The organism is Streptomyces sp. YGL11-2 (genome assembly GCF_050054615.1).
Classification (GTDB): domain Bacteria; phylum Actinomycetota; class Actinomycetes; order Streptomycetales; family Streptomycetaceae; genus Streptomyces.
On the sequence record NZ_JBNHIN010000039.1, the window covers coordinates 1 to 57,671 of the forward strand.

Sequence of the window (57,671 nt, forward strand, 5' to 3'; positions counted from 1 at the left end):
CGAACCCGCGGAATTCGCCCCCACCCCACACCATCAGGCGACCACAGAACGACTCAAAGGCTCACGAACCGCCCACTAAAAGACTCCGTGAGGAGCTCCTTGTGAGACCCCTTACAGGACTCCTTGAGGTACTCCTCACGGAGAGTGATATCCGGAGGAACTTCCTGGTCAGGGAGGGTTGGTAAGTGGGTGTGAGGCGCTGACAACCCTCCTTGCTCTCCTCTTCCTTGGTTTGGATTGGTGGTTGTGTGGGGTGGGGAGCCGGCTCGTGCGTCGGGTTGGAGTGGGTCGCTGGGCGCTATGCCTGAGTGTTAGCCCGCCTGGGCGCCGGCGGGCTTTGGTGGTGCGGGTCGTGTTGTGCGCGCCCGTGCGGGGCTTTGGGGAGTCTCTTTGGTTCTCTCGACCCTGCGTGCTGTTGCGGCCGTCAGGCGTCGTTTTGGGGCTCCGTGGTGGTTGCCCGGGGTTCTTGTGGGCAGGGGTTGGGCGGCGTCCCTCCCCACGGCACTTCCAGTTACCGCTGACCTGCACTTTTACGCGATCGCAGGCAGAGCCATTCTCAACGAGCGCCAACAACGGGGCCGGCGCTCACGCAGCACGCCGAGCACAGAGAGTGGCTGCAAGAGAGGGGGTACCCCTGCGCCAGGTCATCCGGATGAGGAAGCCGCGGCCTCCCCGTTCGGAGCTGCGCAGACCTGTTGCCTGATACGAGGGCTATGAAACAGCCGCCATTGCCGCGCGTGCCGCGGTGAACATCTGGCGGCCGGTTCCCTGTATGGGCCCCGCCGGACTATCTTCGGCATGAGAATGGCGGCAACTTGGGCACAGAGACTCGTCGGCAACCGGCCTGAACAGCAGCGGTTGGATGTGCTCACCCGTGCACTCCCGCATCCTGGCCAGCCGCGGCTGTGACGTCGCCTCGCGTTCCCGCTGGGCGGCTAACGACGGTGCCTCCGGCATCTTGCGCGTCAGCCTGTCCCGTACCAACGCCGCCGCGCAGTGCACGTGTTGCGGCAGCCCTACGGTCAGTGCGTCGCGTACATCCGCGACGGTCGCCCCGCGCTCGAACCATTCAGCCGCCAGCGGCGCAAGGTTCTTCACTTCTTGGCCTCCCAGTCGTAGCCGCCGTTCCTCGTGTGAAACGGAGGCTAACGCCTGCACGGCACGGTCCAGCAGCGGCTGGGGGACAGCGCGCGCCGACTGCGGTTCGGGCTCCACCCGGTGATCGTTGGAATTGGGCCGCCCACCCTCCCGTCGCTTGGAAGTCGCGTCAAGGGCAGTGTCGTGCGACGTGGCGGGGGAGGGAGGGGTGGAGGTCTTCTCTTCAGTGTTCTCATGGGAACGGCCGACGGCCCGACTCTCCGGCTCACCGACGGCCGGGATGAGGCCCGTCGGTCGGTCGTCGGGCACCGCGGAGGCTTCGGTTGCCGACAACGGCACGTTGGAGACGAGCTGCGTCGTCGACCAACGGCCGCCGGAACCTTGCCTCCGCCACTCGTGCAGGTACCCCTCATCGGACAGTTGCCGCTTCGCGCGGATGAACGGTGTCTTCTTGATCCCCGCGCGCCGGGCCGTCTGCGACAGCGGCTCATCGGCGTTGTCGGGCAACGACAGCTGCCACGTCAGAAGGCGCACAGCGTCCGACGACAGGCGCGGGTGACGGATGATCTCGTTCGGCACCTGCGAGAAGAAGCGCGCAGGCGCGATAGCATGCCTAAGCATCCCAGGGAGGTCCTGTCTCCTGGCGGGTGTAGGCCCTCGGATTGGTGCTACCAACACCGCCGGGGGCCGCTCCGTTTTCGGCACGGAGCACCCGAATTCCCGCCACCGTACCTCATGATCAACCTGTGCAGGGGGCTTTGGAAGTAGGGCGCGTAGTTGTCCCGTTCTGGCTCCTGCACCGTCGACAGAGCTTTCTCGACTGCGAAGATGGCTGACTGTGTATCACGGTTGGGTCGCTTTTGCCCAGCACGTCGGCCACTGTTCCACCCCTGTTCAGACGGGTGGAACGGCAGCCGTTTCACGTCGTTTCCTGGGGAGTTCGGGGAGCGGCTGGGGAGTGCGAGTCGCAAAGATTCCACATTCCCTGAAACGCTACGAAACGTAGTCACCACAGGTCAGGTGCCCGCCCACCGATTTTGCCCAGGCCGCTCCCGCATGGGTGAGGTTCCCGACTTGTATTGGCCGTAGCGGAGCCCGGTCGGGTTGGCCGCTCGTAGCGTTCCGTAGGACGCTGGGCTGGATGGCTCGTGAGGTTCCTGCCGCCCCTCGGGGCTGGCTCGCTCGGGGTGTGCCGCCGGCCCGGTGTCCGGCCACGGTCTGACTCAACAGAGGCGTGTCCCGGCAGCGGTGTTCCCGAAGTCGGCGTGTCGGCCGTGGGCGTCTTGTCGTCCGGCCGTGAGGAGCGAACTCCCGTACTCGGCTTTGACCCGCATGAGTCCACTCACACTGCTACCGCCGTCGGCCCTGCCTCGAATCAGCAGGGCGGTTCGCTGAGGATCGACGCAAACCTCGCGGAGTACCGGCGTCTCTTGACCTGGGGTCGCCGCTGGCCGCAGCGCAAGTGGGTGGTGGAGAATGTCAATGGGATCGGCCGACACCTGGCCTAGCGGCTCGTCGCCCGCGCCGAGACCGTCGTGGATGTACCCGCCTCGGCGACCAGCCGCGTCCGCCAACTCGCCCATGGTGGCGGCCGCAAGAACGACCGGATCGATGCTGCCGCCGTGGCCACGACCCATATCCACGGAGACGGGCGTGAGGTGAACGTGGACGATCACACCACGGCCCTGGCCCTGCTCGACGAACGATGCGTCAACCTCGCCCAGGCTCGAGTTCGCACCGTCAAACAGCTGCGCGCGGTGCTGCGCGATCTGCTGCCCGGCGGTGCCCCGCCTCAGCTGTCGGCGGACCAGGCCGCCGCGCTGTACGCGTTCGGCGGCCGGTTGGGGTGGGGTGGAGTCGCGCTGGTGTGTCCGTGGCGGCAGCGGTGGGCGGGCCGGTGGTTCGACCAGCAGGATTCCATTCGACGGTCGCACACCCCGCAGCGCAGCAGTCCCGCCAGCAGATAGGTCCGGCCCGGGGCTGTCTCCCTTGGCGCTCGGGTGTGCTGTGCGGCGACGTAGTCGGCTTCGCTGACCAGTGCCGGGTGCGCGGGCTTGGTGGAGATGACCCAGTCCTCGGGGGCGTTCCACCGCATGACGTCTCGATGCCCGAGCCCGGTGTTGTTCGGATCGAGCAACTCGTGGTCGGTGCGCTGCCGATTCCATACCTGTCGACCGGTGTAGCGCGGATTGCTCAGAATCGCGCGCACCGAAGTCAGAGCGCACTTCTCTCCGGAGAGGTGCGGGTGCGTTCGGGGTCGGCTGCGGACGGGCAGGGGATGCCCGCGTCGTTCAGGGCCCGCGTGATGCGGGCGATGCTGTGCTGGGCCAGTCGTTGAGCGAAGATCCACCTGACGATCTGGCCGCACTCCGCCAGGGCCCGCGTGATGCGGGCGATGCTGTGCTGGGCCAGTCGTTGAGCGAAGATCCACCTGACGATCTGGCCGCACTCCGGATCGATGTCCAGGCGCTGGATCCGGACCCCGCGGCGAGCGAAGGAGCGGTTGGGGTGCGGGCCGGCGTCCACCAGCCGGTATCCATACGGGGGACGTCCGCCTAGATAGCGGCCTTGGTCACGGGCTTGCACGGTCATTGCGCTGCGTACCCGGATCCGGGCGCGGGCGATCTCCCGCTTGGACAGGATCCCCAGCAGGATCATCAATTCCTCGTGGCCGACGAGGGCCGGGTCGACGGCGCCGCCCAGCTCTGGCACCCACAGCGCCACGCCGTAGTGCTCGAAGAGTGGCGCCATCGTTGCGAACTGGTTGCCGTAGAAGGCACGCTCACAGGAGCCGATGACGATCGCATCGAACTCCCGGTCGGGATCGGCCATCGCCGCGAGCAAAGCAGCCGCTTGTGAGCGGCGCGCCCACGGCAGCACCCGGCTGTGACCAATGTCAAAGAACTCCGCCACTACCCGCCCGTACCCGGACGTCGCCGACTGCGCTTGTAGCAGCTGCCAGGCTCGAGAGGTGGTGGGATCCTGGTGGTCCTCAGTGGAGACCCGGCCGTAGAACGCGAACCGCAGCCCCGCGGGCGTCTGCATCTGCGTCCCGGATCGTGACCGGCCATAATCGCGAGCCCAACCAGCCAGCGGGCTGTGGGCAACCGTTGCGCTGGGTATAGGACCGGTGGCTGAAGCCTTCAACGCCATGCGCGCCACCTTCCTGCGGGTGTGCCACTTCGCCTGCGCCTGGGCGACCATCCGTAACAGACGGCTTTCAGACGCCGGTTCCTCCTGCGACCGGTTGTCCCTTCACGATTGAGCTGAGGGGTGCCAACACCAGCTGGAGTGTCCTTTCATCTGTGGGTCGAGGTACCCAGTAAGTGAGGGAGCGTCACCAGCGCACAGGTGCACGAACGTGGTGAAAATTGGTCGTGGCGAGCGTGTGTGGCTTGCGGTCAACCCATTGGCCAGCCTGTGCCGTCGGGAACCTTGCCCTTGCGGCGGAAATGCGCGTACGTGTTCACGACGGACTGATCCTGCAAGTAGAGCGGGCGTAGTCACGGACCCAGCGGTGTGCGACCCCCTCGAGGCTCGTACTCGCGTCGTACGGAACGGCCTGGGGCGCGTTCGGGGCGCGGCCGCTGTCCGGGAACGCCGGATGTATTCGACGCCTCGCGGCAGGACGAAGAAGAGAAGCAGTCGCTGGTGCATTGAGTGCCCCCCATTCTCGGCCAGCAATGGCACCGCATATCCGTCGACGCATGTTCGCTGCCTAGCCCGTCGATGACACTATTTATAGTGTCTCATTGCCTGCCCATTACCATCTCTTGGTGTGAGTCTGCTGCCCTGTAGGTGGCACGTTCCACCAAGGGGGATGTAAGTGGCAGGGGGGATTCCGTATGGCGATTGAGCTGCCTGATGAGGTGGTGACGTTCCTTCAGTTCATCGGGGTGAACTGGCCGAACGTCAACGAGGACAAGGTCCGCGAATTCGCTTCCCATGTAAGGGATTTCGCGCAGAAGCTGGATGAGACCCACAAGGACTCGACTTCGACGGTTCACCAGTTGGCCGAGGTGTATCAGGGCGCGTCGTACGAGGCGTTGCTTGCCAAGTGGGGGCAGTTGTCCGACGGGCACATGACGGAGCTGGTCAACGCCTGCCACACGGTGGCCACCGCACTCGATGTCGCGGCGGACACGATCGTGGCGATGAAGGTGGAGGCGATCGGTGAGCTGATCGTGCTGGCCATCACGTTCGTGGCTGATCAGGCGGCCGCGGTGGCGACGCTGGGGATTGCTGAGGCGGCCGAGGCGCTGGTGATCGCGGCGGGCAAGAAGCTCGTGAACTTCCTTGAGCAGCAGTTGGAGCAGTACATCATCGGCCAGGTCATCGAGGCGGCGATCAATCCGTTGGTGGAGGTGGTCGGCAAGGCGGTGAGCGGCATGGTCTTCCAGGCCGCCGAGTCCGCACTCGGCGTCTCCGCCGGCAGCGGGGGTGGGGGTGGTGCGGGGGCGAGTTTCTCCATCCATCCGGAGGAGTTGCACAAGCGCGCCGAGGTGTTGCGTGGGCATGCGCAGACGGTGGCGTCGCATGCCGCTGAGTTCGAGTCGAAGGCTGCGGGGGTGAGCTTCGAATGAGCAACCGGATCGTCAAGGCGCTGGAGCACGGCGCGGAGAAACTGGGCAAGACCCTGGCCAAGGACGCGAGCAAGGCCGTCCAGGACCTGTACCACGATGCCGGGGGGCGACTGAAGAAGGTCGCCACCAACCACGCCGAGAACGACGCCAAACACGCCGCCGAACTCGACAAACTCCTCAAGGGCAACAAGCACGACACGCCGCACGCCCCGCACACCACGGGCAGCGGCAGGAACAGGAAGGGGGCCGGCACCGCCAAGAGTCCGGCTCGTGAGGCGACTGACGGGGATGTGCACGGCAATAGCCGGACGCAGGACAGCGTGTGTTCGAAGGGTACCGACCCCATCGACCTGGCGACGGGGAAGATGTACCTGCCGCAGACCGATGTGGACCTGCCCGGTGCGCTCCCGCTGGTCTTCCGCCGGCGCGTCGAATCCGGATACCGCGCGGGGAAATGGTTCGGCCCTTCGTGGTCGAGTACCGCTGACCAGCGGCTGGAGATTGACTCCGAAGGCCTCATCTTCGTTCACGAGGACGGTCTGCTGCTGACGTACGCTCACCCCGAGTCCGGCGCGCCGGTACTGCCGTTGGCAGGACCACGTTGGCCCCTGGCGCACGCCGGCGACGGTGGTTACACCATCACCGATCCTGCCAGCGGCATCACGTGGTACTTCAGCGTCCACAGTGACTCTGTTGCACTCTTGGACGAGATCTCCGACCGCAACGGAAACTGGATCACTTTCGAGCACGATGCTGACGGTGTCCCAACGGACATCCGGCACGGCGGCGGCTATCACCTGAAGATCGCCACCGAGGAAGACCGTATCTGCGGTCTCCACCTTGTGGGAGCCGGCCCGGAGGGCGGTGACCAGCCGCTCGTCAGTTACGGCTACACCGACGGCAATCTCACCGCCGTGACCAAATCCTCCGGCCTGCCTCTTCGCTTCAGTTATGATCAGGCCGGCAGGATTGAATCCTGGACCGACACCAACAACAGCAGCTACCACTACACCTACGACGAACAACACCGCTGCATCGCCGAGAGCGGCGAAGCCGGGCACATGAGCCTGCGCATCGACTACCGCGGATACGACGAGGCCACCGGGACGCGGGTGACCACGACCACCAGCGGATCCGGCCACATCCAACGCTTCCACATCAACCGCGTGAACCAGGTAGTCGCGGAGGTAGACGCGCTCGGCGCTGTCACCCGTACCGAACGCGACCGCTACAACCGCCTGCTGAGCACGACCGATCCTCTTGGGCGCACCACCAGCTTCACCTACGACGAGTCAGGCAACACCACGGTGGTGACGCGCCCCGACGGGCGGACCGCCACTGTTGCCTACAACGAACTCAACCTACCTGTGCAGATCGTCGGTCCCGATGGGGGTGACTGGCACTACACGTACGACGAACGCGGCAACCGCACCTCGGCGACCGATCCGAGTGGGGCTCGCACGAGTTATGTCCACGACGGCCGTGGCAACCTCGCGGCTGTCACCGATCCCCTGGGCAACACCACCCGTATCGAATGCAATCAGGCTGGCTTGCCTGTCGCCGAGGTCAACCCGCAGGGTGCAACCACTCGCTACCAGCGCGATGCCTTCGGTCGCATCACGGCAGTCACCGATCCGCTCGGAGCCACCACGCAACTGGTCTGGACGGTGGAGAGCAAGCTTGCCGCCCGCATCAAGCCTGATGGCGCCCGCGAAACATGGACGTATGACGGCGAAGGAAATTGCCTGTCCCAAACCGACGCCATCGGTGGGGTCACGCAGTACACGTACACACACTTCGACAAGCCGGCTTCAAGGACTGGTCCTGACGGAGCACGGTCCACATACTCCTACGACCCTGAACTACAGCTCGTCAAGGTCACCAATGCCCAAGGTCTGGAATGGTCCTACGCCTATGATCCGGCTGGCAGGCTGATATCGGAGACCGACTTCGATGGCAGCCCCCTTACTTATACCTATGACGCCGCGGGACAGCTGACCAGCCGTACCAACGCGCTCGGTCAGAGCATCGTCTACGAACACAACGTGCTCGGCCAGGTCACCGAGAAGGTTCTCGAAGGCTCTCGCACCACCTACTCCTATGACCCAGCCGGTCATCTCGTACATGCAGCCGGCACGGATGCGACGATGTCGTTCGAGCGCGACGCGATGGGACGCGTCCTCTCGGAGACCGTCAACGGCCGTACTCTCACTCATGCCTATGACCTCGTTGGGCGCCGTACCTATCGCCGCACCCCTATTGGGGCAGAGTCGCACTGGCGGTACGACACAGTCGGAAACCCCGCCGCGCTGACTGCCTCCGGCCACAACATCACCTTCCATCACGACGCAGCCGGCCGCGAAATCGGCCGCCAGCTCGGAGGCGATCTCGCATTTTCCTACGCCTGGGGCCCCGCCGGCCGCCTTGTGAGCCAGGTGGTGAGTGCCGGGTCCTCGACGCTGCAGAGCCGCAACTACACCTACCGGCCTGACGGTCATCTGACCAGGGTGGATGACCAGCTGGCCGGCCCACGCCGCTTCGATGTCGATACGGTGGGCCGCGTCACTGGCGTCCACGCCAACGACTGGACCGAGTCTTACGCTTACGACGAGGCAGGCAATCAAACCAACGCTGACTGGCCGGCGAAACACCCCGGCACGGAAGCACGCGGACCTCGCATTGTCACCGGTACCCGGATCGGTCAAGCGGGCAATGTCCGCTACGAGCACGATGCCCAAGGCCGCGTCACCCTCAGGCAGAAGGCGCGTCTGTCGCGCCGCCCGGACACCTGGCGCTACGAATGGGACGGTGAAGACCGCCTTGTGGCCGTCACGACACCCGACGGCACACGGTGGCGCTACCTCTATGACCCCCTCGGCAGGCGTGTCGCGAAGCAACGTCTGACCACCACCGGCGAAACCGCCGAAGAGACGCATTTCACCTGGGACGGCGCCAACCTCGCCGAACAGACCAGCACCTCGCCAGCGCATAGACATCCCGTCACCCTCACGTGGGACCACGACGGCCTGCGCCCCGTAGCGCAAACCGAGCGCATCACAGCTGCTCACGCGCCCCAGCACGAAATCGACCGGCGGTTCTTTGCGATCGTCACCGATTTGGTGGGTACACCGACCGAACTCATCGGAACTCAAGGCGAGATCGCCTGGCGCACCCGTACCACGTTGTGGGGGTCCACGACGTGGACAAGCAGCAGCACTGCTTATACGCCTCTGCGGTTCCCGGGGCAGTACTTCGACTCCGAGACAGGGCTTCACTACAACTTTCACCGCTACTACGACCCAGAGACAGCCCGCTACGCGACGTCTGACCCGCTGGGCCTCAAACCTGCGCCCAACCCGTCCGCCTATGTCAACAATCCCCATACATGGGCTGACCCGCTGGGGCTAGCGCCCGAAGAAGGGTGCCCCTCCAGGCTCAAGCATGGCGAAATGTACATCTACCGCGCCGTCCAGCCTGGAGAACTCGAAGACATCATGGGGCCCGCGAACCGCCACTACCGTAATGGGCGCGGCCAGGAGATCAAGTATTTCTCGGAAACCCCGCAAGGAGCTGCAGCTTATGCACGGGCCGCGTATCACGACTTCGGAGAGAAAGACGGATATCAGCCTTACACTCTGACTCGGGCCGTCATCCGTCGTGACGCCATCCCGCCGGAAAACTATCTTCACCACCTGGCTGACGAAGGGGTCGAGAGCCCCTTCGTCCTTGACTCCGAACAGCTCAAGCGCGTAGGGCGCGTGAGAATCATCCCATCCATGCCGCACATATGATCCGGACTAACATGAACATCATCATCACCTCGGACAACGAATCGACGCTTGCCCTGTGGCGGGCGCGACTCTCCCCGTTCCCACAGGTGCAGTTCACAAAAAAGCGGTCTGCTGATATCGAAGCCGATGCCGTGGTCATCTCCGGTATCTACGCATTCGAGCGGTACGGCGGGCGTCCCAACTCCGCGATCGCGCAAGTCATCACGAACACGACGGGGGACGGGCTGCCTGGCCTGATTATTATTCCGCCAAGCCTCCCCATGGTCCTGGATCAAGAGAAGAAGCCTGTCGTTCACCCCGACTACAAGCAGACGAGCCCTGCTTATTACGCGGTTTCGCATACGCTGCAGGCAATCGATGCCCTTAATTCACAAGGCGAGTGTACGATCACGACCGTGATTTTCCCCCTTCCGCTGCTCGGTATGAACAGTCCGTGCGATGAGTCCACACCAACTTCGGTAGGGCGGGCCATCGAAGAACACGGTCACAGTCGTTGATATCTGAGACCTTTGATTTCTGACACCTGATGCATTCCAACCGATCATGAGCGCTCACTCGTACGAGTGATGCATCGGGTGTCTGCAGAGAAGTAACTTGAGGAGAGAGGGGTTTCCTGCGTGGCAGCGCGATAGGCGCGTGACGGTGGGGCGGGGCTATGGCAGCGGCAGCTCGCCCCGCATTACCGGCGTGTGCGTATGGTTCATGTCCTCGGACACACCTATCGCACACAGTGCCTGGTTTCCAGACATGCGAGTTTGGCGCCCGTTCTCGGCTTGCGGCCGGGTGGGCGCGTTCGTCGCTTCGCGCCTCCTCACATCGTTGATCGCTGCTGGCGGCGGGTGATCAGGATCCTTTCTCGTCGCCCGGTCGGTCAGGGTGCGGGCCGTCGAGTCGTATACGATGCCTCGGCTCATCGCAGCCCGTGCCCTGCCCATACGAGGGTGATGCTCATACCGCAGTAGAAGCGGAGGGAGGGGCGGGCAATCACCCGCATGGGTGGCGCCGGCCTTGACAGTGCAGATCCTGACGCTACAGGCCTCGGTAATGAGGACGTGAGGCCCGTCAAAGCGATGTCGGTGGCAACCGGTAGCTTGCGGACCGAACGGTGACGCAGTGCCGCGTTCTTCATGGACTTGCTTGCCGCGAACGGAAATCGAGGCAACGCCGAGCGCGCCAAGTCGCGGAGCTTCGGCGCGGTGACCAGACCGGCTGATGCCATGCGCCTGTCGAAAGATGGTTTTTGTGGTCTCTGTGGCGAGGACGCAACGAGGGTGATGTCGCGTCGGGTTCACTCACCGAGCGGACACCCAGGACCTCCGATGCCGTTGGCTTGTCTACTTCTGTGGCATCAGTTTGGCTGTCTTTGCCCCTGTCAGCCCTGCCAGCCAGTCGTCGATCATGCTGGCGGTGGCGGAGGCGTGTTTGTGCAGGAGTGAGAAGTGGTCGGCGTCGACTTCCTGCACGGTCCGGGCGAACTCCCATGGGGGAAGTGGCGCCTTGGTGCTGGGGAGGGGGCGCGTTGCTCTAATCAGCAGGGTGGGGATGGACAGGGGCTGGGGTCTCCAGTCGGTGAAGAGGGCGAGGTAGGCCCCGCCGACCGTGAGCTCGTAATCGTCGAGTGTCTGGGTGTCCGGCTGGTCCAGGAGGTGTCGCAGGACTGCGGCTGCCTGGCTGGCGGCGACGTGTTGTGGGGACGGCGTGTCGAGCAGTACGAGCCCTGCGGGCGGGGCGTCTGCCGTGCACAGTGCGGTGGCGATGGCGTGTGCGGCCCAGCCGCCTGAGGAGTGGCCGAGCAGCACGGCCTGGTGGGCGTGCCTGCCCAGTACGCTCGCTTGGGCGCGGGCGAAGTTGGACACGGTCTCTGGGAGCCGTGTGCCGGATCGGTGGCCGGGGATAGGCAGCAGATGTACGTCGTGGGAGCCATGGAAGGCACTGGCGAGCCGGGCGTATTGGAAGGGGTTGGCGCCGGCGAGAAGGGAAGGCAGGCAGACGAGGGCCGGGCGGGTGGGGCCGTGTGCCAGCCGCAGCAGCGGGGCGGTGTCTTCGGGCTGCCGTGTTGTAGAGACCGCTAGCAGCCGTCCGGTGCGAGTGAGCAGGTCGACAACGGCTTCCGGCTCGGTGCGCTCCAGGGCGTTGCGGACGAGCAGGGTGAGTACACCGGTGCGCGCATCGGTAGGAGTGCCCGTGTCCTTCTCGGGCGTGGGGCTGCTTGAAGCCGTCGGCACAGCGGGCGCTGCCCGCTCGCTCCTGGGGGCCGCGTGCTCCCCTGCACTGGGTACCGCAACGCCGGTCTGCGTGCTGCCATGCCGTGAGGTGACCCGCTCGGCCAGGTATGCGGCGATCGTGTGGGCGGTGGTGTGGTCGATCAGTGTGGTGGCGGGCAGCCTGAGGCCACTGGTTTCGCTGAGCTGCTGTCGTAGTTGCGTGGCGGTCACCGAGTCGAAGCCCAGCTCGGCCAGGTGTGTGTTGGGCGGGATGTCATCTGCGCTGCTGTGCCCGAGGGCTGCGGCCATGTGGGTTCGTACTGTTTCCAGGAGCAGTGCGGGGTGTTCCTCGACGGGCAACTGAGCGAGCTGAATGGCGAGTTCAGGCCCTTCATCGGTGAGAGGCGGCGTCTCGACGCCGGACTCGGGCATTGTCCCTGTGCCGCCCCATGCGGTTGAGGTGAGCCAGAACCGCCGGTGCTGGAAGGCGTAGGTGGGGAGAGGAACCGGCGGGGTGCCGTCGCTGCCAAAAACCTGTGGCCAGTCGATGGTGTGGCCGCGCAGGTGCAACAGGGCCAGGGCAGCCGGCAGGCCCGCGCTCATGGGGCCGCGACGCAGTGTGCCGGTGATGGTGACCGCCTCGGCGCGGGCAGGGTGGCCGGACGCCCACTGCTCGACGGTGTCCTCGACTGTGGGGACAAGAGTGGGGTGCGGGGAGACTTCCAGGTAGGTGGTGTGCCCGTCGGCCAGCAGCGCTTCCACGGCGCCCCGGAATCGGACTGGGTTGCGGAGGTTGTCACCCCAGTAGCGGGCGTCCAGCGCGGAGCCCGGTAGAGGGTGGGGGAAGCCACCGGTGGACGGGCGGAACAGGACTGGTGCGGTACGGGGGCGGATGCCGGTGATGGCCTCTTCGAATTGCCGCCGTACGGATTCGATGTGCGGTGAGTGGGCAGCGTAGTCGATCGGCACCCGCCGTGCCCGGATACCTGCCTTCTTGCAGTGGCGCACCAGCTCTGTCACGGTGTTCGGCGCACCGTACACGACCGTGGAGTGTGGCCCATTGACAGCTGCTACCCCGGCATCACCGGAGTAGCGGGCGAGCAGCTCGCACGCCCGTTCCTCGGACAGTTCCAGGACGCCGAGGGCTCCGGAGCCGGCGAGCGGACGAAGCACCTGACCGCGGCGAGCCACCACCAGAGCTGCGTCTTCCAGTGTGAGCATCCCTGCGATGTGGGCGGCGGTGATCTCTCCCAGCGAGTGGCCCATCACCGCATCAGGCACGATCCCGTATGACTCCCACAGCCGCGCGAGGGCGACCATGACCGCCCACAGAGCAGGCTGCACCACGTCCACCTGGTTCAGCGGCGGCGCGCCCGGCCGCCCGTGCAGCACATCCAGCAGCGGCCAGCCTGTATACGGGGCCAATGCTTCGGCACAGGCGTCCAGATGCTGCCGGAACACCGGCTGCGCCTCATACAGTTCGCACCCCATGCCCCGCCACTGCGCGCCGTGCCCGGGGAAAAGGAACACCAGCTTGCCTGTGATGCCGCGCGGCGCGATGCCGCGGCTGATCAGCGGATGCGGGCGCCCCTGCGCCAGCGCGTCGAGTGCCGGGCGCAACTCCCCGGGCGGCCCGACGATGGCGGCACGGTGTGGGAAGTGGGTACGGGTGGTGGCCAGCGCCCGGGCTATGGCGAAGGGTTCGGTCTCGGGGTCGGTGGCCAGGTGGGCGGCGAGACGAGCAGCCTGGTCGCGGAGCGCGTCGGGGCTGGGTGCGGACAGGAGCCACAGCGGCGGGCCAGGCGGCACTGCGCGGGCAGGTTCCGGCTCCGGAGGTGCTTGTTCGAGGATGAGATGGGCGTTGGTGCCGGAGATGCCGAACGAGGAAACCGCGGCGCGCCGGAGATGGCCCGGGACGGCCGGCCAGGGGACGGGCTCGCGCAGCAGGTGGAGCACGCTGCTGTCCCAGTCGATGTACGGACTCGGCTCATCGGCGTACAGGGTCCGGGGCAACTGTTCATGGCGGAGTGCGAGCACCATCTTCAGCAACCCCGCGACTCCAGCCGCCGCGATGGTGTGGCCGAGGTTGGATTTGATGGACCCCAGATACAACGGACTTTCGCGCTGTCCACCGTAGGCGGCGATCAATGCCTGGGCCTCGATGGGATCTCCCAGCGTGGTGCCGGTGCCGTGGGCCTCTACGGCATCGATGTCGCCCGGCGCCAACCCTGCGTTGTGCAGGGCGGCGCGGATGACGCGCTGCTGGGCAAGGCCGTTGGGCGCGGTGAGGCCGTTGGAGGCGCCGTCCTGGTTGAGGGCGGTGCCTCGGATCACGGCAAGCACGGGATGTGCGGCGCGCCTGGCGTCGGCGAGCCGTTCCAGCAGTACCAGGCCGACGCCCTCGGAGAGCCCCATGCCGTCGGCGCTGTCGGCGAATGCCTTGCAGCGGCCGTCGCGGGCGAGGACACCGAGCGAGGCGAGCCCGACCAGCATCTCGGGGGTGGAGTTGACGGTGGCACCGCCGGCGAGGGCGAGATCGCAGTCGCCGGTGCGCAGGGCCTGGCAGGCGAGGTGGATGGCGGTGAGGGACGAGGAGCAGGCGGTGTCCACACTGACGGCGGGGCCTTCCAGGCCGAAGGTGTAGGCGACGCGGCCGGAGGCGATGCTGGGGGCCGTGCCGGTGTGCCGGTAAGACTCGTTGGACGGGCCGTCGCCCGACAGCCGTACCGGGCCGCCGTAGGTGGTGGCCATGACGCCGGTGAACACTCCGGTGGCGGTGGATCGCAGCCGGGTGGGGTCGATGCCGGCGCGCTCCAGCGTCTCCCAGGTCACCTCCAGCAGCAGTCGCTGCTGCGGATCCATGGCCTGCGCCTCGCGTGGGGAGAACCCAAAGAACGCGGCGTCAAAACCCGCCGCGTCCGCCAGGCCACCCCCGGCGAACACTGGCGGGGCCACAGAGTCCCGGGCCATCGGTCCGCGCCAAGCGGCGAGATCCCAGTCCCGGTCGTCGGGCAGCGGCCCGATGACGTCGCGCCCCTCGGCCAGCAGCTGCCACAGTTCCTCTGGGGTGGTGACTCCACCGGGGAAGCGACAGCCCATCGACACGATCGCCACCGGTTCGCGCCAGCCCTTGAGCAGCCGCTGATTCTCCTGCTTGAGGCGAGCGTTTTCGCGCAGCGCGGCGCGCAGCGCCCGGACCACCCGGTCATCATCCTGCAGCATCAGTCGCCTCCCGCCCGGCTGTGGGCGGTGCGGGGTCCGGAGCTACGCCGAAGCTGTTGAGGGCGGCTGCCCACATCCGGTAGTGGCCGGCAAGTATGGACACTTCGATCAACTGCTGTTCGCCGTAGTGCTGGGCGAGGCGCTGCCAGGTGGCCTCGGAGACGCAGGCATGGTGGTGGAGTTCGTCGGCGGCGGTGAGCAGGGTCGCCTCGTGCGCACTCCAGCCGTCGGCGCCCGGGCCGGCTGTGGTCCGGTCGATATCGGCGGGGGTGAGGCCGGCGAGGCGGCCGATCCGGACGTGCTGGGCATTGATGTACGCCGACCCGGCCAGGTGCGCGGTACGCAGGATCACCAGCTCCCGGTCCCGGTCCGGCAGCGTGCCCGCGTACAGCAGCATCCTGGAGAACGGGTACGAGGCGGCGAGGAGTTCAGGGTGGCGGGCGAGGGTGGTGGTGATGTTCGCGGTGCGCAGCGCTGCGTCGGGTAGCGCGGCGAGTAGGTCCCGGACCTTGGGGGCGAGGTGCTCAGGGTCAAGTGGGGGGATGCGGGGCGCGGTCATACCGCGCCCCTTTCGTAGCGCACGGGAAGTGCAGCGACGCCGCGCGCCGGCAGGATTTCGCGTAAGCCAACCCCGCGGCCGGTGCGGGGGCTGGTGGTGACCATGTGTTCTCCTCGGGGTCAGACCGGGGCATTGTGGTTACTCGTTTTCAAGCGCCAGGTCGACGAGCTCGTCGAGCCCGGCCGTGTCGAACTGATCCGGCGGCTGCCCGGTTCGGCGGGGCGGTGTGGCCGAGGGTTGTTCCACCGCGGTGAGTAGGGAGACAAGGTGCTCGCTGAGCGTGTGCGGTGTGGGGTGGTCGAAGACCAGGGTCGGAGGGAGCCGTAAGCCCGTGCTTCGGGCAAGGTAATTGCGCAGTTCGACGGCAGTCAGCGAATCGAAGCCGAGCGCCTTGAAGGTGGTGCCCGGGTCGATGTCGTGCTGGGAGCCGTGTCCCAGCACGGTGGCCACGTGGGAGCGGAGCAGATCCAGCACCTCGGCTGACCGGCGCCCCGGGGCGAGGGCGGCAAGCCGTGCTGCGATCCCGTTGCTGCCACTGCGGGCTTCTGGGAAGGACCTGGCGGTGTGTTGGGCGGGTTGGGCGAGGTGGCGCAGCATGGGCGGCACCGCCGCCGTCCGGTCGGCGTTCCGGAGCGCGGCAGCGTCGAGGCACATCGGCGCCACCACCACTTGGTCGAGGAGCAGGGCGCGGTTGACCAACGTCAGACCGCTCACGGTGGACATCGGGGCGATGCCGGCCCTTTTGATCCTGCTCATCTCGGCGTGACCGAGGTGGCTTGTCATGCCGCTCGGCGGCGCCCATAAACCGGAGGCCAGCGACAACGCGGGAAGCCCGGCCACCCGGCGCCGGTGGGCCAGCGCGTCCAGGAACGCGTTCGCCGCCGCGTAGTTGCCCTGCCCGACAGGCCCCAGAGCGCCTGCTGCGGAGGACACCAGGACGAACGCGGAGAGTTCGTGATCCCGCGTGAGCTCGTGGAGGTGGACGGCGGCATCGATCTTGGGCCGCGACACCACGTCCACGTGCTCGGGCGTCAGTGCGGCGAGCAGCCCGTCGTCGAGAACTCCTGCGGCATGGACCACCGCGGTGAGCGGATGCGCTGGTGGGATGGCGGCGAGGACGGTGGCCAGTTCCTGGCGCACGGCGGCGTCGCAGGCGGCTATGGCCACCCGTGCGCCCATCGCCTCCAGCTCGCATGCCAGTTCGGCGGCGCCGGGGGCGTCCTGGCCCCGGCGGCTGACCAGCACCAGGTGCCGTATCCCGTGGGTGGTGACGAGTTCGCGTGCGATGAGGCCGCCGACCACTCCCGTGCCGCCGGTGATGAGGACCGTGCCCTCGGGATCCCACGCGGTGGGTACGGTGAGCACGACCTTGCCGACGTGCCGGGCCTGGCTCATGTGGCGGATGGCCTCGGGAGCGTGGCGGATGTCCCACGTGCTGATCGGGAGCGGCTGGAACACGCCCCGCTCGAACAGGTCCCTGATCTCGGTGAGCATCTGTCCGATGCGCTCTTCCCCGGCATCGCTGATCAGGTCGAACGCCCGATACACGACGCCGGGATGGTCCTCGGCCACCTGCTCGGGGGTACGGACGTCGACCTTGCCCATCTCGACGAACCGGCCGCCGCGCGGCAGTAGCCTCAACGACGCGTCGACGAACTCCCGCACCAGGCAGTCCAGGACCACGTCGACTCCCCGGGCTCCGGTCGTCGCCAGGAAGTGCTGCTCGAACGCGGTGGTGCGTGAGGAGGCGATGTGATCGTCGGCCAGGCCGAGGGTGCGCAGTGTGTCCCACTTTCCTGGGTGCGCCGTGCCGAACACCTCCGCACCCAGGTGCCGGGCCACCTGGATCGCCGCCATACCGACTCCGCCCGCCGCGGCGTGCACCAGTACGGACTCACCAGGACGGAGACCGGCGAGGTCAACTAGCGCGTAGTACGCGGTCAGGAACGCCGCTGGTACCGAGGCCGCGCGCGGGAACGTCCATCCCTCGGGCATCCGCGTGAGCATCCGGTGGGAGGTCACCGCGAGTGGACCGATTCCCTCCGGTACCAGTCCCATCACCTGGTCGCCCGATGTGAGGTCGTCGACCCCGTCGCCGACCGCCACGACGATCCCGGCCGCCTCCACACCCATCGCCGCGTTGTCAGGCGCCATCCCGAGATGCGCAAGCACATCCCGGAAGTTCAGGCCGGCTGCACGGACCGCCACCCGTACCTGACCAGGCGCCAGGGGGTTGTTGACCTCGGGGCAGGTGACGAGGGCCAGCCCGCCCCGCTCGTCGCTGGCGGGGACGGCCAACCGCCATGGTGTGGTGACCGTCGTCCCTGTCGGAGGCGCGAGCGTCCCCTCCGTCGCGACCGGCAACAGGCGGGGTATAACGGTGGTGCCCGCGCGGATGGCCAGTTGTGGCTCCCCGGTGGCCACGGCATCCGGTAAGACGGCGTACGACGCGTCGGCCGCATCGACGTCCACGAGGACGAACCGGCCGGGGTGCTCCGCCTGTACCGAGCGCACCAGGCCCCATACCGCGGCGTTGGCCAGGTCACGCACGTCCTCCCCAGGCTCGACGGCCACCGCCCGGCAGGTGACGACCACCAGACGGGAGGCCACGACGCGGTCATCGGCGAGCCAGTCGCGCAGCTGGTGGACTGCGCGGTTGATCTCGGCGCGGACATGCTCGGGTGCAGTCAGGTCGGTGGTAGGCCGCAGCCAGAGCACGGTCTCCGGCGCGGGTACGTCCCGCGCCACGCCCTCGGTCAGGCTGCCCAGGTCCGGGTACCTCGGGTGTGCCTGAAGCGCCGGGGACCGGTTCGCGCCGACGATCGCCAACTGTCCGAGGGGGACGAGCGTGGGTGTGAGTGCCGGGCGCCAGGAGACATGGAGCAGCGATCCGGATCCGCCCGCGGACCGCAGCTGATCCGGTGCGACCGCCCGGAGCGCGAGCGAGTCCGCACTGAACACCGGCTGACCGGTGTCATCGGTCACGAGCACCGACACGGAGTTCGCGTCGATCGCACGGAGTCTGGCTCGCAGCGTCGAGGTGCGGGATGCCCGGGCGGTCACTCCACTCCAGGTATAGGGCAACAGAATTGACTTGTCCCCCTGGTGACGGGGCAACAGTCGACCGGCGAGCACGGCGTGCAGCAGCGCGTCGAGCGCGGCTGGCTGCACGGTGAACGACCGGGGGTCGCCGGTCGCGATCTCCGGCACGGTCGCCTCAGCGAGGACCTCCTCGTCGAGCCGCCACACCGCCTGAAGGCCGCGGAACGCGGGACCGTGGTCGAGGCCGGTTTCGCTCAGTCGCCGGTACAGGCCGTCCCAGGACACGGGTACCGCCCCGGCGGGCGGCCAGCTCTCGGCCAGTGCCGCCGGGGCATGCGCGGACTCGTCCCGGCAGAGGACTCCAGTGGCGTGCCGGGTCCAGGTCTCCTCGCCCTGATCGCCGGCGTGTCGGGAGTGAACGGTAACTGTCCGCTGTGCCGTGCCGTCAGATTCCGCGACGATCACCCGCAGTTGGACGTCCTCCTCTGCTGAGAGGGCTAGCGGGGTCTCGAACGTGAGTTCTTCCAGTCGCGCGCAACCGACATGGCTGCCCGCCCGGACAGCCAGCTCGACGAGAGCCGTGCCGGGCAGCACCGCAGTCCCCAGCACCATGTGGTCCGCCAACCACGGATGGGTGCGCAGGGACAAGCACCCCACGAACAATGTCTCGCCGGTGTCGGGACGCTCTTCAACGGCGGCGAGGAAAGGATGGTCCAGCGCGACCGGCCCCTCCGCCTTCGCCACCAGGCTGGCGGGCTCCAGCCAGTGCCGCTGATGCTGGAAGGCGTAGGTGGGCAGCTCGATCCGTTGTGCTCCCGTGCCGGCGAAGACCGCATCCCAGTCCACCGGGATGCCATGCACGTGCGCATCGGCCACGGCCGCCGGGAACCGGCCGCCCTTGTCGTGGTGGAGTGTCGCGATCACCGCTACGTCGCCCCCAGCGTCCGCCGCGGTCTGCTCGATCCCCATGACCAGCACCGGATGCGGGCTGACCTCGATGAAGTGCCGGTGTCCCCGCGCCAGCAGCGCACTGACGGCCGGGGCGAAACGGACGCGCTGCCGAAGGTTGCGGTACCAATAGCCGGCGTTCAGCCCGGCCGTGTCCAGGAGCCCTCCGGTCACTGTGGACACGAGGGGAATCTCGCTGGTGCGCGGCGCGAGGCCGGACAGCCCCGCCAGCAGCGGATCACGGATCGCCTCCACCTCTGCCGAGTGCGCTGCGTAGTCGACCGGAATCCGCCGTGCGTCCAGGTTCGCTGCGGTGCATTCGGCGACGACCTCGTCCATCACCTGCGAGTCCCCGGAGACCACCGTGATCGCGGTGCCGTTGACGGCGGCAATGCGCGCTCGCCCGTCCCACTTACGCAGTCGCGCCTTGACCTCGCCCGGCGGCGCGGAGATCGACGCCATACCGCCCCGACCGGAGCAACGCCGGAGTTCCTTGCTGCGCACCGCCACCACGCGTGCGGCATCGGCAAGGGTCAGCCCCCTGGCGACGTAGGCGGCGGCGATCTCGCCCTGGGAGTGTCCGACGACGGCAGCCGGCCGGACACCGAGCGATTGCCAGACTGCGGCCAGGGACGTCATCATCGCGAACAAGGCTGGCTGGACGACGTCCACCCGGTCCCATTCGACGTCGCCGCACGATCCGCGGACCACGTCGAGCAGTGAGCAGTCGAGCCATGGCCGGAACGCATCAGCGCAAGCTCGCATGTGGTCGGCGAACACGGGCGAGTAGGCCATCAGCTCTCGCCCCATCCCGTGCCATTGCCCACCCTGGCCCGGGAACACGAACACCACCCCTGCACCGTCCTCGCCCGCTCCCAGAGAGGGGTACGCCGTACCGTCGAGGGCGAACCGCTCCAGTTCGCGAGCGAAGCCGGCGGCATCGGCGGCGACCACGGCCGCACGATGCGCGAACGTGGTACGGCTCGTGGCCAGGGACAGCCCGACGTCGGCCACATCCACGTCCGGCCGGGCACGCAGGAATGCCTGCAACCGCTCCGCCTGGGCACGCACAGCCGAGGACGTTCTGCCCGAGAACACCCACGGCACGGGTCGGCTGGGCGAGCAGCGTGCCCGGCTCTCCGATTGCCGTGCCGCCGGAGCCTGTTCAAGGATGACGTGGGCGTTGGTGCCGCTGATGCCGAACGCGGAGACCCCGGCCCGGCGCGGTGCTCGGGTGTCAGGCCACTCGGTGGTGTCCCGCAGTAACCGGACCGAATCCGCCGACCAGTCGACCGCGGGCGACGGTTCGTCCACGTGCAGGGTCCGGGGAAGGACACCGTTCCGGATGGCCTCGACCATCTTGATGACGCCGGCCACTCCGGCGGCGGTGGCGGTATGTCCGATGTTCGACTTCAGCGAGCCCAGCCACAGTGGGCGATCGGCGCGTCGTCCCCGCCCGTACGTGGCGAGCAACGCCTCGGCTTCGACGGGATCACCGGTCCGGGTGCCGGTTCCGTGCGCCTCCACGGCGTCCACCTCGGCGGCGGAGAGTTGAGCATCGTCGAGCGCCCGCCGGATGACCTCTTGCTGCGCCTGGCCGCTGGGCGCAGTCAGGCTGCTCCGCCCGCCGTCTTGATTGACGGCCGAGCCCCGGACAACGGCCAGCACGGGGTGGCTCAGCCGGAGGGCGTCGGCGAGTCGCTCCACCAGGAGCACCCCGACGCCCTCACTCAGCCCCATGCCGTCCGCGGCGGCCGCGAACGCCTTGCACCGTCCGTCCGGCGACAGCGCGTCAAGGCGGGTGAACTCGATGAAGTAGTCAGGGATCGACATCACGGCGGCGCCACCCACCAGCGCCAGCGGGCACTCACCAGTGCGGAGTGACCGGCAGGCCAGGTGAAGAGCCACCAGCGAGGCGGAACACGCCGTGTCGACGGTGATCGCCGGTCCGCCGAGCCCGAACACATGAGAGATACGGCCCGAGTTGACACTTCCCATGTTCCCGGTCACCCAGTGGCCGTGGATGTCCGGGCCCGTGCCGCGCAGGCGTGCCGCGTAGTCCTGGTACGCCGTCGCGACGAAAACGCCGGTGCCGCTGCCCCGGAGTTCGGACGGCAGGATGCCGGCCCGTTCCACGGCCTCCCATGAGGTCTCCAGCAGGAGCCGCTGCTGAGGGTCCATGGCCAGCGCCTCACGCGGTGAGATACCGAAGAACCCTGGGTCGAAGTCCGCCGCATGGTGGAGGAATCCACCGTTCCCGGTGCGTGATCGGGGCTCGCCCGTGGTGTCGGTTGTGGTGAGGGACTCGATGTCCCACCCACGGTCTGCAGGAAACGGCGTGATGACGTCCCGGCCAGACAGCGCGAGCTCCCAGAGGCCGGTGGGGTCGCATACGTCACCGGGGAACCGGCAGGCCATGCTCACGATCGCGATGGGATCGGTCATGGGCTCAGTCATCTCCACCCCTCCTCGCGTTCGGTCCGGATGTGCCGGATCATGCTGGTGAGCACCGTGGACTCGCCGACTTCGACGAACTCGGCGGCGCCCTCGTCGAGCACCGCGCTGACGCACTCCCACCAGCGCACTGTGTGGGTGAGGTGGTCCACGAGCAGTCGTGCGGTGTCCGCGGGCCTGTGGGGCCGCGCGGTGCTGTTGGACCAGACGGGAAACGCGGGTTCGGTGAAGGTGAGCCCGTCGAAGGTGCGCTGGAACTCCAGGGCGGCCGAGCGCATGTAGCGCGAGTGGAACGGCCCGCTGACCGCGAGGCGTGTCACCACGCGAGCCCCGGCCGTAGTCAGTTCCCGTGCCGCGGCGGAAAGATCCTCGTCGGGTCCGGCCAGCACTTGGTGCCGCCGTGAGTTGAGGTTCGCGATGTCGACACCGTCGAGACCGGCTCGCCGCAGGAGATCCCGCAGCTGCTCGGTGGTCGGCCCGACCACGGCGAGCATGCCCCCACCAGCGCACTTGGCGGTGACCGTGGCACGGTGCCGCACCAGGCGGAGGCCGGTAGCGAAGTCGAAGACGCCGGCCGCTTCCAGCGCGTTGTACTCGCCGAGGCTGTGGCCGAGCGCACCGGCCGGCTCGACGTCGCGCCGCTGCGACCGCCAGGCGAGCGCGTTCGCGACGTAGATCGCAGGCTGCGTGAAGCGGGTGTCGGCGAGTCTTTCGGCCGGGCCGTGCAGGCACAAGGCGCGGATCGAGTACCCCAGAACCTCGCTCGCCAATTCGGTCTCCTCGGGGAACCGATCGAACAGGTCGGCACACATCCCGACCTGCTGGACTCCTTGGCCCGGGAAGCAGTAGACGGTTCTCGTACTCATGACTCCACCGCCCACGTCGGATAGTCCGCCTCGATCCGGCGACGGGTCTCGGGCAGGCCCATCAGCAACTCGAAGGTCGTCACCTCGTGCGCGCATGCTTCACGCACAGCGGCCTGGAACCGGGCGGTGCGATGGCGTTTGAGCAGGACCAGCGAGCGGCGGGGCGCGGAGGCGATCTCCTCGGCGATCGCCATCGCACGGTCGTCCACCTCGTCGTGGGGGGCTACCTGTACGGGTACGCCCCGACTGCGCAGCTCGGCGCCCTGGTAGTTGCGTGCGGTCAACAGCATCTCGTTGGCCAGGAACTCACCGAGCCGTGCGCCGAGCACGTAGGTCGCGCCCGCGTTCGGGCTGATCCCGTAGCGCATGAAGTTAGTCCCGTAGCAGGAGCGGTCACTGAGTACGGCGACGTCGGCATACGTGCCCAGCAGGAGCCCGCCGCTGATCGCGTGTCCCCGCATGGCCGCCACCACCGGCAGCGCGCACCGCATGGGGACCGACACGGTCGATTCGGTGCTGCCTACGCTCGCTCCTTCGGTGAGGGCCAGCAGACCCTCCCGTGACAAACCCAGGGAAAACACCTCCGGCAGGCCGGCGAGCACCACGACACGGGTGTCCTCATGCCGTTCCGCCGCGGCGAACTCGCGTGCCAGGCGGGAGAGCAGCCTCTGGCTCAGCACGTTGCGGCGAGCCGCGTCCACCATGCGCAACACCAGCACCCGACCGTGCCGCTCAACCTCCACCAACCCGTCGTCGTTCATCCCTTCGTCGTTCATCCGAGGAGTCCCTCCTGATGCAGGGTGCGGAGACGCTCGGCGACCGACGGTGCCTGCATCCGCTGGACGAGCAGATCCCGCGCGGCGGAGGCCAGTCCGTCGGGTGAGGGAAACGCCATATGGAGATACGACTTCAGCGCCCCGACCACATCCCGGTCCAACCTGCGGAGGCTGACGAGCAACTGGCGCAGGAGCAGCGCGGGATCATCGGTGGCGAAGTCGGCCAGGCCGATGCCCACCGCCTCGTCCTGGCTGATCTCCGCGCACGTCAGGGCGATTCGGCGGGCGACCTGCGGGCCGGTCCGGCGGGCGATGAACGGCAGCGCCATCGCGGGCACCAGGCCGAGTAGCAGCTCCGTCAGCCGGAACCGGGCCGCCGGGCCTGCGACCACGAGGTCGCAGGCAGCCGCCAGCCCGACACCGCCGCCCGACGCCATGCCCTCGACCACCGCCACGATGACCACGGGGGCGTTCGTGAGCCGCTGGAACAGCCGCCACGGCGGCGGTTGGGCACCGTCGGCCCAGCCCGCCGGCAGTTCGGCATCAGCACGCAGGGGCATTCCGGAGCAGAAGACCGGCCCCCGGGCGTGGATCACCAGGGCGACGCACCCGGGATCGGCTTCTGCGGTTTCGAGAGCCGAGAGGAGGCCGCACACCAACTCGTTGTCCAGGGAGTTGTGTTCGCGCCCCAGCCGAACTCTCAAGTTTCCCGCCCCCGGTTCAACGGTCACAGCCTCCCAGTCAGGCATCACGGCCTCCCCACCACTCGTACCGCCGGTGGTAATCGGTGATCCCGGTGAACAGCAGCAGCGGAGCGGAGCACCCGTTCAGCAGCCCTTCACACGGGGCCAGATCGATGGAAGCGGTGCGGGTGCCGAACGCCAGGTGCGCGGAGCGCAATGCGTCGTAGCGTGCGGGGTCGACCTGCCGCCTGGCGTGGAGGGCGTCGTCGATGCCCATGGCCGACACGCGCTGCCGTGCCCGCGTGGGGACCACTACGCTGTAGAACTCCGAACCGCATCCGGAGCCGTAGGAGAACACGCCGATGCGCCGCGCCGAGTCGATCGGGGCGTGCGTGATTGCGCTGATCAGGGCCAGCAGAACACTTCCGGAGTAGGGGTTTCCCACCTGCCGCGCGTATCGGATCGATGGCTCAGCCCGGGTGGCGAAATCAGCCTCCACGTCGAGGCGGTCAGCCTTGCCGAGCCGGCGCAGCAACATCCGGTGCGCTCCCTTCACCATGCCGGGGAAAGGGGTGTGCATGGCCAGCAGATCGAAGGTCGTGACGAAGTCGGCGCCGTCAACCTTGCGCGCGTAGTCGGCGAACGCGCCCTGCAGACACTCCAGATAGGTCATCAGGGACAGGTCGGTGTCCACGATGTCGAAGTCGGGCTTCGGCCGGTAGGCGTCCATGACGTGGAAGCTGTGGAACCCGTTCGCACCGTGGTCCAGTACGGCCACGTCCGGCTGGTCGCTCACCAGGACCGCGATTCCCCCTGGTGCCTGAGCCGGCTCGTGATAGGTCCCGACCTTCGCGACGGGTACGTCGGTGGTCACGACGAGCGCGCGTGCTCCCTCCACAGGGCTGGCAGCTACCACCGCCGCCGCCAACTGGAGTGCTCCCGTGCCCGCGTAGCACGCCTGCTTGACCTCGAGCACCCTGCATCGGCGGCTGAGCCCGAGCAGGTCGTGCACCCAGCTGGACACGGCCTTGCTGAAGTCGATCCCGGATTCAGTGGCCACGAGGACGAGCTCCACCCGCTCACGCTGCTCGGGCGACAGCGCCGCGATGACCGGCTGGGCGGCGTTGACCGCGTACGTCACGACGTCCTCGCACGGCAGGGACACACTGCGCCGGTGCATCATCAAGTTGGCAACGCGGCTGGTGTCCAGACCCCGTGCGGACAGCAGGTCGGCCACGTCGACCCAGGCCAACCCGCAGTAGGCGTTCACGGCCTCGATTCCGACCTGTCGCATGGTCCCTCCGCTACGAGCGCGTGGTGAGGACAAGGGAAGTGTTGATACCACTGAAGGCGAAGCTGTTGGTCAGTGCCACGTCGATCCGGGTTGCTTGTGCTTCCGGTGCGGCATAACGGCATGCGGTGGGGAGCGGGTCCCGCAGTTGGGGGTTCGGATGGCAAAACCCCTCACGCATCTGTACGACCGACGCCACGATCTCCTGTAGGCCGGCCGCGGTCATGGCGTGCCCGGTCAGTGGCTTGGTGGAGTTCACGAGGGGGCGTCCCCGCTCACCGAACACGACGTCCAGGGCAGCGACTTCGACAGAATCACCCGCCACCGTGCCGGCCGCGTGTGCGTTGACGTAGTCGACATCGGCAACATCGACTTCGGACTCGGCCAGCGCGGCCCGCATAGCATCGGCCAGCCCGTCACGGGTGGGTTCGACGCCACGGCGCCCGTCCAGCCGCTGCCCGGTCCCGGCGATGGTCGCCAGCAGAGTGGCGCCGCGCTGGGCGGCTCGCTCGGCGCTCTCCACCACGATGGCGGCGGCGCCCTGCCCGTACACGAAGCCCAGCCGCGACCGGTCGAACGGCCGGCAGGCTCGAGGCGGTGGGTCGTCAGGTTCGGGACAGGCCAGCACCCCGCTCGAGCGGTAAGCGCGGAACTCGAGCCGCGAGAGGTCGGCGAGCGGTGCGACCACCAGACATCCGTCCACAAGGCCGCTGCGCACCAGCCGGGCGCCCTGGATCGCGGCGAGGGTGCCACTGGCGGTGGCTCCTCCCACGGTCCAGCCCTCGCCCCGAACACCCGTCGCCTCACTCACCACTCCGATGACATCGACGTCGGCGTGTGTCAGCACATGGGACGGCGGTAGGCGGTCGGCATCGGTTGTCCGCGTGTAGTAGTCAAGGGCCAGGTTGTTCCCGGCGACGATGAGAGCGGCGCGATCAGCGTCCGCGGCACCCAATCCGGCGGCACGCACCGCCGCGACGGCAACACAGGCGGCGGTCTGGGCGGGCAGCGCACACCGCGCGGTGGCCGTCCGAAGGCGCTGCCCGGCATCGGGGTCCTCGGCCAGGTGACGCAGTGCCCAGCCGGTGACCGTGAAGTCGTCCAACCACGCGCCGACGGCGACGTGCTCACGACCGTCCCGGTTCTCGGGGGTAGTGGTGATCGCGCTGCGTCCACTCCGCAGTGCAGCCGCGAAGCCGGGCACACTGTCCGCGAGCGGGTTGAGCACCGCCATACCGGTTATTACGGGAGCCGATCCCAGCGCAGACACGGGCGGCTCACCGGCGCCGCTGGATGATCTCGGCCAGTTCGCCGAGATCGGTGGCTGCGGCCAACTCATCGTTGGGCACTTCGACACCGAGGTCAGTCAGCGTGGCCACCACGACGTCGAGACGGTCGAGTGAGTTGACGCCCAGTTCCCGCATGGAGCAATCCGGCCGGACGCTGTCGGCGGCCAGGTCAGGGCGAATCGCGAGCAGATGCGTGCGCACGAGATTGAACACATCGTCCGGGGTACCGGCGCTCGTCATTGCCGCTGCCCTGCGTCGGCCAGCTCGGTGAGAAGGTGCTCGGTGAGCAGGCGGCTGCTGGGAAACTGACGCAGCACCTCGGACCGACGCGTCCCGCCGAACCGCTTGTTGATTTTCTGGATGCACTCCACGGCGAGGATGGAGTCCAGACCGAGGTCGTGGAACTGGTCGTCGTCGCCGAGGTCGTCGGGTGGGATCATCAGGACTGCGGCAACGGCTTCCTTGACAGCAGCGAGCATCTCGGCCGGTTCCGGCCCGGGCACCGGGGCGGGCATCGCGTGGTCGACGGGTGTGAGGGTCACCCGAGGCTCTGCGTCCCGTGCCGTGCGTTCAGAGTCGTAGCCACGGTCCAGCCAGTGGGATCGCCCCTCGAACCGGTGCAGCGTGCCGGCTGTCCGCGCGCCCGGCCGGTCGGCGGGATCGGGTGGCTCCCGGAGGATCACGTGGGCGTTGGCGCCGCCGAACCCGAAGCAGTTGACGCCCACGAGCCGTGGTGTCCCGGTGCGCGGCCAGGCGGCGTCACGGTCCGCGAACTGAATGGGCAGACCGTCCAGTTCGAGTGCGGGAGAGGCTGTCGCGAACCCGGGCATGCGGGGTATGCGCCCACGTCGCAGCACGCCGATTCCCTTGAGCAAGCCCAGGATGCCGGCCGCGGATTCGGCGTGGCCGACGTTGGCCTTGACCGTGCCGACCCACAGCCGGCCCTCGGGCCCGGCCATGCTCCCGTGGTCGCGGATACCCAGCCCGTCGACGATCCCGGCGATCTCCGCCGGGTCACCGGCCACCGTGCCGGTGCCATGCGCCTCCAGGTATCCGATCGCCGACCCAGGCACCCCGGCGTCGGCCAGCGCACCGCGGATCAACGACGCCTGCGCCTGCGCACTGGGAGTGGTGAGGGTCGCCGACCGGCCGTCGTGGTTCATCCCCATACCCGCGATGACGGCGTGCACAGGATCGCCGTCCTCGAGCGCCGCGGCGAGGGGTTTGAGTACGACGCAACCCACACCGTCGCCCCGCACGTACCCGTCGGCGGCGGCGTCGAAGCCCACGGACCGCCCCGTGCTCGACAGCACCCCAGCCTGCTGGAGTGTGGCGTGGTAGAACCCGTCGCAGATGATGTTCGCCGCCCCCACCAACGCCATCGAGCACTGCCCGGCCCGCAACGCGGTGACCGCGAGCGTGAGCGCGGTGAGACCGCTCGAACAGGCGGTGTCGACGGTCACGCTGGGGCCGCGCAGGTCGTAGTGGAACGACATCCGGTTGGCGAGGAACGCGTGCAGCGAGCCAGCGAGGGTGTGAGAGCTCACCTGGTTGCGACGCAGCGCCAACTCCCGGTAATCGTACGACGATACCCCGGCGAACACACCGACCGGTTCACCGGCCAGGTCCGTCGGTTCCAACGCGGCGCTCTCCAGCGCGTGCCAGCTTGTCTCCAACAGGGCACGGTGCTGTGGATCCATCGCAGCGGCCGCGGCGGGCTTGATGCCGAAGAAATCCGCGTCGAACCGATCGGGGAGGTCGAGGAGCGCGGCCATGGGCTCGGGGGCCTCGTCCACAGCGGTCTCGTAGCCTGGGACCCGCGCTGTCGACATCGGCGCGATCCGCCGCTCCCCACGGTCGAGGAGATCCCAGAACTCCTCGACCGTGTCGGCGCCGGAGGTGCGGCACGCGGCGCCGATGACGGCGATCTCCCGTTCTTCTCCAGCCCTGTTCCCGTTGCTTCGCGCAGTTACCACGGACACCGCCCTCTGGAGATCTGAGTACATTCCGCGGGCACGGCCCACAACGCACATCGGCGCCGACGGCCATGACGATGTTCCAAACGGTGCTGTCTGCACGATCTCCTGTCCACAACGCCCTGGCGACTCCTCGCCATCTTTACGCCCCCTCAGGAACGCCTGGAAACGGCGGGTCCCATCCAATCCCTTGGAGGCACTCGGCGAGGTGCACACCGCACACCACGCCCCTGCCGGCCTGCCATAACCCGCACGCTGGACTCGTGCCACCGGCCGCCGCCGGGCGGCCGTCGCGGCCTGCATGCCTGGGCTGAACCGGCTCGCCTTCGACCACGGCCGGCCTCGCAACGGGGCCGGAAGTCATCACCCAACTCGAGTACTCCACAACTTGGCAACCCCGACGAAACGACTCCTGCCTGGCTCACCGGGGCTCGACGGAGGTTTCGGCGGCTGGCTTGCCCTACTGCCCTCCAGCCGTGTCAGCATCCGGCAGTCGTCGACTGCCTCCTGGTGGCCACCGAGGGGCCGATTGCGGTATGTGCCGCGCTTGACTGACAGGCTCCCGCCCCTCCGCGCAGGGCATCATCGTGTCCTGCCACCGGCAGCGGGCCAGCCATTGTTCGAACTACCGCGTGGTTGCCGTGGTGGTGGACGACCCGGCGCTCGAAAGCGCCGCGGTCGAAGTCCGTTTTGTGCGCCAAGAGGCTCCGACCGTCGAATACCTCGGTGAGGCGGTGCCCTGCGACGCGTGCGTGCCCCGTGCCGGCCACGGTGTCTTTGGAGCATTTTCAGCGCCCAGAGCCAGGGTGCCGTCAACGGTACCGATGTGATGGGCGGAAGCCTCCTAGTCGGCGCCATGGCGGGGAATTACGCGGCGAGAGGGGCGGCTGCAGATCCTCCTTACCGGTCATAGCTCCCAACGTCTGGCGGGTATCCCGGCTATCCGTTGCCTCAGCCGAACACAGACAAGGCGTCAGCCGTGCAGCCATCGGCTCCCCGGACTTCCGTTGCCCGTCCAGCAGCCCCGGGTGAGGTGCGCCGCGTGCGTCTGGTGATGTGGCCGTAGAGGTTCGCCGAGTGGGTGGTTGGGGCGGTTGGATGTGCGGGGGAACTGTTCCGGGCGCTGGGGCGTCGCGGTAGGGCTCGGTCCGTGTAGGCAGGCTGATCGGCCAGGAGGGCAGCGATCGCGTTTCTTGAGCTCCTTGTTCATCGCGGTTGGCTGACGGAGCCTCGGGCGCGGCCCGCCCGCATCAGACACGAGTGCTGACCCGGACGAGTGATTTACCGGGCGCCTGCGGAGTAGTAGCTTGCAGAAACGAGGTAGAGCTTCCTACGCGGCATGCGGTAGATGTGTGTCGTTCACGCGGGACTACGCCAGCTGTAGCTCACCCCGCATCACCGGCGTGTACGTAAGGTTCAACTCGGTCCTCGGACACACACCCAAAATGCCTGGTCGGTGCGCTGACCAGGCATTTTGCGTATGGACTCGACTGGGCAGTCGACGCGGGGGCGTGCACTCTCCGCAGAGCAGCGCGCTGACCTGGGGTTTCTCCCGGGTGAACCCGTGGGGGTTCGTGTCGGGTTGATGTGAAGATTGTGCGTGTTCAGGACTTGCTTCTCTGCGGTGTCAGGGACCTGACCTGCGCTGTTGTCAGCATGAGTCGTGGGAGTTCATGTCGGTGCCTGACAGTTCGCGAGTCGAGGTCCGCCATTGCTATCGGGCGTGGCTGGTGCGCACGACCTCTGCCATGGAGGCGCCAAGGGCGCGCGGTGAAGGGGTGCTGCGTTTGAAGCTCATCGTGGTCTACGAGTATCCCTGCCCTGCTCCAGCGGAGGGGATGGCACGTAAGTCTCGCTCGCGTAGGTGACAGCGGTGGAGAACCGCCTCCGGGGCCGGCCCGTCGAACCACGCACGGGGAAAACGAACTCCGATGTTCCCATGACGAACTCACGGGCCCAAAGCGGGTCACGTTTCAACCGACGCCGCCAGGCGCTGTTCAGGTGAGGGCGTGCCGGATCCAGACGTTTGGCTCGACGTAGCTCACCACATCGCCACCCGGCAGACAGTTCGCTGGTACAAGCCCGTTCGGCACTCGTACAGGACCTTCGGTCTCAAGGAGCAGACCAGTCCAGCCGCACCACTGCGCGGTAGACCCGACAACCGTCATGGAGCAAGGGGCGATTGAGTCGATCACGCCGCCGGCCCGGACATGGGTGCGCAGCCAGGGGTCGGTGGGCAGGCCGTCCGCTCTGGTGCGCAGTACGTACTCGCGCATCGGGGTATCGGGTTCGAGGTGCTTGTCGGTTGGCCGGACCGGAGCGACCAGTTCGGCGAAGCCGAGGGAGCGTGCGTTCTTTCGCATAGCGGCGAGCAACTCTGCGGAGAGGCCCTGGCCCAGCCGGTCGGCTCGCACAGTGACGTCGATCGCGCTGATGGTGTCCACGGGCGTTCCGGTCCGCCGGTCCCGGAACGCCCAGACCAGTACCTGGTCCCAACCGCCGGCTGGCAGATCGCGGCGCCCCTCTTGGTTGAGGGCAAATGGGACAGTGTGCCCGCGGGCCACCACCGCGCCGTTCGGTTCAGTCACCACGAGGGTGAACTCTGGAAAAACTTGACTGATCTGCCCGAAGTGGGCCCGGCCTACCAGGTCGTTGAGGATGAACTCCGGCCAGGTGTCGGCGAACCAGAGCGCCTCAGCCAACTGCGGCCGCTCGGCAAGGGTGGTGATGATGACGTCCACTCGGCGCAGACTAGCCAGGCGCCGCGGCATCGCCAACCGAGATTCCGCCAAGCGACGCACTGCAGCCTGCCGCACGTTGGTCTGCCCGTAGGTGGCCGGAGAGCGCACCGTCGGCCGCCTGCGGGCGGACCAGTATCGTCGAGCGCCTCTCTGCTTCGGCGAAGGCATGCTAGCCCTCCTCACCCGGAGGCCACTTCGCACAGGACTCCAAGGAACCCACCCGGGAGCCGCCGCCGCGATGGGTGCCGTCGGCCGCGAACCGAGGAGCCAAGGCCAATCCGATCCCCCGGTTTTCTTAACCACCCGGGCGGAGCGGGGCACTGGCACCCGCTGTGCCGGCGTTACGTCGCCCGTCGGCCGACAGCGCGGCACGAACGTGTCGGCTGAACCGGAGCTGGTGGTCGCGCAGGTCCAGGTCGATGCGTGGCGGGACCTGGCTGTCCTCGGCCGCGAGCAAGCAGTGCACGAGAGTCGGTGTGGACGAGGACAGCGCATCCTGGAGCAGGCGCCGGAATTCCTCCAGGTTGCCGGTACGAGCCGCCGTGTATCCAGTGGCGCGCGCCCAGGCGACGAAATCGGCCCGCGCGGCATGGGTCGCCTGGCCCCCGGTGGAGGCGTAGACGCTGTCGTCAAGCAGCACGTGAACCAGGGGCAAGTCCGCGGTCATACCGGCGGTGACGAGGCAGCTTGGGTTCATCAGGAGGCTGCCGTCGCCGTCCACAGCGATCGTCGTCGATCCGGTGGCCATCGCGATGCCGGTGGCGATGGATGCGGCGAGCCCCATTGAACCGGTCATGTAGAAGTGGTTCGGCCGGTCGTCGATGTGTTTGGCGATCCGGCAGGAGTAGCCGGTGGTAAAGACGATCGGCTGGTCCGACGTGGCCGAGATGATCGCCTGTATGGCCGTGGTCTTGTTCATGCCTGCCATCCGAAGAGTTGCGGAGGAACGAGGAGTGCGGCGGTCCGGCGCTCGTCGGAGACCAGCCGATGAGCCCAGGCGACCTGGTCGGCCAGGCATTCGGGGGTCAGGCGGAGCGCAGGGATCTCAAGGCTGTCCAACAGCGGCTCGGTCAGTCGCCCCATCACCAGGTTCTCGGGAGTCGGGTCCGGTGCAATACCGCGCAGGCTGACGATGAGCAGCATGGGGATGCTGTACGGGACCACAAGTGAGGCCAATGCGTTCACCGATTGCCCGAGCCCGGAGTTCTGCATCAGGACCGCCGGCGTCCGTCCGCCGCAGGATGCGCCGACGGACACCCCGATCGCCGCGTCCTCACGAGGAATGGTGTGAAGCCCGGCGTCCCGCTCAAGAGCCTCGTATAGCGGCGCGAGAATTCCGCACGGGGTGCCGAAGAACGGCCCGAAGCCCTCCCCAACGAGTAGGTCTGCCAGCATTGTCGACAGGCTTACGTCAGGTGTCGTGATGCTCATCGTGGTTCCTCGAATCGGAGTTTCAGAAATGATCGGACGGCGCCTTCAGAGAGGCGTGGAATGTGAAGCCGCACAGCGGCGACCGCAGAATTTGTTTGCATAAACGATCCCTCGACTTGTCAACAATCGTGATGAGAGGAATGAGTTCCCTGGCGGTGACGGGACAGCAATGCGCTGGTCGTCACACACACCAACTCGCCCTCGGACGCGTGAACGGATACCTCGGTGGTCAGCAGAACCCCGCCCAGCGACGGTTTCAGGTCGACCGTTCGAGCCCTGGCGGTCAACACGTCACCGGACCGAATCGGGCGAATCAGCCGGAAGCTTTGGGTGGTATGGACCGCCGACGAGAAGTCGAAGCCCCCCGGACAGCTGTCCAAAATGGCCTGCTCCGCCTTGCTGGAGATCCAGATCGCGAAGGTGGGCGGAGTGATGACGTCCGGGTGCCCGTACGCCCGAGCCGCGGCCGGGTCCCGGTAGACGGGGTTGGGGTCGCCGACCGCATCCGCGAACTCGGCTATCCGCGCACGATCCACTGAAATCGGCGGCAGCACAGAGGTGAGGTAGTGGTGTTGATCAGGTTGGGGGGATGGGGTGTTCGGCACGCGGTACTCCGTCTCCGATCGCATGGGCGCCGCCGTCCACGTGCACGATTTCGCCGGTGGTGGCGGGGAACCAGTCCGACATCAGGGCCGCGCACGCCTTGGCCACCGGCTCCGGGTCGGACGCGGACCAGCCCAGCGGGGACCTGGCGTGCCACTGCGCCTCGAACTCCGCCGGGTCCGCCCCGGCCAAATGGCTGCCCCGCCCCGCAACCGTGCGGAGCGGACCGGCCGCGACGAGATTGACCCGGATACCCCGCGGGCCGAGGTAGGCGGAAAGGTAGCGGCAGCACGACTCCAGCCCAGCCTTCGCCACCCCCATCCAGTCGTAGCCGGCCCATGCCTGCCGGGCGTCGAAGTCCATCCCCACCACCGCGGCACCGGGGCAGAGCAGCGGCAGCACCGCCGATGCCAGCGCCTGCAGCGAGAACACCGACACCTCGAACGCGGTCGCTGCGTCCTCAGGGGTGGTCTCCAGGAAGTTTCCGCTCATCGCCCCGGGAGGCGCGTACGCCACCGAGTGCACGACCCCGTCCAGGTGGTCCGTGTGTTCTCGGACCCGCTCCGACAGCGAGCCCAGCTGCTCGCGGTCGGTGAGATCGAGCTCCAGCACCGGGGCCGGCTCGGGCAGGCGGTCGGCGATCCGCCGGACCAGGGACAGCCGTCCGTACCCGGTCAGCAGCACCTGGGCCCCTTGCTCCTGGGCCGTGCGGGCGACATGGAAGGCGATGGAGCGATCGGTCAGGACCCCGGTGACCAGGATCGTTTTTCCGGCCAACAGGCCGGGGGACGGCGCCATCTCAGCGCCCGCCCAGGATGCTGACGTCCGCCCCGGGCAGGCACTCGAGCGCGGCCAGGGCGGCCGCGCGGGCCGCGTTTGAGCGCTGGACCTCGAACAGCATCGCGACGATAGTCCCGCTGTGCGCGACTGACACACCGACGCCCCCGTACGCCGCGCAGAGTTCGATCAGGGTCTCCAGGTGCGGTTTAAAGTGCCGGGCCTGGTTCACCCGGGCACTGAGCGTCGCCGCGGCTCCGACATCCGAAATCCGTCCCGTCTCCAGACCGTTGACAGCCAGGTGGTAGGCGCGCAGCAGGATCGCGCGCTCGTCCTCGGTGTACGGCCTGCGCCGGAAGCTCTGGGTGTCGACTGAGCCCCCCGTGTCGACGGCGACGGCAAGGATCGGGAAGCGCCGTCCGGGGTCGCGGAGCACCTGCCCAGCCATGAACTCGAACACCACCGGGTGGTCGAACATCACCGCGTCGCTCGGCTCGATGCCGCAGGCGATCTCGCCGATCTCGTGGTCTGTCAGCGGCTCGCCGAAGTAGTCCGAGACCGCTCGGCACGCGGCCACGATGTCCGCCGAGCTGCTTGCAAGCCCCTTGCCCTCGGGGATCGGGGAGGCCACGTCGATCCGCAGCCCGAACTCGTCCGAGGCGGCCCGACCGAACCGTCGGACCAGTTCCTCCACGGCCCGGCGGACCTTGGTCTTGTGCGGGGGCCACACCGTTATCCCCGGCGTGGCGGTGCGGGTGACCACGCACCGTACCTGGAGGTCGATCGGCAGGGTGAGGAGAAAGTTCCGGTCCCCGATCACGCCCTGGACGAGCTCTCCGCACGTCCCTTGGGAGATCCCTGTGCCGATGCGGTCGGGGAGGGGAAGCGCCAGAGTCGCGGAACCGGTCGTCGCTGGGCCGGAATCGGCAAGGTGTATCAACGCTGAGACCTGCTTTCGTCTTAGAGGGGTGCACGTACTACGACCAGCTCTGTCGGACCATTTCAATCGCGGTAGCCACTGGTGTTTCTGGATGCTCGACCGCGCAGCGCACCACCTGCCGGACCGCCCGGCCGAGAACCTCAGGCGCGGGCAGGATCTCCGGATCGCTGTAGACGCCCACCTGGAGTTCCTGGTGCGGGTCGTGGATCAGCTGCATCCGGACCCCGAACTTGCTGGTCGTGTCGTACGGCTCAAGCAGCGCCGCAATCTGTGGATCATGAGCCCCAACGGCTTCGCCAAACCGCAGAGCCGGCACGGCCGGGAGGAAGTTGAACAGCAGTAGCCGGTTCTCCTCGCTCTCCAGCGTCTCCAACTCCCGCTGCGTAAGCCCGTAATACGGCGGGGATGCGGCGTTGTGCGCGGCCCAGGCCGCGAGGTAGCCGGCGATGCCAAGCCCGCGAGCCTCCTGCTGGCTTTCCAGCGGCACGGTCACTGCGTGTTCGGCGAGCGGCCCCGGAACCCTGACCGACCGCCGGTCCTCACGCCCGTTGCGCATGTAATTGACGGCGACGAAGCCGTCGCTCCAGGACGATGCCACCAGCGAGTAGGCGGCCAGGATGAACATGTGCGGCGACACGTGATGTGCGGCGGAGATCTGGTCGATGGCGCCGGTCTCGCTCTCCGGCCACCGCTCGAGGTGGACCGCGGTGAGATCCCGGGTGCCCTTGCGCTTCCACCGACCACCCGGGAACTCAGGGCGGCCACGGACGTCGGCGGCCCGGTAAAGCGCCCGGGACCAGAACTCGCGGGACTCCTCGCGCTCCCGCCGTGCTTCGGCGACGCCGTCGGTGAAGTCCCAGAAGCTCGGCAGCGGTTTCGGCCGACGGTCGGACTCCTCGCCCTCGGCCGCGCAGAGCCAGCCGTAGTAACGCGACAGTTGACGCAGGAACAGCACCAGCGTACGGCCGTCGGACACCGAGTGGTCCATAACGAGCAGCAGTAGGTGGTCCTGCGGCGATATCTGGGCGACCAGGACGTGCACGGGCGGATCGTCCTGGAGATCCCGGGGCTGATTGGCAGCGCGCCGGAGCGTTTCGCCGAGCCCCGAGGCCGCCAGATCCTCTGGCGTGTCGGTCAGCGTGACGAAGGCGTGGCTGATCCTCCGGCGTCCCTGCTCCAGGGTGAACAGATCTGCCCCACCGTCGTGCCGGAAGCGTCCCGCGAGGGTGTCCATGTCTCCGGCGGTGTGCTCGGCTGCCCGCAGCAGCCGCCCGACGTCGAGCGGTCCCCGGATCCGCACAACCTCCGCCACATTGGCGTAGCGGTGAGTGCGCGCGGCGCCGGAGGAGTCCCGCTCGGCGAACATCATCATGTCGCGCTGCAGCCCGTAGGGGGCCGCGGATCGTTTGTGTCGTGTGTGTCGTTCCACGTCAGTCCACCGTCCCCTCGTTGAGCGGCGCAGTGACGGGCACCCCGCTGTTGGTGGGCTGCCACAGTCTGCGGCGCAGGAACAGCGGGCACAGCAATAGGACAGGTAGTGCCATGGCAACCGCGATGATCCAAGCCGCGGACGTCGTTCCGGTGGCCACCACGGTGCCCGCCGTGGCCGTGCCGAGCACCGAGAAGGCGTCGGAGACAGGCACCAGCATCCCGAAGAATCGGCCTTCGAAGTTCGCGGGTAGGCGCGTCTGAGCCTCGGTGTAGAACACCACCGTCCCGATCGACTCGCAAACCCCTGCCAGGGCCACCGCCACCATGGCGGCCACCTGATTGGGCAGGTAGACCGTCGACAGCCAGCAGCAGCTCTCCACCACGTTGACCACGACATACAGCACGCCCTGCGGGACTTTCCCGAACCGCGCCGCCGTCATGGAGCCGACCACCGCGCCCGCGCCCATGGCCGCCGTGAGCAGGCCGAACAGTCCGGACTGGTGCGGGAACCCGGACAACGCGTACGCGGCCAGGAACAGCCGGGTCATGCCGAAGGCGAACATGTACGTGAAGGCGGTGCCGGCCAGCGCGGCCAGCGCCCGGTCGGCCACGACCGCCCCGACCACCTCGGGGATGCTCTGCGCGAACAGCCTGCGCAGAGCGCCGCCGGCTTTGGACTTACCGGCTTCCGCCGGGGCTTTTGACGCGGTGGGGCGCGGGCGCGCGGGCAGGGCCAGCAGCAGAAGCGCGGCCAGCACGGCGCTGACGGCGTCCACCAGAAACATCACTGAGTAGCTGACCGACAGAAGTATTGCCCCGACGGCCGGCCCCAGCAGGGTGGGCAGCCGCTGAGCGGCCAGCAGCGTCCCGTTGCCCTTGCTCTCCGCCCCCTTGGTGATGACGCTGGACCGCAGCGCCATCCGGGCCGGCAGGCCCACCATGTAGCCGATGCCGATCAGCAGCGCCAGCAGCTGAAGCTGCACCAGGGAGTCGGCCACGATCAGCAGGGCGATGAACGGTGCGGCGAGCAGTGGGCCGAGGATCGCGAACCTTCGGGGGTCGGACCGGTCGATGAAGTCTCCGACAGCGGCCCCGAAGAGCACGTTGGGCAGGATCTCCAGCGCCAGCGTGAGTCCGGAATCCAGCCCGGCGCCGTAGCGGTGCAGGACCAGCAGCGGCAGGCCGACTGCAGTCATCGTGGAACCGAACCTCAGGAGGAAGAGGGATGCCGCGAGAACACCGAGGGGCGAGAGGCGGGGCTTCGAGAGCGCGCCCATCATGATTGCCTTTCTTGTCTGAGAATTGCGTGCTATCGGCTGAGGCGACACAGGAAGTCGTCGAGGTCCACCTCACGGATCCGGTCGACGCCGGGTGCCTTCGCGGAGAAGTCGAGGCGGGGCGGTCGCTGCGAGTCGGTGAAGTAGACGGCCTCCAGCGATCCGTCCTCGCACTCGACGAGAACCGGGTTGCCGACCAGGAAGTCCCGGACGGCGGGGGTGTCCCGGCGAACCGACAGGCAGAGCCGCTTCGCGCCGAAATGGGTCGGGGGGATGATCACCCGAGAGCCGAAGCGGCGCTTCCACTGGAAGGTTCCCTTGCTCAGGAACGGCTCCGTTCCTTGGAAGTCGACCCGGCTGACGTCGTTTTCGCCGGCCCAGGAGACCAGATAGTGGTAAACGGCCTTGAATGCGCCGCTGGCGTAGTGCTCCGCCGCGCCGTCCAGGACACCCAGGAGCCGTAGCGTCAGCGTCCCCGAGCGGGGTGCCCAGTGGCACAGGGCGCCGGCGACCGGTCGGTCGTTCTGGTGCAGCAGGAACAGCCGTCCGCCGCGGAATAGACATTCGTAGGCCGTCTCCGCCGACTCGGTCCGCTCCCGGACGCCATGTCGACGCTGCATGGTCGGCCGGTACATCCGGTGGTAGAAGAGATCGAACCGGGCGGGATCGGTTTCCACCTGCCAGTTCCAGTCGTGCTCCCGCTGGCCGCGGGAAAACTGTGAGCGCTCCCGCTTGGAGATCCGCCGTCGTAGTGATTCCGCGTCACCATCGATGTCGACGACCAGATGAACCTTCATCGGCATCACGAGGGTTGCCGCCGAGGAGAGCGAACGGGCCCGCTGCGTGCTCGTACCAGTGATCACGATATCGGCGTCGGGGAGCCGAGCGGGATACTGCAGGTCCGCCGCCCGCAGCCGCTGGGATACCCGCCTGGCGGTGAGCTCTCCGGGCTGTGCGCGCCGGTGCTCGGTGAACTCCAGGGTGTGCGCGACGCCTTCGGGCAGCCCGGTGTACGCCACCGACAGACCGCCGAGATGGGACACCACGGCGGGTGCCACAGCACCGTCCCTGGTCTCCCACGCGGCGCGCAGCCGCAGCCCGAGCGGGTGACCGCTGTTGCGCCACCAGTAGGCGGACCACATCCGGGTGCGCGAGGGCAGGCCCGCCCGAGCGCCCGGGCGGGGGTGCCCGGGCTCCCCGATGGGCAGGTGGGAAGGAGGTACAGCAACCACGTCAGTCCTTTGCTGGTTCGGGTTCCGGCGACGGGCCGGGCGCCTTACGGCCCGGCCCGTCGCCGCTACCGACGAAGGTGAGTCTGTGGGTTGGCTAGGCCTTGGCCGCCTCCCGCAGCAGCGCTGCCACGTCCTCGGGCACCGCGACCGGTGTCAGGTTGCATCGATCCGGCGAGTGGAACTCGCCCTCGGAGTAGGCGCCGGAGCCGTGGATCAGGATCTCCTCGTCCTCGGGAACCAGGCCGCGGTCGATCGCGGTGAGGGCGCCGACGGTGGACATCACCATGGCGAACTCCCGCAGCTTGCGCGGGTCCTCTGGCAGCCGGGTCATGCCGCCTTTCGCCAGCAGATGCCGGACCTCCTGGTACCGCTGCAGGCACTCGTGCAGCGAGACGACGATGCCGTCGCCGCCCTGTCGGGTGACCAGCTCCTGAACTCGCGGAATCGTCGGGGGTCGGCGGGTGTAGAAGGTACGTTCCAGCCGCTCCTCGGTGCTGTAGCAGACCGACGGGAACCGCGGGTCCGTCTGCCCGGCCTGCTTCATCAGACCTGTATCCGAGTCGAACTCGTAGTCCGGGAGGGCGTGTTCGGTGCTCTCGCCGAAGCGGAGGCCGGTCACCAGGTCGGGGGTCTCCAGGTGCTGGACGAACAGGTACCGCGCGTGCCCGGTGGCTGTCCACGACCCGTCCCGCTTGGCGAGCCGGCGACCGAGGTCGTGTCCGAGGAAGCCGTACGCGCTCGAAACCGCGTGGGTGTGCCAGCGGGTCCGCTCCCCCGGGGTCAGGGCGTCGCGCTCGTAGTAGGCCCGGACCACGTCGGCGACCATGTAGTTGTTCGGGTCGAGGGTGTACCAGACCCGGAACCCGGTGGCCTGGCGGATCTCCTCGGCCACCAGGCCGACGGCACCCGTCGCCAGCTTCTTGACGTCCTCGCGCTCCGAGCCGTCGAAGACACCGATCGGATTGGCGGCGGCATAGGCCGGATTGGCCAGCATCGGGGAGTCCCAGAGCTTGGGCAGTGAGGAGGACGGGACCACCACAGTCACCCGCAGCGTCTCCGGAGTGGCCAGCCCGGTCTCGTAGGCGCGCAGGACCGCGTCCCGAAGCGCCACTGCCTTGTTGGCGGCGGAGGGGGTGAGCAGCAGCACCGGCTCGCCAGTAGCGGCCGTGTGCTGGAGCGCCCGGGCGACGATCAGCAGCGAGCCGAACGTCTTGGTGGTCCTGGTCCGAGGGTTCTCGGTCATGTTGAGGAACCACAGCGGCCGGCCGCGATACTCGCCCAGGCTGCCGCCGGACAGCTCAGCCGCTGCGAAGAAGCGCTCCAGTTGCTCGGAGGGTTCCGGTAGGTCCCAGCCCGGCTGGAACCACTCAGTGCTGCCCAGGCTCCGGGTGTTCCGAAGCTCCTCGACCGCAGCCTTGATGCCGTCGTAGTAACGCGACAGTGCGTTGTCCACCGTTTGCCTTCTCTCGCAGAATTCGGGGAAATTGGTTGATCTGAACGTCAGGGCATCGCCGACAGCACCATCGCGGCGCTGTTGCCGGCGAAGCCGAAGCTGTTGATCAGCACGGTGCGCAGCCGCGGGATCTGTCGCGGTGTCGCCAGCAAATCGATCGCGGCCGAGGTCTCGATCGGTGTATGCAGTCCGGGGGTTCCGGGGGCGATCGCGGTGCGCAGTGCGCCGAGGCCGGCTGCCACCGCGGCGCCGCCGGACACGTGCATCAGGTGCCCGATCGCACCTTTGTGAGATCCCGCGGGGATGCCGTGCCAGCCCAGCCGCGTGCCCAGCCGGTCGAGCACCTCCAGTTCAACGGCGTCTCCTTGCGGCGTCCCGGTCGCATGGGCGTGCACGTAATCGGCCCGGTCGATGCCCGCCTGGCCGAGCGCGCCCTCTATGCAAGCGAGCAGCGTGTCCGGGTCGGAGTCGGTGCGGCTGTGCCCACCGATCCGACACTCCAGTCCGGTGATTGCGGCCAGCGGTCGGACCCCCCGGGCGCGGGCCCGGGACTCCGTCTCGACCAACAGCGCGGTGCTGCCCTCACCGAGACTGGTGCCATCCCGGCCGTCATCGAACGGGCGTGCGCCGGTGCCGCTGAGTGCGCGCACCACCGACATGCCCAGGTACTCATAGCGGTTGATGGTGAAGGCGCCCGCAATGATGGCGGCGTCACCCAGGCCGCTGCGGATCCAGTCCCGTGCGTAGCCGAGGCCGAAGAAGACAGAGGCGCATGCCTGGGAGAGGTACACGACGTCGGCGAAGCCCCGTCGCAAGTCCTCCCTTGGCCACCCGGCAGCCACCTCCAGGGCGTCCTCATCTCCGTTGGGCGCCACCGTCCACGGCGACTGGCCGACGACGACCAGCAGGGTGCGGTCCGGCTCCGCCGGGTGGTCTGCTCCGCCCAGGGCCTCCCGCAGCGCGCCGCGCAGGAGGCGAGAGCGGCGCGGGCGGGTGTCCTCGGGCAGCGGAACCTGACCGCAGACCGTCTCTGTCCCGCCGGCCACCGGCGCCAACCGCAGCCTGCTCTCGCCGGCCCACAGGCCGTCCCAGAAGCGCTGTGCGCCGACTCCGAACGGGGTCGTCAACCCGAGTCCGGATACGACCAGGTGGTCAGTCATCGCAGAGACCTCCCTTACGACGCAGGGCGGCCCGGTCCAGCTTGCCGGAGGCCAGCCGCGGGAACTCCGTCACCGTCTCGATGGTGCGTGGTCGCATCACCACCGGTAGCTCGGCACGGCACAGCCGGGTCAGCTCCGGCACCAGCACGGCCTGGTCCGCCGATGTCTGTGGCACGACGTACGCGATCACGTGGTCCCCGCGGGCGTTCCCGCGGGGAAGGCCCAGAACGGCGGCTTCCGCCACGTCGGGGTGTTCCAGCAAGACCTGTTCGATCGAGCTCGGCGCAAAGGTCTCGCCCTGGACGATGATGACCTCCTTGAGCCGCCCGGTGATGCGCAGGAAGCCGTCGGCCGACAGCTCGGCCCGGTCGCCGGTGCGCAGCCAGCCGTCGGTGGTGAAGGCGGCTGCGGTGGCCGCCGGGTCGTTCACATAACCCGTCATCAGGCCCGGTCCATGCACCAGTAGTTCACCCGAGCCCGGAGCGATCCGCAGCTCCGTGCCGCAGAGCGCCTTGCCTGCCGTTCCCGCCCGGTGCGCGGAGGGCGCGGACACGGCGACGTTGGGGCCGGCCTCGGTCAGCCCGTAACCGTCGTGGATGGGCTGGCCAACGGCCTCGGTGAACCGGCGACGGAGCGTCTCCGGCAATACGTCTCCGCCGCAGCCGCGCAGCTTCAGTCCGCTGAGGCGGGCTCGCAACCCTGGGTCGCGCTCGGCAATCCGCAGCAGCACCCCGTACAGCGCGGGGACCCCGTCCAACATCGAACTTCCGGGCTCGCAAACAGACTTTGCGACCACGTTGGGATGCATGGTGGAAAGCAGGTGCAGTGTGCAGCCGAACCGCAGCCACATCTGCATGATGCTGAACCCGTAGGCGTGGGACAGCGGGATGGGCACGACCCAGCCATCGGCCGCGGACACCTCGAACCGCTCGGCGCTGGCGGTGGCTTGGTAGTCGAGAGCGAACCGGGAGAGCAGGACAGCCTTGGGCGTACCGGTGCTGCCGGACGTCCAGAAGATCGACGCGCCTGGATACGGCAGTGGCGACTCGGGCTCGCCGAACTCGACGCGCACCACGGACGGCTCCAGACCCGCTGGATCGCCCTGTACGCGCGCTCGGATGGTGCCACGCAGGGCGGCGTGGCCGTCCTCGCCGAGCGGGTCCTCGCCGAGAACCAGGACCGCGCCAAGCCGCTGCGCGGCCACCGCCGCGGTGATGACCGGCAGACCGGTGCGCGCGGGGGTCGACACCGCCGTCCCCTCGCCGATCCCCAGGTCTTCCAGCGCTTTGGTGACGGCGTCGACGGCTCGGGCCAACCGGGCCCGGGGCACCGGGGCACCATCGATGATCAGCTGCCCGCGGGGCAGCGGCCCGTTGGGCGCCGATGGCCTGGGAAGAGTCACCGACCCGGACGTTCGATCGAGCATCTCGGTGCCCCTTTCAGGAGCCGTCGAGGTTGGCGAGCACACGGGTGATGCCCGGAGGCACGTCGTTGTCCAGGACCAGCACCCGGACCAGTGCCGTTGCGCCGGTGCGCGCGGTCTCTTTGGCGGCGGCCAGCACCATGCACAGCTGGTCGGGGTCCGTGACGTCGGTGACGGTGCCACCCAAGCCGCGGATCATCTCGTCGAGTGGGAAGGACACCGCGAAGCGGGTGAGGTCGTCCTGCTCGCCGGCCATCACCCGCAGGTGCCGCGGCCAGCCGAAGCCCGAGTTATCGAACATCACCACAACCAGGCCGATCCGATGTTCCGCCGCGGTGACCAGCGCCGGGACGTTCATGGCCATCGCCCCGTCGCCGCAGAGCAGGACGGTGGGCACGTCGGGCCGCGCCATCCCGGCGCCAACCGCGGCTGGCAGTCCAAAGCCCAGCATGGTCTGTTCGCCCGGCATCACGACCTTGGTGCTGGTTCCGATCGGGAGAAGCGGGTAGTGGTAAGACCAGATATCGTGCAGCCCGTTCTCGTGCACGTAGTTGGTGCGCTCACCGAACACCTCGCCTGTGGTCAGCACGGCCTCACGGGCGAGGGAGCCCGTGCTGCCAGTGCGGTGCATCAGCGTGAATGCCTCGTCGTCCAGTTCGGTCCGGCGGCGGCGCCAGTCGGCCCGGGCCAGGCTGGGCTCAGCTGGGCGCAGCTCATCCAGGAGCAGCTTGAGGGTGAGCGCCGCGTCGCCGAGCACCGCCACTTCAGGCTCAAATGCCTGGCCGAAGGCGTACGGATCCGTGTCCATATGGACAAGGCGGATGTGCCTACTATCTGGCCAACCCATCCGCACGGTCTCCTCAAGCCGGGTGCCCACCGCGAGGACCACGTCGGTCTCGGCCAGCAGGTTCTCCAGCGGCGGGGTCGTGTAGAGGCCCACCAGGCCGACCACCGACGGGTGGGACTCCGGCACGGACCCGCGTCCGGACGCGGTCGTCATGACGACCGCGTCCAGGGTCTCGGCCAGCCGCAGCGCCGCCTCACCCGCCCCGGCGGCCTTGGCACCGCCGCCCAGGATCACCAACGGGCGTTCGGCCGAACGTAGCGCCGTCACGGCGCGGTGCACCGCCTGCGGGTCCGGGGCTGACCGCAGCCGGGTGACCGGGGGCTGTGCGGACGGGGTGAACGCCTTCGCCGGCCGGGTGACCTCGTCGGCGATCTCCACCACGGTGAGCCCCGGACGGCCGTTGACGGACAGGTGTACCGCGCGGCGCACCGCCCAGGCGAGTTGCTCGGGCGACTCGACGACGTAGTGCCACTTGACCAGCGAGGAGGCCATCGACCGCTGGTCGGTCTCCTGGAAGCCGCCGCGGCCGATGCCGGCTGTCGGAATCCGGGTAGTGACGATGACCAGCGGGACGCACAGCGAGGCGGCCTCGGCGAGCCCGGCCAGCGCGTTCGGGAACGGCGGGCCCGAGGTCAGGGCGAGGACGGCGGGCTTCCCGGACACCATGGCGTGGCCGGTGGCCAGGCAGGCCCCGACGCGCTGGTCGCGAACGACCAGCGTGCGCAGGCCCGTCACCGAGGTATCCAGCAGACCGGGCTCATCGGAGGGCACCCCGACCACCAGATCGCAGCCGGCTTCGGCCAGCGTCAGGGCCACCGTGTTCCAGGCGTTGCTCACTTCACACTTCCTGATGAGAGAGGGAGGCTTCTCCGAAGTCCGCCACGGCGTCGAGGAGATAGGGGCGGGGCCGCAGACCGTCGGGCTCGGTCCAGTCGATCTGCGGCCTGGGCCACGAGGCGTCATGTGCTACCGAGGTGACGGTCAGGCCGACGGCCAGCGTGCCGGACGGCCCGCACGGCACGACCTCGCACACGTACGCGGCGGGCACCCTGCCCGAGGCGACCGCGGCGGTCGCCCACCGGACCGCTGACTCAGCGGCCGCGGGCCCGGGCGTGACGAGGGCGTAGGAGCTGCCAGACCAGCCTGATATATCAGCGAACTTCTGGACCGTCAGGGAGGTCTCCATCCGCACCGAGGCCAGCGGCCGAAGCCGTCGCCCGGTGTCGCGGCACTGCGCAAAGAAGGCGTCGACCTGCCGTTCGCTCAGCCGGGCGGAGACCAGGAGCACCGGTGCGCCCGTCCTGACCGGGGCGGGCAGGGCTTCGCCGACGGCGAGCAGCAGGGCAGCGACCACGTCCTCGTGCTTGGTCGAGGCGACCGAGCGGACGGAGGCGGCCTCGGCTTCGGCGAGACCCGTGTCAGCCGACACGCAGACCAGCGGACGGCCCAGAGCCACAGCCGCGCCGCTCGCCGTCGGCGCGGTCATCGTCCGGCCCAGGCAGCCAGTTCGGCCGACAGCAGCAGCGGACGGGCCTGCAGGCGACCGTCGTTGCCGCGGACGCTGCCTGCCTGTGGCCCGTGCCCGCCGAACGGCTTGTTGCCGTCCTCGTGGTCGAAGGTCGTCATGTCCCGGAGGATGGTGGCGCTGCCGAGCTTCGTGCCGGTCAGCTGCGGCTCGCCGAAGACGGTGGCGTACATGCCCCGCTCCATCTCTTCCCGAGAGGCGGCCCACCGTTCGATCTCCGCCGGGTCGTCGTAGGGGACGAGGCTGAAGATGGGCGAGAAGAACTCGGGCGGGTGCAGGCCGACGGACGACTCGTGCAGGATCACGGTGGGTTCCACCTGCAAATTCCGCATGTCTGCGCCGCCCCCGAACACCACCTGACCGGCGTGGTCGGCGATGTATGCCTCGGCCTCCCGGGCGGCATCGGCATAGACCAGAGGCGCCACCACCGCGCCGGGGAGCCTGCGGTCGGTGACGGGCAGTTCGCGCAGCGACTGCTTCAAGTCGGCCAGCACTTCTCTGAGCACACTGCGGTGGACGAAGACGAGGTCAGTGCAGAGGCAATCCTGACCGGAGTTGTACAGCCGGGATGAGATCAATGCGCGGTTGACCTGGCCGGGCACTGCCTCGGGGCCGATGACCATTGGGTTGGGTCCGGAGCCGAACAGCATGAAGCAGGGGCGCTCGCCGACGCGTTCCATGACGTCCAGGCCGTTCTCGTACTGGCCGGTGAACACCACCGCGTCGGACTGCCGGCAGGACGCGACGAAGTCCTTCTGGGAGGCATCGACCACGCTGACCTGTCCCGTCGCGTCGAACCTGTACTCCTTGGCGAGCAGTTCGTGCACGGCCTTGGCGGTCTCGCGGGTGCGCGACGACGGGCGGATCTCGATACGGTCGGTGTAGAGCGACGGGATCACGCCGAAGAGCATGTACGAGTAGAGCACGTTGTTGGACGGCAGAAAGACCGAGAGCGTGCCGATCTGCGGCGGACGATTCCGTTCGATCTCCCAGGCGGCTCCGGAAATAGCACGCAGCGAACGGTTTATCTCGTCCTCGGCGGCCGTCCGGGTCGCGGTCTCGACCAGAATGTCGAGCAGGGTGTTCCGGTTCTTCAGAATTGCATCGGCGAGTTCCAGCGTCCGGTCGTGCAGCATTCCCGGTTGCGATAGGTCGGAGGATACCGTCGCCCCTCGACTCTCAGGGGCCAACAGGATTCCAGGCATATTCGTCCTTACGGGCAATTTTTCGGGGTTCAGGGATTCAGAAAGCCAGTTGTCGGCGCAGCCGGTCCCGCAGCCGATGCAGCTGCTCGGCCACGGCGCCCGACTCTCGCGCGGTGAACGCGCCCGCCCAGTCGGGGAGATGAGCGGAGACCAGGGTGTTGACGTGGTCGGAGAACTCGATCGTCCCCCTGTCGGGATCCACCACGACGCCTTCCTGCCGGGCCCACTCCCGATTCCACGCGGCGGCCTCGTCCAGACCGACACTGTCCGGCAGGTCCAGCTCGACCCGGCCGTCCTGGATCACCACCGGGTATCCGCCGGGTCGGCCGCCGGGACCGGGCAGGCTGGTGCGCAGAGTCTCCCCCTGCACCAGCGCGCGGACCACGAGGGCGGTGTGGAATCCGGTCACGGTGTTGAGCTCGGGCCGGCTGGCCGCCCGCTGCGCGGCGAGCAGCCGGCCCACGCCCGCGATCTCGCGGTCTCCCAGCCACGCCCTGGCCTCCTGACCGGGGTCCTCGGGCGCATACAGGTGAACGTGGTGCGCAATCACGCGGAGTTCAGCCTCGCGGTCGAGGGACAGGCCCTGCCGGAGTGAACTGGCGACCAGCGCGGCGTTGCCGACGCCAGTGAGCACGGGCACGCCGTTGGCTGCCAGCAGCGGGTTGACCGCGTCGGGGTAGCAGGCGTTGATCAGGGCCGGGTGCCCGGGCAGCCGGGTCAGGGCGCGCGCGGTGAGCAGGGCGATGTCCGCGTTGAGCGGCAGAGTCATCGCGAGCCCCGTAGCCTGCGTCAGCGAGGTCCACGCGGACGGCGCCGACTGGTGCTCCCATGGGGACTGCCGGGAGGCGCAGCACAGGACCAGTTCGGCTCCGGTGCCGGTCAGGGTGAGGGCCAGCCGGCCCTCGTTCTCCAGGGGGTCGGGGCAGGGGTGGAAGGCCACCTCCCGTCCGATGAGCGAGGCCCGGGTCGAGGCGACGTAGCAGAGTTCGCGCAGCTGGGCTTCGGAGCGGCCGATGACCGCGACCTGGGCAGGTGCGTCGAGCAGCGACGCCAATGCGTAGCAGACCGAGCGAGCCAGCGAACCGGTACCGATGACGGCAATGGATATCACGGCCGGTGCTCTCCGCCCACGGCCATCGCCACGTTCTCCAGCGCGCCGTGGCCCCACGCGCTCACCACGTCGCTGCTACCGTCTGGGAAGAAGCGGACGAGGCAGCCGCCCGGGTTGGTGCCGTACAGGCAGGGACTGAAGACCGGGGCCACGGAGACGGTGACCGAACCGTCGGGCGAACCATTGCCCAGCACCATCGGTACATGGGCGGGCTCGACGTACTCTTGGACGATCGAGTCGCCCTCGGCCAGTGCTTCCCGGACGGTCCGCGACCAGGTGTCGGCATCCGCCGTGCGGCCGATGAGAACTTCGAGTCCCATCATTCCGATCGACTTCTTCAGCACGAAGTTCTCGGGGTTGGCGAGAAGCAGTTCGGACAGCGACCATGGCCGGCCCTGCCAGACAACCTCGCCCGGCTTCACCTCACGGGTCCACGGCAGATAGCGCTCGGCGATTTCGCGCTCGGTGTCGGACATCCACGGCTGGCCTGAGGAGACCCACGCGAGCACCTTCTTGTTCGCGATCATTCCGCAGCTCTGCGAGGGCACCAGTTGCCAGCCGGCCTCGACCGCGGTCCGCACCGGCGCGAAGTCGATCCCGTGCGCCTGCCAGTCCATCACGTTGAAATAGCGAAGGCCCACCGGATATCTGAGCGCTCCCGGCAGCCCGAGGCCGTCGAGCAGTTCCTCCGGCTCGAAGAAGGTGGCCCGGATGCCGTTCTGGCGCAATAGCTGGATCTCGCGGTCGTAGTACCGATTCGACGTCGCGTTAGGAATATCCCGCCGCGAGCCGAGGACCGCGACCGCCCGGTCAACGCCAAGCTCATCGAGGACGCTCTGCAGGGCTTTCACCCGGGCCTCGTACGAGTCGAAGCCCCAGAAGCCGCTGCGCGCCCGGTCGCCGTACACCTGATGCCAGATCCGGGAGAAGACGTGGGTCTCGGTCGTGCCGCCGAACGTGCCGCTGACGTTGAATTCGACGAACTTCGGCCCGTCCGGCCCGATGACCACGTCCGGGCGGGCCATCAGGTCGCTGTACCGGTCCTCGAACTCCTCGTCCCCGGTGAACACCGGATAGGCGGACTCATCGGCGCCCAGCGCGGCCAGCCGGGCTTCCCGGGTGTCACCTGCGTGCTGGACGGCCTTCTTGAGCAGACGCAGCAGCGCGAAAGCCGAGTTGAACAGTTCCTGGTATGAACTCTCCGGAAGGAGGAAAGGCTGTTGCGGCAGGAGCTCGGGGTCGAGGCGGACGCCGCAGTCGGCCAGCTCGCGTTGCATCACATCGCGAATCTCTCGTGGGGACATCGGCGACCGCAGCGCGTTGAACTCCCCGAACCAGGGTTGGTTGGACAAGGTGTCTCCCACTTTCCTAAGAGTTACGGCTGCTCGCGACCCAAATCGACATACCGCTCAGCTTCATCCAGTCGATTGACTGCACGACGCGCAAGACTGCGGTGGTAGGTTGCGGTTCGTCGCTCGTTGGTGCTCACGTCCATAGCGACGGAGCGGACATGGCCGGCGAGGTCGGCCGAGATCGCAGTCACTTCTTCTGCTCCAACGCTTCAAACTCCTCATATCGGCACTGGGATGCGAGCCGGTGGCAGGGCCATCGGATGACCCGACTCAGAGCTACCGCACCATCAGCCATAGCGATGTCTTGGCGCTGGTGAAACAGGTATCCGCAGTCTCAAGCTCGCTCTCAGCATCGGGGCCGACGGCAACTTCTTCTCGACTTGGCCCCCGACCGACAAGGCTCGAACCTGTCCTTACTGTTAGCCATATCCGTCACCTTGGGTCGAGATCGTTCTTCAGGCTTGACTTAATCTTCGGGGGTCGCTGATATGGCGAACAGTCATGGGAGTTCACGACTTGACGAATAGCCTTCCGTGTGCAGAGGGTGAGCGCGGACCATTGTGTTCGGGCCGTGGCCTCGGTGCTCAGAGCCCGAGATGAACCGCTGCGCGAATCAGGTCTGCGCGTGTCGGCGCATCCAGCTTGACTCGGATTCGCTGCAAATACGTCTCAACCGAACTCTGGCTGATAGAGAGCCGCCTGGACGTCTGAAGGTGTGTGTGGCCAGCAGCGATACAGGCGAGAACCTGTGTCTCTCGGGGGGACAGGGACTTGCCGCGGCTGGGGTATGCAGTGGGCGCAGTCAGGTAGGAAGTCATGCGAGCTTCGCCCTCTCCTCATTTATCGTGTTCTAGGCGTAACGTCACTGATGCGGACAGGCAACGCGTACCGGTGGATGACCACCGATCCCCGTACCGCGGAGGAAGCCTGGCTCACGGGCTTCCTGATTCGCTCCCACCCCGATACCGCCATCCTTTTGAAGATCGCTCTAGGCTGACCGCATACCATCAGCGGGCGGCGCTTCGGCATGCAGTCAGTGGCCGAACGTCTGGAGAAGGGGGGCTGAGCTGCGGATGAACGCTGACGAACGACTTCGTTTCAACGTCCTGGGTCCGCTGGAAGGGTGGGACGGCGATCGGCGTCTCCGGCTGGGGGGAATGGTTCAGGCGCGTGTTCTTGCTGCCCTGCTACTGGAGCCTGGCAGGGTGCTGCCGGTCTCACGCCTGGCGGCCGCCGCCTGGGCCGAAGACCCTCCAGCCACCGCGTCCCACCAGGTGCGCAAGGCCGTCGCCGACCTGCGCCGGCGCATACCCGGCGGGAGCCGTGTACTGATCACCGACGGTCCCGGATATCGTGCGGCACTGTCAGGCTGTCAACTCGACCTGACTGAATTCAATGATTTCGCCAGCAGTGCAAGGAAAGCCGCTGCAGACGGTCGAGCGGCCGACGCCGTCAGGACGTTTAGCGAGGCGCTTGCTCTGTGGCGTGGGTCGGTGCTGTGCGGAACGGGCGGTCCAGTGATCGAGGCCGCTGCCACCGCCTTGGAGGAGCGCCGACTCGCTGCGATTGATCAGATGTTCGATCTGCGCCTTGCTCTCGGTGAGGCTGCCGAACTCGTGGTCGACCTGCGCGAGATGGTCAGCGCCTACCCGCTGCGAGAAGCCCTGCGTGGTCAGCTGATGCTCGCCCTCTATCGATCCGGCCGTCAGGCCGAGGCATTGGAGGAATATGGCAAGGTCCGTGGTCTGCTGGTGGAAGAGCTCGGGATTGACCCGGGAACGAAGCTCGCCAAACTCCACGAACGCATTCTCCGCGAGAGTCCCGAACTGGCGGCACCCGAACCTGCGCGTGCTGCATTGCCCCCTCAGCCTACTTCCGCAACTCTTGGCGCACTTTGCATACTGCCGTACGACATGCCCGATTTCTCCGGCCGGGAACAGGAACTGAGCCGAATCGTCAGCAAAGCGCAGGGCACCGGCAGCCAGATCATCGCCATCGATGGCATGGGGGGCAGCGGCAAAACTTCATTGGCGGTGAGAGCCGCGCACCGGTTGTCCAGCGACTACCCTGTCGGCCAGCTCTATATCGATCTGCGCGGATACTCCCCAGACCAGAAGCCTGTCAGCTCGGCGAGTGCCCTCAACGCCATGCTGAGAGCGCTCGGACTACCGGACGATCGCATACCCGACGACGTCGCTGGACGAACGGCGCTATGGCGCAAGGCGGTTTCCGGAAAGCGGATGCTGATCGTTCTGGACAATGCGTCGGACGCGAGCAACGTCCGCTCACTGCTCCCCACCGGAACCAACTGGCTGGTGATGGTTACCAGCCGGGCACGTCTCGCCGACCTCGACGGCGCTGAATGGATCTCCCTCGACGTGATGACACCCGAGGAGAGCGCCAACTTGATCGCGAAAACGCTGGACGCACAGCGCGTCGCCGCCGATCCCGAGGCAGCGGCCGAGCTGGCCCGGCTGTGCGACCACCTTCCGCTCGCCCTACGCATAGCCACTGCTCGGTTGGCCAACCGTCCGAGGTGGACGCTGCAGTACATGATCGACCGGCTGCGCGACGAGACTCGCCGGCTGGACGAACTCATCATGGGTGAACGAAGTGTTGCGGCAACCCTTCGGCTGTCCTACCAGGTACTCAGCGATGAAAGTCGAATCGCCCTCCGGCTCCTGGCACTACACCCCGGCGGCAGTATCGACGTATACGCAGCAGCGGCATTGCTGGGCAGTACGCCGCGCCACGCCGAGGATGTGCTGGAGCACCTACTCGACGTCCATTTCCTCCAGCAGCCGGAAATCGGTCTCTACACCTTCCACGACCTTGTCAGCAGCTTCGCCCGCGGACTGCGCACCGATGACGATGGCTGCGACGCTGCGCGCGAGCGCCTGCTGGGCTACTACCTCGCAGTCACCGAGGCAGCTTGCACGACGCTCTTCCCAGGGCGCCGCAAGATCCCGACTGGGATCAGCAGCCCCCCGTTCGCGCTGCCCGACACGAAGGACATCGATACGGCGGGCACCTGGTTCGCACGCGAGCAAAGCGCGTTGCTGGCGGCGATATCAATGGCTGTACAGCATGGATACGAGCGGCATGCGGTGTGTGTGGCCCGCAACGCCGCTTTCCACCTCAACGCGCACGGGCTTCTCAACGAGTTCGAGGAACTCTGCCGTACTGCGGTGGAGGTCGCCCGCAAACTTGGTGATGACGCCCTGCTGGGTGTGAGCCTCGCCAACCTCGGCGTCGCTTGCTGGGAACTTGGCAGCCTCACGGAAGGCATCGCGGTCGCTGAGGAGGGACGCCAAGTCGCGGTCCGCCTCGGCGACCGTGGCACAGAAGCCCACAGCCACAGCACCCTCGGCCTCTACAAGAGTCTGCTGGGGCGCTTTCCTGAAGCCCTGGGGCATCTGCAGACGGCCATTGCCTATGAGCGCGAGCTAGGTCTGAGCAGGGCAGAAGCGGAATCACTCACGATCCTCAGCACCCTCTACGAGCAGTGGGGCCGCTACCCCGAGGCTGCTGCCGCCGCTCGCCGTTCAGTGGACCTGTGCCGACAACTCAGCCAGCACGAAAACGAGCTTGTGGCACTCATCGACCTCGCAATCGCCCAGCTTGGACTTGAAGAGTGCGCAGAAGCGGAGGCACTGATAGCCCAGGCACGGGAGATGTGCGACGACACACGGGCGCCAGGTATTGTCGCCTTGGCCTTTGCCGTGTCGGCCGACATCGCCTATCGCCAGGGACAGATGGACCAGTCCGCGGAATACGCTCGGCGCTCCCTCGACCTCGCCCGTGCCAGTGCATCCCCCCTGCGCCGCGCCAAAGTCGAGAACATGATCGGGCGGTTGTTCCACAAGCGCGGCGAACACGCCTCGGCAAGAGAGCTGTACGCGCAGGCTTATGAACGCGCGACCAAGACGAACTACCGTCCTGAGGAGGCATACGCCCGTCTCGGAATGTCGCAAGTCGCCGAGGCCCTCGGTGACCACCTGGCAGCGGCCGAACACCGGGCGGTTTGTGAGGAGCTGTTCACAGCCATGGGCGTGCCACCCGACCGGCGACGCGCGTGAGCACGGCTGCGCCCTCCCGCCGGAGGGCCGAGGAGGGCGTAGCCGCTGAAGTCATGGCAGTTGACTCAGCGGACGGACAGAGGCCGCCATAACGGTCGGGCCCTTGCCCTCGGCCAAGACAGCGTGACGAACCTCCTGCTGCACCTGGGAGTTACCCACCTGGTGAGTCGCTGTGATGCCGACCGCCAGCACGGCAGCGGTGATTCCGATGAGCCCGGTCAGCTTGTGTCCCATGTTCACGCCTTTCGTGGTTTCCGCTGTTGACATCCCTGATGCTGGTCTGAGCCGTTCCCGAATGGTTCCTGCTGCGTTACCTCGCCGCAGGGGTTGGGCCGGGAACGATACATGGGCACGATCAAGAGCCATTCACAAGTCACTCAGCGGCACGATGTCTAGCAGGAGCAAGCCGAAGGGCGCTGATCCGGGGGCCCTCTGGGGTCAGGACAACGTCGGTGCGGGCAGTACCGGACTCGTATCCAGCCAGATCGAGAACGGCTCTCACCACGGAGCGCAGCACGGCGCACTCGGCCGCGTCAGGGGGCGCCGGAGCACTGCCCTGACGCTGCTGCGGTTGCCCAGAGGAAATGCTGACTATGTGGTGCATTCCTTTGCTGCTCCTCGTCTCCACGGTGTACGTCGGGCCGTCAAAAGACTCAGGTGAGATGTACGAGCCCAGGCGCCTGGCTGCCTCGACGTGCTCGGCCCATCGTTCGGCATCCGAAAGCCCTCCGGGATACTCGGGTAGGCCCGAGTTGTCGCTCGGGTGGGGAGGGGAAATCATTTGGCGAACCTCCTGTAGTTCCGTAGGAAGCGGTCACAGGTACTTTCCTGTGTCCCGGTTCCGATTCGCTCCTGTTCGGTTCCCACTTCAACCACCGATGGGCTCTCCACTGAGGAGACGCTCGGTGGAAGCCATGTCCCGCACAGGGGCAGGAACCGACGTCGGCTGACCGGTCTTGCTGTGCTTCGGCCGGGGCCGGCGGGCTTCGGCATGACGCTGGGCGTGAGGCCTGTATACCCGGCTTCCCTCGGGTATGTGGTACCTGTTGCGCCGTAACTCGCGGTTGATGGTCAAGGGGCTGCGGCCGAGCTCTACATCAATCTGCCGCAGCGACGCTTTCGCGCGCAGCCGGTCGGCGATGTGGATGCAGGGCCTCGTTCAGATACAAGGCCGGGACGCTCCTCCCGAACGGCCGAGGATCGCCAACGACAGGTGCCTGTTCATCTCCGGCGCCTCCCGCCCTGGTGACGGTCATCCTGCGGGGTGTCCGAGGGGCGCAACCTCGGGGAGATGTCCTTGGTGCCATGGGCAGTAGCAACGGTCGCTCTTCGTCACGAGCGAAGAGCGCAGCGACGGTTCCACACACAGCAGCTAGCCCAGCTGCCACCATGTGGCGGTCGTTCTTCGGGACCGAGGACCGCAACCCTTTCCCGGAAGCTGTGCGCTACTGGTCCTTGCCGGTAGCTTTCGTGCTCTGGGGTGCCGTAGGGCCGCAACCATCCGCTCTCGCCCACGGCGTCCGGCTCCGGGGCGTGACGGTTGCTCTGTGGGTGATTCAGACTTCGCCGACCCTGGCTGGGACGTCGCCCCCGCCCCTACGGCAGCCGCAATTCACTCCGCATCACCGGCATGTGCGTAAGGTTCAAGTCCCCCCCGAGTTGTGCTCACCCACACCGCCCGCCACATACGCTTGGCCTAGCTGGCGGCCTGGCGCTTGCGTCGCCTGCGGCGTACGGCGACGGAAGCGAGCGCCACGAGCGCGACGGCGGCTCCGCCCCCGATCAGCCAGGGCAGGCGGCTGTGCGGGACGGGTGGGCCGGCCACGGTCACCTGCCGGGTGGTGGTCTCCTGCCCGTGGTGGCTGACGACCGTCATTGGGTACCTGCCCGCCGGTACGTCGTCCCGTACGACCGTGTGCCCTCCAAAGAGCGTGCTCCCGTCGTCGCACTTGCAGCCGGGATCGTCCTCGCCTTCCCTGAGCGTCAACGGGCCATCAAAGAGCGGGGACTTGACCGTCAGCGACGTCTCGCCCGCAGCGGGCTGCCGATCGGTCAGGACCACGATGACGTCGCTGCCCGGACGCACGGCGCCGGGGTCCCCGTCGCCCGGCAAAGGGCGCTTCGCGTCACCGACGACGAACCGGCCTATCACCGCCGACCCCTCGGCGACGACTGCTATCCGAGCAGCGGCGACAGCGCGGCCGTGGCTGGTCGCGGTAACGGGGTACGTGCCCGGCGCGATGTCACCGCGGATGCGGTGCCGGGTTCCCGGCGCGTCGGTCTGGACGAACTGAACGGACCCTTTTTCCAGCGGGGTAAGCGGAATAGGTGCGACGAGGGCCGGTGAAGTGACGGTCACCTCGTCCGTTCCGGCGGGCATCCCGGCGACGTTGAACGCGACCGGCCCGTTCGCCTCGATCCTGGCCCCGGGCCCAGCGCCGATATACGACAGGTGAGGACCACTGGCCGCGGCTGCTCCCGGCGCCGCCGACAGGAGGAGCGCACCGGCCGCGGCCAGGCCCGGGGCCCACCGGCGCAGGGGCGGGGGAGGTAACACGGCGGGCTCCTTGCGGGGTCGGGTCTCCAACCGGCGGTGACGGCGCGGTACGCGCCTCGTGCCGGTGGCGAACACGTTGACGCATGTCATCGTCGATGACGTTCGACCGCCCGCAAGGGTTGCCCGGCACCGCTCTGGTCCAGCGGACACCACACCTGGCTGGTACCTGTCCGGTGAATCTTCGTGGGTTCAACCGACGCCGACATGTCCAGCCACGGCTGGCTGACGGAGCCTCGGGCGCGGCCCGCCCGCATCAGACACGAGTGCCCACCCGGACGATTTACCGGGCGCCTGCGGAGTAGTAAATTCCAGAAAGGAGGCGGAGCTTCCTACGCGGCGTGCGGTAGATGTGTGTCGTTCGTGCGGGACTACGCCAGTTGCAGCTCACCCCGCATCACCGGCGTGTACGTATGGTTCAACTCGGACCTCGGACACACACGCAGAGAGCCTGGTCAGTGCGCTGACCAGGCTCTTTGTATGAGGTGGCTGGATGGGTGGTCGAATTGGGTGCGCAGACTCCTGGCGGAGCGGTGCGCTGACCTGGGGTTTCTTCTGAGCTCAGGTGTGGGGGTTCGTGTCGGGTTCATGTGGAGATCATGTGTGTTCAGGGTCCGCGAACCCTCCGCTTGAGAGCTTGAGCAGCAGCGACGCTTGGTGCCGATCGCCGTGCGTGAACGACTTCCGGCGAGCGGTCCCACTGTCCCGGACGCGGTCTGGGTCCTGTTTCAGCCGGTGGCGGTGCCGGCCGAGTGCACGAGATCGAGCGTCCGTAGGGCGGGGTCAAACTCGACGCATCGCGCCGGTGTCACCGCGTTGACCCGTTGATCGTCAGGTGCCGGAGCCGGCTTGCTTCTTGCAGCTCTCTCAAAGTGGTTGATGACCGTATTGGCCAGGGCGGGAGGAGGGTGGCCTGTAGGGCCGGAGGTAATGGATGTGGGACGTGCAGCCCAGGCGTAAGTGCGCCCGCGCGGAAAGCGCAGGTCAGGGCGACGGCGTCGGCCCCTCCATCTGTTTGCTGATCCACTTCAGCGGCTCGCGCATGTTCGAGAGGTAGGTGGTGGAGTTGTGCCTGCCGCCGGGGATCTCCCAGTACTTGGTGTGGAGCGGGCTCTTGCCGTAGGTGGCCATGAACTTCTTGACACCGGATATGGTCGCGCGATTCTCCTTCGAGCCGACCTGGAAGGCGATGTAGACATCCCGGCCCTTGTTGGCGGCCAGCTGCTTGGCCAGCACCTCGGGGGCCCACCGCCCGGGCGCGGCCGTCCTCGCCGACGCCCTCTTCCGCGCCGAGGGTTCCCCGCACTGCCTGCACTGGTTCTGACCGCCCGTCCGCCCGGCACACGTCTCGTTGGTCGACTGCACGGGGGCTTCAGCGGTGCTTGCTTCCTGCGCGGCGGGTGCTCGGCCATGGTCACCCATCGGGGCGGATGCTCCCGATGCGCGAAGGCGTGAGTGGGTGTGGCCAGGAGTGAGGGGACGGCGGCATCGGCGGCCGGGCTGGGGCAGGCACGGCGCATGCCGCAGGTCTGGTCACATCGCCATGCCGGTGAACCTGTGCGGTCACGGCACCAGCTACTGCTGATCTTGATCGCGAAGTCCGCGTGCCCCGTCCAGGACCAGGTTCACCAGGCGCGGGGCCAGGGTCTCTTCCAGTGGCTCGCCGGTGAGCAGTACCCGCGCCAGCAGGGGGCCTGTGATGGCCTCGACCACCAGGTGAGGGTCGGTATCGGCGGCCAGTTCTCCTC

At 67.8% G+C, this 57,671-nt stretch carries 39 protein-coding genes and 2 pseudogenes (1 of these 41 running past the window's edge); 5 read left to right on the top strand and 36 right to left on the bottom strand.

The features are described 5' to 3' along the window. Positions 1-711: 711 nt before the first annotated feature. Complete coding sequence (locus ACO1BR_RS32000) at positions 712-1,677, bottom strand: hypothetical protein (RefSeq protein ID WP_426798595.1); 966 nt, start codon at positions 1,675-1,677, stop codon at positions 712-714. Positions 1,678-2,633: 956 nt separating this feature from the next. On the opposite strand from ACO1BR_RS32000, the gene ACO1BR_RS32005 reads away from it, so the two are divergent. Next, positions 2,634-3,065, top strand: coding sequence for an IS110 family transposase (locus tag ACO1BR_RS32005; protein WP_426798596.1), 432 nt, complete (start codon positions 2,634-2,636; stop codon positions 3,063-3,065). Between the two features lie 83 nt (positions 3,066-3,148). Here the strand turns inward: ACO1BR_RS32005 and ACO1BR_RS32010 are convergent. Both ACO1BR_RS32010 and ACO1BR_RS32015 read right to left on the bottom strand, forming a co-directional pair. Continuing rightward, positions 3,149-3,307 (bottom strand): annotated as a pseudogene (locus ACO1BR_RS32010) (recombinase family protein); the annotation flags it as partial. Positions 3,308-3,312: 5 nt separating this feature from the next. Continuing rightward, the gene (locus ACO1BR_RS32015) at positions 3,313-4,143 is read right to left on the bottom strand and encodes a recombinase family protein (RefSeq protein WP_426798597.1); all 831 of its coding nucleotides are present in this window, start codon (positions 4,141-4,143) and stop codon (positions 3,313-3,315) included. An 800-nt stretch (positions 4,144-4,943) separates the two neighbouring features. On the opposite strand from ACO1BR_RS32015, the gene ACO1BR_RS32020 reads away from it, so the two are divergent. Genes ACO1BR_RS32020 through ACO1BR_RS32030 form a run of 3 tightly spaced genes read left to right on the top strand, consistent with a single transcriptional unit; the run spans position 4,944 to position 9,969 of the window. After that, on the top strand, positions 4,944-5,681 hold the full coding sequence (locus ACO1BR_RS32020; RefSeq protein WP_426798598.1) for a WXG100 family type VII secretion target: 738 nt from the start codon (positions 4,944-4,946) through the stop codon (positions 5,679-5,681). Then, positions 5,678-9,472: a DUF6531 domain-containing protein gene (locus ACO1BR_RS32025; protein WP_426798599.1), complete on the top strand. Its 3,795-nt coding sequence runs from the start codon at positions 5,678-5,680 to the stop codon at positions 9,470-9,472. Before ACO1BR_RS32020 ends, ACO1BR_RS32025 begins: the two co-directional genes overlap by 4 nt. An 11-nt stretch (positions 9,473-9,483) precedes the next feature. After that, positions 9,484-9,969, top strand: coding sequence for a hypothetical protein (locus tag ACO1BR_RS32030; RefSeq protein WP_426798600.1), 486 nt, complete (start codon positions 9,484-9,486; stop codon positions 9,967-9,969). 837 nt (positions 9,970-10,806) lie between these two features. On the opposite strand, the gene ACO1BR_RS32035 is transcribed toward ACO1BR_RS32030, so the two are convergent. From ACO1BR_RS32035 to ACO1BR_RS32170, 28 genes and pseudogenes are all read right to left on the bottom strand, one after another. After that, positions 10,807-14,898, bottom strand: coding sequence for a type I polyketide synthase (locus ACO1BR_RS32035; protein WP_426798601.1), 4,092 nt, complete (start codon positions 14,896-14,898; stop codon positions 10,807-10,809). Then, positions 14,885-15,457: a carboxymuconolactone decarboxylase family protein gene (locus tag ACO1BR_RS32040; protein ID WP_426798602.1), complete on the bottom strand. Its 573-nt coding sequence runs from the start codon at positions 15,455-15,457 to the stop codon at positions 14,885-14,887. The genes ACO1BR_RS32035 and ACO1BR_RS32040 overlap by 14 nt, the downstream gene beginning before the upstream one ends. A 138-nt stretch (positions 15,458-15,595) precedes the next feature. After that, positions 15,596-21,892 (bottom strand): annotated as a pseudogene (locus tag ACO1BR_RS32045) (type I polyketide synthase); the annotation flags it as partial. An 8-nt stretch (positions 21,893-21,900) separates the two neighbouring features. Further along, complete coding sequence (fabD, locus tag ACO1BR_RS32050; RefSeq protein WP_426798603.1) at positions 21,901-22,767, bottom strand: ACP S-malonyltransferase; 867 nt, start codon at positions 22,765-22,767, stop codon at positions 21,901-21,903. Further along, entirely contained in the window at positions 22,764-23,543 is a 780-nt protein-coding gene (locus ACO1BR_RS32055) for a polyketide synthase (RefSeq protein WP_426798604.1), read from the bottom strand. Before ACO1BR_RS32055 ends, fabD begins: the two co-directional genes overlap by 4 nt. Further along, positions 23,540-24,247: an enoyl-CoA hydratase/isomerase family protein gene (locus ACO1BR_RS32060; RefSeq protein ID WP_426798605.1), complete on the bottom strand. Its 708-nt coding sequence runs from the start codon at positions 24,245-24,247 to the stop codon at positions 23,540-23,542. The genes ACO1BR_RS32055 and ACO1BR_RS32060 overlap by 4 nt, the downstream gene beginning before the upstream one ends. Positions 24,248-24,284: 37 nt before the next feature. After that, positions 24,285-25,520 (bottom strand): hydroxymethylglutaryl-CoA synthase family protein, encoded by a 1,236-nt coding sequence (locus ACO1BR_RS32065; protein ID WP_426798606.1) that lies wholly within the window; start codon positions 25,518-25,520, stop codon positions 24,285-24,287. 10 nt (positions 25,521-25,530) lie between these two features. After that, positions 25,531-26,856, bottom strand: a complete 1,326-nt coding sequence (locus tag ACO1BR_RS32070) for a beta-ketoacyl synthase N-terminal-like domain-containing protein (protein WP_426798607.1) — start codon at positions 26,854-26,856, stop codon at positions 25,531-25,533. Further along, a complete protein-coding gene (locus tag ACO1BR_RS32075; RefSeq protein ID WP_426798608.1) occupies positions 26,795-27,046 on the bottom strand; it encodes a phosphopantetheine-binding protein in 252 nt (83 codons plus the stop codon). The genes ACO1BR_RS32070 and ACO1BR_RS32075 overlap by 62 nt, the downstream gene beginning before the upstream one ends. Beyond that, positions 27,043-28,782, bottom strand: coding sequence for a beta-ketoacyl synthase N-terminal-like domain-containing protein (locus ACO1BR_RS32080; RefSeq protein ID WP_426798609.1), 1,740 nt, complete (start codon positions 28,780-28,782; stop codon positions 27,043-27,045). The genes ACO1BR_RS32075 and ACO1BR_RS32080 overlap by 4 nt, the downstream gene beginning before the upstream one ends. A 1,997-nt stretch (positions 28,783-30,779) precedes the next feature. Further along, the gene (locus ACO1BR_RS32085; protein WP_426798649.1) at positions 30,780-31,523 is read right to left on the bottom strand and encodes an N-acetyltransferase; all 744 of its coding nucleotides are present in this window, start codon (positions 31,521-31,523) and stop codon (positions 30,780-30,782) included. Between the two features lie 295 nt (positions 31,524-31,818). Continuing rightward, positions 31,819-32,442, bottom strand: a complete 624-nt coding sequence (locus tag ACO1BR_RS32090; protein ID WP_426798610.1) for a thiamine pyrophosphate-dependent enzyme — start codon at positions 32,440-32,442, stop codon at positions 31,819-31,821. Beyond that, on the bottom strand, positions 32,439-32,954 hold the full coding sequence (locus ACO1BR_RS32095) for a thiamine pyrophosphate-binding protein (protein ID WP_426798611.1): 516 nt from the start codon (positions 32,952-32,954) through the stop codon (positions 32,439-32,441). Before ACO1BR_RS32095 ends, ACO1BR_RS32090 begins: the two co-directional genes overlap by 4 nt. Positions 32,955-33,073: 119 nt before the next feature. Continuing rightward, the gene (locus tag ACO1BR_RS32100) at positions 33,074-33,559 is read right to left on the bottom strand and encodes an FAS1-like dehydratase domain-containing protein (RefSeq protein ID WP_426798612.1); all 486 of its coding nucleotides are present in this window, start codon (positions 33,557-33,559) and stop codon (positions 33,074-33,076) included. Continuing rightward, entirely contained in the window at positions 33,531-34,355 is an 825-nt protein-coding gene (gene fabI, locus ACO1BR_RS32105) for an enoyl-ACP reductase FabI (protein WP_426798613.1), read from the bottom strand. Before fabI ends, ACO1BR_RS32100 begins: the two co-directional genes overlap by 29 nt. Before the next feature lies 1 nt (position 34,356). Beyond that, positions 34,357-35,097, bottom strand: coding sequence for a hypothetical protein (locus tag ACO1BR_RS32110; protein WP_426798614.1), 741 nt, complete (start codon positions 35,095-35,097; stop codon positions 34,357-34,359). 214 nt (positions 35,098-35,311) lie between these two features. Then, the gene (locus ACO1BR_RS32115) at positions 35,312-36,643 is read right to left on the bottom strand and encodes a condensation domain-containing protein (protein ID WP_426798615.1); all 1,332 of its coding nucleotides are present in this window, start codon (positions 36,641-36,643) and stop codon (positions 35,312-35,314) included. A gap of 61 nt (positions 36,644-36,704) precedes the next feature. Further along, a complete protein-coding gene (locus ACO1BR_RS32120; RefSeq protein ID WP_426798616.1) occupies positions 36,705-37,985 on the bottom strand; it encodes an MFS transporter in 1,281 nt (426 codons plus the stop codon). Between the two features lie 29 nt (positions 37,986-38,014). Beyond that, positions 38,015-39,214: a GNAT family N-acetyltransferase gene (locus ACO1BR_RS32125; protein ID WP_426798617.1), complete on the bottom strand. Its 1,200-nt coding sequence runs from the start codon at positions 39,212-39,214 to the stop codon at positions 38,015-38,017. 94 nt (positions 39,215-39,308) lie between these two features. Next, entirely contained in the window at positions 39,309-40,667 is a 1,359-nt protein-coding gene (locus ACO1BR_RS32130; protein WP_426798618.1) for a DUF6002 family protein, read from the bottom strand. A gap of 47 nt (positions 40,668-40,714) precedes the next feature. Next, entirely contained in the window at positions 40,715-41,827 is a 1,113-nt protein-coding gene (locus ACO1BR_RS32135) for a beta-ketoacyl synthase N-terminal-like domain-containing protein (RefSeq protein ID WP_426798619.1), read from the bottom strand. Further along, positions 41,820-43,253 carry a class I adenylate-forming enzyme family protein gene (locus ACO1BR_RS32140; RefSeq protein ID WP_426798620.1) on the bottom strand — a complete coding sequence of 478 codons (1,434 nt, stop codon included), beginning with the start codon at positions 43,251-43,253 and terminating at the stop codon, positions 41,820-41,822. Before ACO1BR_RS32140 ends, ACO1BR_RS32135 begins: the two co-directional genes overlap by 8 nt. 13 nt (positions 43,254-43,266) lie before the next feature. Next, on the bottom strand, positions 43,267-44,934 hold the full coding sequence (locus ACO1BR_RS32145) for a thiamine pyrophosphate-binding protein (protein WP_426798621.1): 1,668 nt from the start codon (positions 44,932-44,934) through the stop codon (positions 43,267-43,269). 1 nt (position 44,935) lies between these two features. Beyond that, the gene (locus tag ACO1BR_RS32150) at positions 44,936-45,526 is read right to left on the bottom strand and encodes a hypothetical protein (RefSeq protein WP_426798622.1); all 591 of its coding nucleotides are present in this window, start codon (positions 45,524-45,526) and stop codon (positions 44,936-44,938) included. A 53-nt stretch (positions 45,527-45,579) separates the two neighbouring features. After that, complete coding sequence (locus tag ACO1BR_RS32155; protein ID WP_426798623.1) at positions 45,580-46,758, bottom strand: aldehyde dehydrogenase family protein; 1,179 nt, start codon at positions 46,756-46,758, stop codon at positions 45,580-45,582. Between the two features lie 106 nt (positions 46,759-46,864). After that, entirely contained in the window at positions 46,865-47,938 is a 1,074-nt protein-coding gene (locus ACO1BR_RS32160; RefSeq protein WP_426798624.1) for a hypothetical protein, read from the bottom strand. Continuing rightward, a complete protein-coding gene (locus ACO1BR_RS32165; protein WP_426798625.1) occupies positions 47,935-49,290 on the bottom strand; it encodes a hypothetical protein in 1,356 nt (451 codons plus the stop codon). Before ACO1BR_RS32165 ends, ACO1BR_RS32160 begins: the two co-directional genes overlap by 4 nt. Positions 49,291-49,874: 584 nt before the next feature. Next, the gene (locus ACO1BR_RS32170; RefSeq protein ID WP_426798626.1) at positions 49,875-50,108 is read right to left on the bottom strand and encodes a response regulator transcription factor; all 234 of its coding nucleotides are present in this window, start codon (positions 50,106-50,108) and stop codon (positions 49,875-49,877) included. Between the two features lie 255 nt (positions 50,109-50,363). On the opposite strand from ACO1BR_RS32170, the gene ACO1BR_RS32175 reads away from it, so the two are divergent. Further along, the gene (locus tag ACO1BR_RS32175; protein WP_426798627.1) at positions 50,364-53,369 is read left to right on the top strand and encodes an AfsR/SARP family transcriptional regulator; all 3,006 of its coding nucleotides are present in this window, start codon (positions 50,364-50,366) and stop codon (positions 53,367-53,369) included. 51 nt (positions 53,370-53,420) lie between these two features. Here the strand turns inward: ACO1BR_RS32175 and ACO1BR_RS32180 are convergent, their stop codons facing one another. The 5 genes from ACO1BR_RS32180 to ACO1BR_RS32200 form a co-directional block, all read right to left on the bottom strand. Then, on the bottom strand, positions 53,421-53,603 hold the full coding sequence (locus ACO1BR_RS32180) for a hypothetical protein (protein ID WP_426798628.1): 183 nt from the start codon (positions 53,601-53,603) through the stop codon (positions 53,421-53,423). Positions 53,604-54,237: 634 nt separating this feature from the next. Further along, positions 54,238-54,516, bottom strand: a complete 279-nt coding sequence (locus ACO1BR_RS32185; protein ID WP_426798650.1) for a helix-turn-helix domain-containing protein — start codon at positions 54,514-54,516, stop codon at positions 54,238-54,240. Positions 54,517-55,065: 549 nt separating this feature from the next. After that, on the bottom strand, positions 55,066-55,749 hold the full coding sequence (locus tag ACO1BR_RS32190) for a hypothetical protein (RefSeq protein WP_426798629.1): 684 nt from the start codon (positions 55,747-55,749) through the stop codon (positions 55,066-55,068). A gap of 1,158 nt (positions 55,750-56,907) precedes the next feature. Continuing rightward, positions 56,908-57,159 carry a hypothetical protein gene (locus tag ACO1BR_RS32195; RefSeq protein WP_426798630.1) on the bottom strand — a complete coding sequence of 84 codons (252 nt, stop codon included), beginning with the start codon at positions 57,157-57,159 and terminating at the stop codon, positions 56,908-56,910. Positions 57,160-57,498: 339 nt separating this feature from the next. Then, positions 57,499-57,671, bottom strand: the 3' portion of a protein-coding gene (locus tag ACO1BR_RS32200) for a TetR-like C-terminal domain-containing protein (protein ID WP_426798631.1). 430 nt of this gene lie beyond the right edge of the window; only the last 173 of its 603 coding nucleotides appear in the window; its start codon lies off the right edge, out of view; it ends in the stop codon at positions 57,499-57,501.

Excerpts from the sequence above, each read along its gene's own strand:
- ACO1BR_RS32015 (WP_426798597.1), bottom strand. The coding sequence starts at position 4,143 with ATGCAGACGCCCGCGGGGCTGCGGTTCGCGTTCTACGGCCGGGTCTCC.
- ACO1BR_RS32020 (WP_426798598.1), top strand. The coding sequence starts at position 4,944 with ATGGCGATTGAGCTGCCTGATGAGGTGGTGACGTTCCTTCAGTTCATC.
- ACO1BR_RS32025 (WP_426798599.1), top strand. The coding sequence starts at position 5,678 with ATGAGCAACCGGATCGTCAAGGCGCTGGAGCACGGCGCGGAGAAACTG.
- ACO1BR_RS32030 (WP_426798600.1), top strand. The coding sequence starts at position 9,484 with ATGAACATCATCATCACCTCGGACAACGAATCGACGCTTGCCCTGTGG.
- ACO1BR_RS32035 (WP_426798601.1), bottom strand. The coding sequence starts at position 14,898 with ATGCTGCAGGATGATGACCGGGTGGTCCGGGCGCTGCGCGCCGCGCTG.
- ACO1BR_RS32040 (WP_426798602.1), bottom strand. The coding sequence starts at position 15,457 with ATGACCGCGCCCCGCATCCCCCCACTTGACCCTGAGCACCTCGCCCCC.
- fabD (WP_426798603.1), bottom strand. The coding sequence starts at position 22,767 with ATGAGTACGAGAACCGTCTACTGCTTCCCGGGCCAAGGAGTCCAGCAG.
- ACO1BR_RS32055 (WP_426798604.1), bottom strand. The coding sequence starts at position 23,543 with ATGAACGACGAAGGGATGAACGACGACGGGTTGGTGGAGGTTGAGCGG.
- ACO1BR_RS32065 (WP_426798606.1), bottom strand. The coding sequence starts at position 25,520 with ATGCGACAGGTCGGAATCGAGGCCGTGAACGCCTACTGCGGGTTGGCC.
- ACO1BR_RS32070 (WP_426798607.1), bottom strand. The coding sequence starts at position 26,856 with ATGAGTTGGCCGCAGCCACCGATCTCGGCGAACTGGCCGAGATCATCC.
- ACO1BR_RS32075 (WP_426798608.1), bottom strand. The coding sequence starts at position 27,046 with ATGACGAGCGCCGGTACCCCGGACGATGTGTTCAATCTCGTGCGCACG.
- ACO1BR_RS32090 (WP_426798610.1), bottom strand. The coding sequence starts at position 32,442 with ATGAACAAGACCACGGCCATACAGGCGATCATCTCGGCCACGTCGGAC.
- ACO1BR_RS32095 (WP_426798611.1), bottom strand. The coding sequence starts at position 32,954 with ATGAGCATCACGACACCTGACGTAAGCCTGTCGACAATGCTGGCAGAC.
- fabI (WP_426798613.1), bottom strand. The coding sequence starts at position 34,355 with ATGGCGCCGTCCCCCGGCCTGTTGGCCGGAAAAACGATCCTGGTCACC.
- ACO1BR_RS32115 (WP_426798615.1), bottom strand. The coding sequence starts at position 36,643 with ATGATGTTCGCCGAGCGGGACTCCTCCGGCGCCGCGCGCACTCACCGC.
- ACO1BR_RS32120 (WP_426798616.1), bottom strand. The coding sequence starts at position 37,985 with ATGATGGGCGCGCTCTCGAAGCCCCGCCTCTCGCCCCTCGGTGTTCTC.
- ACO1BR_RS32135 (WP_426798619.1), bottom strand. The coding sequence starts at position 41,827 with ATGACTGACCACCTGGTCGTATCCGGACTCGGGTTGACGACCCCGTTC.
- ACO1BR_RS32140 (WP_426798620.1), bottom strand. The coding sequence starts at position 43,253 with ATGCTCGATCGAACGTCCGGGTCGGTGACTCTTCCCAGGCCATCGGCG.
- ACO1BR_RS32155 (WP_426798623.1), bottom strand. The coding sequence starts at position 46,758 with ATGCTGCACGACCGGACGCTGGAACTCGCCGATGCAATTCTGAAGAAC.
- ACO1BR_RS32170 (WP_426798626.1), bottom strand. The coding sequence starts at position 50,108 with ATGACTTCCTACCTGACTGCGCCCACTGCATACCCCAGCCGCGGCAAG.
- ACO1BR_RS32175 (WP_426798627.1), top strand. The coding sequence starts at position 50,364 with ATGAACGCTGACGAACGACTTCGTTTCAACGTCCTGGGTCCGCTGGAA.
- ACO1BR_RS32180 (WP_426798628.1), bottom strand. The coding sequence starts at position 53,603 with ATGGGACACAAGCTGACCGGGCTCATCGGAATCACCGCTGCCGTGCTG.
- ACO1BR_RS32190 (WP_426798629.1), bottom strand. The coding sequence starts at position 55,749 with ATGCCCGCCGGAACGGACGAGGTGACCGTCACTTCACCGGCCCTCGTC.